Here is a 55,521-nt window from a genome sequence, read left to right as displayed (position 1 = left end):
GCTCTCGGCTGACGCGGGCTACCGCTGGCTATTCGCATCAGGGTTCACGATCGCCGTCCGGCTCACCCTCGATTTGGGTTGGGCGCTCTGACGCAGCAGACGACATGTGTTCAAGCAACAACTGGAATACTCCATGCATAGATACAACAAGACCCACAGTTTTTGTTCTCAACGGTGGTGACGCTACTGCTCGGAGGGTGCACCGTCCCCTACGCCACCCTCCCCCGAGGAAACAGCCCAGCAACGCTGTGAACTCCTCCGCGGGAAGGCCCTCGACGGCGTCAGCATCACCGAGGCGACGCCTCTCTTTGCATCTTTAACGGTCACCGTCATGGTAGCCGCTTGTGGTAGCAGCGGCGGCCGAACGGTGGAAAACATTCGTACTCTGTCGAACCACGCAGACCTCGTCTCAATCGAGATCGTCGAAGTCGAACAACATCTACCGCACCATCTCACCGGGGGTGCTGCGCAAGTGGTTCGCATCCGGCCTCAGCGGCACGGGAGGAGAGGGAGGCGTGTCCACTCCCGAGCCACCCGTTCCCCAGTCGGAGGGCACCTCCGGCAAGGGCCAGCCCAGGAAGAGCGGCCACCCCCGGTAGTACTCCGGGTGCTCTTGCAGGGGCCCAGGGGGCTCGGGAGTCGCGGGCCCGGCATGGACATGGGTCTCCTCCGGTGGGGGAGGTGAAGCCCCTCTCACCGAGGGAGGCGTCCGCACGAGGACGTAGATGAGGATCGCGCTCAAGAGTCCCATTACCACGATGCTCCACGTGCGAACGCTCCTGTCCATCTCGTCTCTCCTTTCAGAACTGCGCTCTCCGCAACACGTCCGTCTTGGAGACCGTGCCCAACAGGCGCCGGTCGCGATCCACGACCGGCAGGCGCTCGAGCGTCGTCTTCCCGAAGCTCCTGGCCACCTCGGCCAGGGAGAGCTCCGGGGAGATGACGGGCACCCCCGCGTCCATCACGTCCGCGGCCACCGTGGCTTCCAGGAGGGCGTGGTCTGGCAGGTGGCCCTTGAGATCGTCGAGCACGATGGCCCCGAGCAGGCGCCCCTGCTCGTCCGTGACGTAGAGGTCCATTCCGGGCGGCTGCTCCAGCAACAACACCACCACCTCCTGGAAGGGAGCCGAGGGAGGAACGCGCTGATTCACCGGCTTGAGCAGGGCGCGAGTCCCCTCCTCGCGCAGCCAATGGGGGACACTGGCGGGCATCCGCACATTGCGGCGGTTGAGCACCGACGTGTAGAGCGACTCCGGCTCCAGCCAGCGGCTCACCGCGGCGGAGAGCACCGCGCAGAGCATCAACGGGAGCATCAAATCGTAGTCCGCCGTCATCTCGAAGATGAGGAGGACGGCGGACACGGACGCATGCGTCGTACCGGCGAGCACGGCCACCATGCCCAGCAGCGCGTAGGCTCCACTGGGCGCCCCACCCGGCCACAACATCCCGGCCACCTGCCCGAAGGCGCCTCCCAGCAGGGCGCCGTAGAAGAGCGAGGGGGTGAAGAGTCCCCCCGGCACCCCCGCGCCCGCGCACAGCGACGTGGCCAGGAGCTTCGCCAGCGGCAGGAGGGCCAACAGCAGCAGCGGCGTCTTCCCGAGCAGCGCCGCGTTCACCGCGTCATACCCGTTGCCCAGGAGCTCCGGCAGCCAGATGGCGGCCACGCCCACCAGGCTCATGGCCGCCAGCGGCATGAAGGGCTGAAGCCCGCGAGGCACCCCGTCCAACCTGTCCGACAGCAGGTTGATGCCGCGCACGTAGAGCGCGGAGGCGGCCCCCATCAGCACGCCCAGCAGGAGCGCGAGCAGCAGCTCCCGGGGGTGCGTCAGCACGTAGTGCGGAATGAGGTAGCTGGGACGGTCGGCCACGAGGAGCCGCGACACGAGCGTCGCGACCACGCACGAGACGACGATGGGGCCGAACAGCTCGAGCGCGAAGCTGCCGAGCAGCACCTCCAACCCGAAGAGCGCGCCGCCAATGGGGACGTTGTAGGCGGAGGCGATGCCCGCCGCGGCCCCACACGCCACCAACAGGCGGGCCTGTCCCGAGGGGAGTTTCAGGCGATGGGCCAGGGCGGAACCGCTGGCGGCCCCCGTCTGGAGGAGCGCGCCCTCGCGACCCAGCGGCGCCCCCAGGGCCACCGCGATGATGGAGATGAAACCCCGGAACAACGCGCGTGGCAGGGACAGCTCGCCCGCCTTCACCCAGATGGACTCGATGATGCCCGCCGTGCCGTGCCCGCGCAGGGGCCGCCCGACGAGCAGCGTCATCACGGTCACGAGCGCTCCGCCGAGCACCGGCACGAGGAAGCGGCGCCACGAAGGCGAGGCGATGACACCGGCGAGGAATCCCTCCACCTCGCTGCGCCAGAAGAGGTGCTGGGTGAAGCGCAGCACCCGGAGGAGCACCACGGCCCCCAGTCCGGAGATGAGGCCCACCACGACGACGAGCACCCAGAAGCGCTTCTCCACTCCGGCCAGCCCGCGCAGGAGGCCGCCAAACGGTGGGAACGAGCGACGGGTGCGCTCCAGCGCCGGGGACGAAGTGCTCGGCTCGGATTCCGATGGGAGCGCCACGGAGTGAAGATGTAGGAAGCCCAGGCAGCCTCTGCCCGGCGGCTCGGCTCCCCTGCCTGCCCACCAGGAGACGGAGCCCGCGCGCAGGCCACCTCGTGTGGCTGTACAGTTCGACAATGAACAGTGGCGAAGCGACCAGGCACCAGCTCCTTCGCGGCCTCGCCTGGATGCCGTGTCTGGGATTCCTCGTGATGTGGGCCTCGAGCTACGGGTTCTATACCTCCGTGGGCATCGACACGGACCGGCGCGCGGAACCCGCGGCGATGGAGGCCCACGTGCGCCTGCGCTGGCCCGGCAATGGCGCCTTCCTGGTCGGCGCGGATCAATTCAGGCTCCCCCCGGAGCAGCCACTGGATGTCCTCGACCTGGGAGCCGCGTTCTTCCGGGAGCCCCGGCGGCCACCACCGCGCTCCGTGTGGAACCGGATGGGCTTCTGGCTCATCCACGAGGAATATCCCCCCACTCGGCTTCCGGTGCGCGGTCCGGAGAAGGCGATGGCCTCGTGGCTGGGAGTGCCGAGCTGGCTGCCCGTGCTGCTGACCGGTGTCTGGCCCTTCCTCGCCTGGAGGCGCGGGCGCCGGAAGGAGAACGCCGTGAAACCGCTCGACTGACACGGCGCGGCAATCACGCAACATTCACGGTGAGTATGTGTTTTCATTGACCGCCTCCTGGGATTTGGCCCCAGAATGCGAGGCATGAATCCACAGACAGTGAATCCCGTTCAGCGGCTTGTCGACCTGAGCTACGGCTTCGTCTACTCCGCCGCACTGTGTGCCGCGGCGGAGCTCGGCGTGGCCGACCTGCTGGAGAAGGGCCCTCGGAGCGCCGCATCGCTCGCGGAGGAGTTGGGGGCCGATCCCCAATCGCTGTACCGGCTCCTCCGCCTGCTGGCGAGCGCGGAGGTGTTCTCCGAGGATGACTCCGGGCACTTCTCGCTCACGCCCGCCGCCGACTACCTCCGCACGAACGCGCCGGGCTCCCTGCGCAGCGCAGTGCTGATGCTCACGCAGAAAACCTTCTGGACGCCCGCCGGAGAGCTCTCGGAGACGGTGCGCAAGGGGAAGGACCCCTTCGACCGCGTCTTCGGAGCGCCCTTCTTCGACTACCTCGAGCGTGACCCCAAGGAAGGGGCCCGTTTCCACCGCGGCATGTCCTGCCTCTCCGACCTGGAGAATGGCCCCATCGCCAAGAGCTATGACTTCACGGCGATGCAGCGCGTGGTGGACGTGGGAGGAGGACATGGTGGCCTCATCATCGAAGTGCTCAAGGCCGCTCCCCATGTACGCGGCGTGCTGTACGACCATCGCCACGTCCTCGCCGAGGCCCGGATCGCCCAGGCGGGCCTGGCGGACCGCTGCGAGCTCGCGGAGGGGGACTTCTTCGAATCGGTACCCGCGGGCGCGGACGCGTATCTCCTCAAACGCATCCTCCACGACTGGAGCGACGAGGTCTGCGTACGCATCCTCCGCAATTGCCGGAAGGCCATGCCGGAGCACGGGCGCATCCTGGTGGTGGACGCCGTCATTCCCCCGGGGAACACGCCCCATGAAGGCAAGGTGGTGGACGTCCTGCTGATGATGTCCCTGCCAGGGCGTGAGCGCACGGAAGAGGAGTTCAGGAAGCTCTTCGCCCAGGCCGGGCTGAGGCTCACGCGCGTCATCCACACGCCGGCCCTGCTCAGCATCACCGAGGCCGTACCGGCCTGAGCAAACCCTTCAGGCTTGGATGGCGCTCACATGGCCGCGCGAGCACCGACTGCCCCGCGGCCATACGGTGAGTGATGATCAGCACGCACTGCTCACAACTGTGAAGCACTTCACAGCCTCTTTTCAAGAAAATGATGATTCCGGGGGCGTTGGATGCGGATCGGACCCGGCTGCAAACAACGATCATCTCCCTGGAAAAGCTGTGCCATGAAGAAGCTGCTGTTCGTCCCGTCCCTGCTGATGCTGCTGGCTGGGTGTGGAGGCGCTGTCGTTGAGGAGGGCTCCGACGAGAGCTCCGTCCAGCAAGCGCTGGATGATGTCATTGTCACGTGCGGATTCGGCACCTGTGGCGATGGTTACTATCTCTCGTCCAACCTGTGCGAAACCGGGCCGACCCCACACTGAGGAGACGACTGTTTCAGCCAGGAGAAGAACGCGACCCAGTGTAGGAGCATTCCTTCCGGTACCTATTACGCTTGCGGCATTGATGCCTATTCAAGCGGCGCCCACTACGTCTTCGGCTACGACGCCCACGAGAATTGCAACACCGTCTATAACGGCGACCTGGTCACCTTCAATCGGACCCGCTACGAGCTCATCCCCACCGCGGATGGCGGAAGCATCTCGCCCTGCGGCATCGACACCTGCCTCGCGGGCTTCTATCCAACCAGTTACAACTACAAGTCCGCGTGTGGGAAGAATTCGACGAATGAGAAAAACAGCACCACGTGCGTGAAATACTCGTCCCCCACGCGGACCAGTGCATTCATTTGTGGCATCCTGACCTCTGATCAGTGCCCCGCTGGCATGCATGTGTCGGGGTATGGCTATCTCTCGGGCTGCCGGAAGAGCATCAGCGACCCCACGAACGTGAACAACTACACCACCTGTGTGAAGTAGTTCCGCCAGGTCCGTCTCGAGGTGAAGGTCCGCCCCGCTGGAGCATGCTGGCTCCGGCGGGGCGGTCCCTCAGCGGAACAGCGGACTCACGAAGTCGATGAAGGCCCGCACCTTCGGCAACCGCTCCCGCCCGGGCGGCCACAGGAGCCAGACACGGAGAGAGACGCCCGGAGGAGGGAATGCGGAAGTGGATGCAGTCATGCTCCACGAGCTGCGCGGGAGCGCGGGGGACGCCACGCTTGCGAAGGTACTCGGGCGAGGCGCAGAGCGAGGATGCGCACGCAGCGCTCGTAGTAGATGGCCCCCTCTTGCGTGAGCGACACGCGGCGCGTCGTCCGGTCCAGGAGCCGCACGCCGAGCCGCTGCTCCCAGCCGCGCGACGCTCTTGCTCACGGCCGAGGCGGTGGTCCGGAGCTGGCGCGCCGCCCGCGTGCTCATGGGCCTCACCCTCGTCATCAACGCGCCCGTTGGCACGCTCATCTTGAGGCCCGGAGCGACGACGGGGCCCGGCCCCGCGCTGATGGCCGCGCTCTGGGGCTCGCCCTTCATCATGGTGCTGGTGAAGCTGGTGGAGCTGCCCCTGGGTCTGTTCCTGCTGGCGTCGACCCTGCTCCTGGCGTGGGAGCACCGCGACGCCTACCGGCCCCTGCTGCGCGCGAGACCGTCCGGCCAGTAGGGGCGCAGCTCCTCCGAGGGCTCCAGCGGGAGCGCCGGCCTCGTCAGCGGCCCTTGACGCCTTCGTCCGCGATGGCGCGCGCCTTCTCGTTCGCCTTCTTCGTCTTCGTGTTCACGGCGGCGTCAATCGACTCGTAGCCCTCGAGGCCCTTCACCACCAGGTACTCCGCGAGCCGCTTGCCCGGACCGCTCCCGTTCTCGTCGAGGGCGAAGCAGGTGACGCGCTGAATCACCGCGAAGGGCCTCCCGCCCTTCATCCGCCACTCCACCTTGTTGCCATAGCGACCCACCGGGCAGTCCTCCCTCGAGGGACGCAGACGGACGTCGAAGCGCGCGGCGTCGCCCTTCAAGGAGACGCTCCGGTGGACGTCGTAGGCGCTGAACCACTCCGATACCTCGTACCTGCCGCCCGGACCCGGACAGATGTTCGGCGCGTCGGAGCCGTGCTCCTCGGCGTCCTCGTCCATCGAGGTGTCGCGGGGGCAGTTCGTCAGGTCGGTGTACGCGGAGGAGATGTCCTGCGCCCACACAGGGCTCGAGAGCGCGAGACAGAAGGAGGACAGGACGGAAGCGAAGGGGTGGCGCATGTGTGGAGACTCCTGGTGACGGCGCGCCCCGTTCTACTTCACTCCGGACGCGGAGCGTATCCGTCGGTCTCCGTGGGGCCGCAGGTAGCCCAGGATGAGCGTACTCAGCTCCTCCACGAGCTCGGGGGTTCCAATCAGCTCGGGCCGTTCGACGACCAGCCCCAGGTTGCGCGGACGCTCGAACTCCAGGTTCTGCGCGAGCACGATCCGCACGAGTGACTCCACGCGCGCCTCGATCTCCTGGACGGCCTGAAGGGGGCCGATGCGAGGCGCCTGCTCCAGGAGGACCCGTTGGAGGCGCGGATTCACGCCGTAGAGCTCCACCAGGGCGCGCTGGTGGAACCGCTCGAGCAGCATGGCGACCAGCGCCTCCTTGCTCGGGAAGTATTGGTAGAGCGAGCCGATGCTGCTCACGCCTGCCCACTCGGCGACCACCTTGGTGGTGGCCCCTTCGTAGCCGGAGGTGACCAGAACGTGAGCCGCCGCATCCAGGATGGTCTCCACCGTCACCTTCGCCCGCTCCTGACGTGGCCTCTTCCGAGGGGCGGACCGGTTGCGCGCACTCATGTCACCTCTCTCTGACTTCCCATGAGCAAACCCACGGTGTCCACGAACATCCCCCAGCCCCGCCCGCGCCCCCTCCTGGGGAACGCACCCGACGTGGGTTCCGAAAGCCCCTGCAGAACATGATGAAGCTCGCACGCGAGCTCGGGCCCATCTTCCGGCTGTCGTACCCAGGGGGAGCATCCATCCAGGTGATCAGCTCGTACGAGCTGGTGGCCGACGCCTGTGACGAGACGCGCTTCGAGAAGAAGGTGACCCAGGCACTCCAGTACCTCCGCGCGCTGGGAGGTGACGGCCTCTTCACCGTGGACCGCGAGCTCGTCGACATGACGTCGCCGTTCGGGCGCTTCAAGCGGCACCTCGTGTTCAAGCTGCCCGAGGGAGTGACGTACGCGGCTGCTGCCGGCCATGCGCGTGCGGCAGTACTCGGTGTCCTCGACTCCGCTGGCGGACCCCTCGCGGTGCACGTTGACGGTGGCGGTGATGGACGCGGAGGCCTGGTCCGGCCGGGGCCGTTTCCTCGGCACGTGCTCGAGCTACCTCGCGCGGCTGCGCCCGGGGGAGCAGGCGGCGGTCGCGGTGCACACACCGAACGTACCCTTCCACCCACCCGCCTCGAACGCGACGCCCATCATCCAACAGGGCCCGGCGGAGCGCGGCCGTGAAGGCCGGCGCCGCGGGTGATGACATCGAAGCCGTGTGTGCCGCGCCAAGGTCCTTCCGCACCACATGCGGAGCTAGGGAATCGCGCACCCCAGGCCGTCCGAAGCGAGCTTCTTCAACGCGTCATCGGAGCGGCCAATGACACCGCGGAGCGAATTCGCGAAGGATGCCGCCGCCGGAAGGCTGTTCTCCATCCGGAGGAGTGCCTTCGAGAGCCTGGCGGCCCCCTTCCCCGCTCCCGCGATGGCGCTCGGAAGGAGGAGCCCTCCCAGGATGACGGCCCGCTCGACGTCGCTCACGGCCTCTCATGAGTCGTCCGCCACGAACAGCGAGAGCGTGGCGAGATCCAACACCGCGAGCTGGGTGGGCAGGTTCTCACCATTCTCCTGCACGACGGTGTCGTGGGCCTGATTCAGATACTGATAGAGATCGAGAATGGCCTTGCCCGGTATGGTGTCGACCGCCGAGACGAACGGATATCCCGGTGGCAACTGGCTGGGGTTTCCCGGAACGAAATAGGTCTGCCGCGCCCACTCTCCTTCGGAGCAGGCCTCCCTGCAAAGCGTGACGGCCCCTATTCCAGAGGGGTAGGGCTTGCCGTTGATACACTGGCTGGAGGAGCGGTAGTAGGTCCCCAGGCAGCGCGGCGGATTGTCCCTCATGTCATAGCAACGCAGCCAGGACCTGAGGGCCGACGCGTTCATGTCGACTCCCGGCGGAGCGTTGTCGGGCCTGCACGCCGTCACATGGAACCGGCCGTGCGTGATGGCATCCAGCTGACATGAGACGAAGGAATCCGTTGGCGGCAGTGGGGAAACCGCGGCGGAGGCGTTGTCGTAGTACTTACAGGAGGCCTCAGCCCATCCTGGAGCCAGGAGGGCCGCGGCTGCGAGCACGAGAAGGCCTGCTCTGGAATTCAGCATTGACATGGAATTTCTCTTGAAATGGGGAGGGGCAATGCTCAAGGACCGAGCAGGATCGGCTTCCGACTCTTCACTTCGGCGAGAATCTGTTCAGGCGTCAGATTCCTGCGGTCGTGAAAGATCAAGTCCAGGATTCCGGGGTAGCGCGAGACGATGCGTTGCGCCTTCTCGCCCGTCTCGGCCTCCGTTGCGTAGCCACCGGACTGCAGCCTTCGAATGATCTCCAGGACCTCGTCATCGCTCAGCGGTTCCATCAGCACTCCCAGGAGTAGTGGTACGTCCTGTCGAGCACATCCTGGTGGAACCGGGGCGTCGTGATCATGAGGTTGCTCAGGTCATAGACGCTACCGCCCTGGTGGATCGATTCCATATGATGGAGCTCGTAGACCGCCCACTCCCCCAACTGCTGCCCTTCTACGACATAGGGCGCGTACCCACTTCGCATGAGGGTCTGGTTCGACGCCGAGAATTCGCTCGCATAACGCGTCTCACTCACAGCCTTCCAGAACTCACCGCGGAAATCGTCGAAGCTCTGGAAGGTCCTTCCTTCCAATTTGCTGGCGACATCCTTGGGAACGAGCCCCGCGTTGCCATGGGTCCCTCGGATCATCCGGTCCAGGTCCGCCCTCGGCCTGCTGACCGTCGCCGTGCCGGGCAGCTTGCGAAGCTCCTTCGCGGACAGCTCGACGGCCTCGGGGCCCTGTGCCGCGGCCTTGGCCAACGAAGGGGTCAGCTGCTCGCCATACTGCTCCAGCACGTTGTCCGTGACCTTGCCAATGTCGCAAGGCTCGAGACGCTGCTGGGCGTACCCCGACGCGCCCTCCTCTGAAATGTGCGTGCTGCTACACGCCTGCACCAGGAATAGACCCAGCAGGACGGGCGCGAGGAATGCGCGCGAGAATACAGCCGCCTTATGTCTGAACAAGGTTCCTCCTCGAAACGGATGACGCATCAACAACGCCAGTCACTCGAATGTGTCAAGGGCCCGATGAAAACATCCATTCCCGTCTCGTTGCTCAGTGAATGTCGGTAGTCGATCCACCAGGGCCAGGAACAGACCCCAGCGGGCCCAGGCGCTCTCCCGCCATCCCAAGAGGTGGGCCTGGACTCGAGGGTTGTCCTCCACGCGTTCAACCACGGCGGTCATCAACACGAGGATGTCCGCCATCTCCGTCACCCGCCCCGAGGCGGGCGCCTGCTCCACCTCCAACGTCACGGAGGGAGGCTCCGGCTGGCAGGACAGCCGCATCCGCCACTCCCCCTCGGGTTGCCATTCCACGCGCTCGCCGGGGAGCAGCGTCAGCTCCGGACTCTCCGTGCCGACATGCCGCGCTTCGTGGAAGCCTGGCGGAGCTCACCCGCCTCGAACGCGACACCCATCATCCTGGTGGGCGCGGGCACGGGACTGGCGCCCCTCCGGGGCTTCATCCAGGAGCGCGCCCTGCGCCACGCGCGGGGGGAGACAGCCGGGCCAGCGTTGCTCTTCTTCGGGTGCGACCACCCGGACATGGACTTCCTCTACCGCGACGATCTGGCGTGGGCTGCTCCGCGGAGGAAGCCACGGCGTGGCTCGCGGAGATGGAGAAGCAGGGCCGGCTGGTCTCCGACGTCTTCACGTGATTCAGCGCGGTTCGGGGCCGTTGGAACATTCCAAGACGTTGTTCCTGGCCGCCGGGCGGGTGCAAGATGGAGGGCTCTTCGATTCTGGGGGTCACATGAAGACCTGGCACATCGCTCAACTCAATGTCGCTCGCGCCGTCGCACCACTCGACAGCCCGCGGCTCGCGGATTTCGTGGCGGCGCTCGACCACATCAACGCGCTCGCCGAGGCTTCACCCGGCTTCGTCTGGCGCCTCGAGAGCAACGAAGGCAATGCCACCGACATCAAGGTGAGCGACGATCCCAACCTCATCGTCAACATGTCAGTCTGGGAGTCGGTCGAGCATCTGTTCGAGTACGTCTACCGCACGCCTCACACGAAGGTGATGGCGCGCCGGCGCGAGTGGTTCGAGCATCCGGCGGAGGCACATCAGGTGCTGTGGTGGATTCCAGCCGGCCATGTTCCGACGACGGAAGAAGCGATGGAGCGTCTGCGGCATCTGCGCGAAAACGGACCCACGCCGCACGCCTTCACCTTCCGTAAGCGCTATCCAGCGCCGGAGCAGATCGGCGAACCGCTCGATATGAAGCCCGAGCGCTACTGCGTGGGTTGGAAGTAGACGTCGCGAACCACGCACGCGAGGTCCATCTCGATCGCCAGCGCCTCACCGCCTCCCTGCTCGATCGTCCTTCTTGGCATACCGGCCGGTATCCGGCGACGGAAGTTGACATACCGGCTGGTATCCGGCTATTGCCACTCCGGATACCCACTGGAATCCGGATTCCATCTGGAATCCCCCCGGGAACGGACGCCCATGATGGAACGGCTCACGCTCATCACCCCCCTCCTGCCTGGCCACCGTGAATCCCGAGCGCTCAAGTAATGGCGTCCGCGGACGTGGAGGCCTTCTTCGACGGACGGATCCGTTACAGCGTCTCGCGAGCCTCCTGTTTTCCGGCGCCTCGAGATGAAACGCCGCCCACCCGGATGACGGCGGAGCATGCCGGGCTAGCCCTCCACGGGCTCCAGTTCGGCGCTCTGGCCGATGCGGCTGTAGAGCACCATGCCCACCACGATGAGCAGGGCCCCCGTGAAACTGACCAGGGAGGGCCACGGCTCACCCAGGAAGAGCACGCCCAGCACCAGCGCGAAGATCAGCTCGGAGGCCTGCGTGGCCTCGACGGCGGCCAGTCCGAGCGGATTGTTCGCCGCCATATGGGTGGCGCGGAAGAACAGGGTGGTGCCAATGACTCCCGCCAGGACGGCCACGCCCGCGGATTGCACGACATGGGCCGTGGAAGGCCAGCCCACGCGCGCATAGCCATGGGCCGCCTCGGCCAGCCACAGGGGCAGGGCCCCCAACGTCATTCCGAGGACGCGCTGGCCGGCATCCAGGGAGACGCCTTCGCGCTCCAGGTGCAGCATCAGCCGGCGATTACCCAACGGGTAGGAGAAGGCGGCGATCATCACCAGGAGCAGCACCAGCCAGGCGTTGGCTGGCATGGTCAGGTTGAAGTGGCCCATCTGCATGAGCAGGACGCCCATGATGATCACCGAACCCATGGCCACCGCCTTGAGGGGGATCCTCCGGCGCTCATCCGTGTAGATGAAGGGCGAGAGCAGCGGCCCCGCGAGCGCCGAGATCTGGAAGGACCCGGCGATCAACCACGAGGGTCCATGATGCGCCGACAACGCCAGGAACGAATAGCAGCCGCCAAAGCTCACGGTCCCCCAGAGCATCCACTCCCGGGGGTGCCGCCTCAGCTCGGCCCACAGCGGTGGCCAACCTCCTTTCATCGCCACGACCACGAACAGCAGGGGCAGCATGACGAAACAGCGCAGCGACGTGCTCCAGGCCCAGAGCCCGCCCGTCGCCACCATGCTGCGGTTGAGCACATAGGTCATGGTGAAGAAGAACGCCGACCCCAGACCCAACAGGATCGCGGGGATGACAGACAAATGCTTTTTCATAGGTAGACGTGCTCGGAGGAGTCTCGGGTCATCAGGGCTCCACCGCTCCATCGTGGCCCTCCGCCCGGCTTCCGTGAATACACGAAGCCGCCTCGAATATCCAAGCCCCCAGCGCACGGCACTGATTCCCAACTTCTCACACACACCTCTCAGGTTCACAGAATTGCCATACATCCAGGAGCGCTTGACATAAAACAAACCACACCTTATCTCCCTTCGACATGGCCCACATCTTGATTTGTTTGACGCTGGCGCTCGCCCTGCAAGCGCTCGATCATCTCTATCATCGAAAAGACTTGAGCAAGACGAAGTTCGTCTCGTCCAACGTCTCCCTCAAGGATTTTCGCAAGGAATTCGCCGGGCTCGGTGCTCGCCCCCTGGATGATTATTTCGCACCATTCCCGTTCGTCTGGACGTACCTGCTCATCATCGCCGCGGTCATTGCCTTCAACACATTTGATTCGTTCATCATCAGGGGGCTGTTGATCCTGTTCGTGACGGGGCGCTTCCGCACGTTGCAGGAGATCGGGCATTTCGCCGTGCATGGAGCCCTCTGCCCGAACATCAAGTGGGGCATGTTCCTCGCCAATGTCTTCTATCAATTCCCCGCGCTCATGCCGGAGGCGAAGGCGAGAAAGGACATCCATGTCCGGCGGCACCACAGCTCCGTGAACATGCCTCACGATCCGGACCTGAAGGAGTTGCTGGATGTGGGCTTGAAGCCCGGTATCAGCAATTTCAAGTTCTGGGCGGCCCTCTTCTACCCGCTCACCTGGAAGGGACTGCTCGCCCGGCTCAAGGAGATCATCTCCTACCTGCTGGCCGATCGCTTCTCGTTGAACTTCTTCCTGCGGATCGCGACGATCGTCACCGTCGTGGGCCTGTTCGTGGCGTTCGACTCGGTGAACGCGCTGGTCTTCCTCTATGTCGTCCCCGTGTTCATCACCTATCCGCTCTTCTATTGGCTCGCGCACGTCGCGTTGCATCGCTGGTTCGCGCCTTGCGATCTCAATCTGGGCTACTACGAGCGGGAGCTCGAGCTGGGGCGCCCCACCGAGTTCAGGGGACCCATCGGCTTCATCGTCAGGCACAACATCTTCCCCCTGGGGGATTCCTATCACCTGGCGCATTCGCTGTTTCCGAACGTCCGCTGGAACTACCTGCCCCAGGTCGACGAGCTCATGAAGCGGTACAGCCCCAAGTACAGCGAGAACATGAGCTGCAACCTGCTCATCCCCGCTCGGGGCCTACCGTCGGCGATCTCGGAGTTGAGGGAGCGCGTGGTGGAAGGCCGGTTGGAAGAGATGCCCCAGTCCCCGTGAGCCGTAGGAGCCAACAGCCATGCCAAGCCTGATCATCGATCTGGACAAGCTCGAGCACAACATCCAGTTCGTCAAATCGTTTTGCGCGGCGAACCGGTTGGAGTGGGTGGGGGTCGTGAAGGGCTGCGAGAGCTCCGTGCCCGTCATCGAGCTCTTCCAGCGCAGTGGGGTGGCGTCCCTGGGAATCGCGAGCCTGGTCACGGCCAGGGAGCTGCACCGCCATTTCCAGGAGAAGCCCATGCTGGTGGCGATGCCCTCCGTCCAGGAGGCCCAGACTGTCGTCTCCTATTGCCGGTCCAGCTTGAATTCAGAGCTGGAGACGATCCAGGCACTGGCCGAGGCCGCGCGGCGGGCGGGGGTGACGCATGAGGTCATCCTCATGATCGAGGTGGGCGATCTGCGGGAAGGCGTCATGCCAGAAGACGCCGTGAGGACCGTGCGGAAGATCCTGGAACCTGGCTCGGAGCACATCAAGCTGAGCGGGATCGGCGCCAACCTGGCGTGTTGCAGCGGCGTCCTGCCCTCTTCCGAGAACGTCTCGCTGTTGAGTGGGCTGGCCCAGGAGATCGAGAAGAACCTGGGGTATCCGATGGAGAAGGTGTCCATCGGCGGCTCGGTGATGCTGGACTGGATGGAGAACAACTCGTTGCCCCCCCGGATCAATCAACTCCGGGCCGGGGAAGCGATCCTGCTGGGGACGATCCCCAGCGTCGAGAAGAAGCACAAGGCCCTGCTCGACAACGCCTTCCTGTTCTCGGGGACGATCCTGGAGATCAAGACCAAGCCCTCCGTACCGATGGGCGAGGTGGGGACGGATGCCTTTGGAGTGAAGCCCCGGTTCGAGAACAAGGGACTGCGCAAGCGCGCCCTCGTGAACCTGGGGGCCATCCACACGGCGCCCAGGAGCCTGGTTCCCGTCCCCTCCAACGTTCAGTTCGTCAACAGCAATTCGAACTACAGCGTGTATGACGTGACGGACTGCACCCAGGAGTTCAGGCCGGGCGATACGATGGAGTTCCGGTTGACGTACTCGTCCCTGATCCAGGGCCTGCTGTCACCCTACGTCGAGAAGAGCTATCTCGGCGCGAGAGAGGCCCACTGAGCGTCCGCGTCATGGACGAGGTGTCATCGAGAGCCCTTCCGGTGCTGTCAGGGAACCCGGAGGACGCCGTGTGCCACTCGGCGTTCTCCGGGCCCCAGCGCGGCGGAGTACCCGCCTGGCGCGAGGCGGGGACTACAAGGAAGGCGGCTGACGACCAGGGGGAGGAGTGCTGAGGAGCTTCTCGGCGTCGGGATAGGCATCGATGGCCCCGCTGCCGTATTTCTGATCGACACGCACGGTCGATGGGATGCCAACGGCGCGATCCGCGACCTTTGCGCTCAGGATGGTCTCGGTCCTGTGCGGATCCTCGCTGTTTTCCGCGCCGCGGATGATGTACGAACGGTCATCGCCGAGCGGGAAGGAGAAGGCCCGACGGAACTCGTCCTCCGCCTTCGGGTTGTCCAGCGGCGTGGCGAGGTTCTGGAGACGCTCCGCGTCCCGGTTCGGCACGTAGATGCGCAGGAGCTGGCCGCCGCGCGAATTGCCCATGTCGTCGGCTGTGTAACCCGCGGCGACCTCCGGGTGGTCGGAGACATAGATTCCGCTCCACTTGTCGGTTCTATTGGCACTCAGCCCGTTGTTCACGATGTGCTGCGCACCCGGCCGGGTCGTGCCCTTGAAACCAACGAAAGAATAGCCGTCGTTGGTCAGCCGGTCATGCGCCTGGGAGAGCTGCTGATGGGAGAAGCGCGTGTGGTCCCCGTCGTAGTTGGACCCGAGAATCTCGGAACCCGTCGGCCTCGGCGAAGGAGAGGGTGAACGGCTTCCAGACAAGCCATGGACGTTGGGCGACGGCACGCGCTGGTCGAACCCGTCGGTCATCCGATTCAGGGTAGAGGGCGAGGGGCTCCTGCTAGCAACAGGGCTCCCAGAAGGCGAGGGGCTCCTGGTCTGGACGGGCGCGGACGGCGAGGGGCTCCTGCTAAGAGGGTTGAGCCCAGACAGCGAGGGGCTCCTACCCAATTTTCTGGAAAACATGGCGTGCTCTCTCCGGTTCGTTGTTCGTTGACGCCAGGGGCGTCGGGTCTCAATGTCCCTTGCTCCTGCGTAGTGCAGATGCCGTGCCAGGGGAGAGGGAACGTAGGAGACGCCGTAAGTGGCTGAGTTCCTGGGCAACAGGGCTCGGGCCGTGAACCTGGAGGCTGGTGACTCCAGTCCCAGGTGATGACTGTTGTCACCCCCCCAGGCAACCGCTGGTGACTGCAGTCACCAGGGGTTGGAGGCCGGCCTGCCGCGGGAGAGCCACAAAACCAAGGCAGGCGCATCGTCCAATCTGACATTGAGCCCTGTCAGTTCCCCTTGCGTCGGACAAGCGCCCTCATCAAGATGCGGGCACCGTGCACGCTCTGGGGTGGCCCGCAGCGGAACCCCGCGGGTCGTTGTTGACATGCGAGAACGAGGTCAGGGAGAGAGACATGCCGACACCTGGCAGGGATGAGACACGAGCACCCGCCGCCCCCCGTCCCTTGTTCACCAGGAGGGGCGTGCGCATCGCCGCACTCGGCCTCCTCGCTCTTCTGGGGTTCGCTGCCGCGTTCGCCCTCTACTGGAGGCTCTGGCCGGCCGGGCGAGGTGTAGGCACGGAGTGCGAGCGCACAAGCGGCGTCCACGCCGTGTGTGGGCTCAATAAGCCAGAGGACCTGATGCGCCTCGGGGACAGTGACTGGGTCGTCACGGGTAACATGGGCAACGACGACTGGGCCGGGGGCGGCTTCTATGCCGTCAGGATTGGCGACGAAGCCTTCCGCGCCATGACACCCGATCTCTCGCGCCCGGTCGAGCCGACCTACCGCGACTGCCCCGGTGCACCCGATCCGAAGCTCCTCTCCGCGCACGGGATTGCGCTCCGTGCCCGCGCCAAGGGTGAGCACACGCTCTACGCGGTCAACCACGGCGGTCGCGAGTCGATCGAGGTATTCGACGTCCGGGTTTCCGCCGAGGGGCCAGAGCTGACCTGGACCGGCTGCGTCATGCTGCCCACGGAGCATGAGGCCAATTCCGTCGCACCCCTCCCGGACGGAGGCATCGTCGTCACCATTCCGCACCTTCCGTCTTCGCCACAAGGTGCGGTGTTGCGGTGGGTGCCTGGCGGCGGTTGGAGCGAAGTTCCGGGTACCCGCTTCCAGGGAGACAACGGCATCCTCGTGTCGCCGGACGGCACGCGCCTGTACGTGAACGAGTACATGACCAGCAGGGTGCACGAGGTCCCCCTCGTTGGAGCCGCCACGAGCCCCCGGTCCGTCAACCTTGGATTCCATCCCGACAACCTCCGGTTCGCGCCCGACGGCTCCATTCTCGCGACAGGGCACCCGAATTCCATCGCCGTCGTTGGCCTGTGTGGATTCGTATTCAAGTGCGGCATTGGAACGGAGGTGGCCCGCATCGATCCGGCCACCTTCCAGGCGACCACGCTCTTCGAGCGAGCCGCGAACGAGACCTTCAGCGCGGGCACGAGCGCCATCGTCGCCGGTGATGAGCTCTGGATCGGCTCCTTTGTCTCGCGCGCGCTCCTGATCGTGCCGCTCAGCGAACTGAGGCAGCCGCTCGGCTCACCCGCCGCGTCACCAACGCACGAATTGTAGCCCCGTCGCCCCCAGGGCTCGTCGCACGGGCCATACTCCACGGGGAGCTTCGCCTTCTTCACCCGGCGCAGCACCGCGTCCAGGTCGTCCACCTCGATCGACAAGTCTGGCGCCGGTGCTCCCGAGCCACCTTCCGAGATGAAGCTGCTCTGGACCTGCATCTCCTCTTCGGAGCCGTAGGTCGCGATCCATCCCATGTCCATAGCCAACCCGGGTGACGGCTCCCCTCACCCCGGAGCAGGTGCTGGACGGCCCGGGGGGGGCCGTTAGAGGAGTGCTCCCCCGAACCCCTGGAGAAGTGTCCGATGCATGAGCATCGCGGGAAATCGAGCGACATGCGTCGCACGGGGTTGGCACTTCGTGGGCTATGCCCACGTGAACAGGAGGACGAGAAGAGGAGCTGACACCTTGGCCACCGGATTGCCCGAACCTCGGGAGCGTCGCATGGGGGTGCTACCTGGTACCGCGCTCGTCGTCGCGGCGGTGCTCGCGGGGGCGGCACTCAAGGTGACGCACACCTTCTCGGCGCCCTTCACCTTCGCGTTCTTCGTGACACTCCTGGTCTACCCGGTGCAACGCGCGCTGTGCTCCCGGCTGCCGAAACGCATGCGCTGGTTGGGGACCGCCGCCGCGCTCCTGGTGATGCTCGTTGCCCTGGCGATGGTGGGCGGCGCGCTCGCGCTCGCGGTGGGGACCGCCGCACGTGAGCTGCCAGAGCACATGGACCAGGTGGAAGCCAGGCTCGAGCCGCTACTGGCCTGGGCCCAAGCGCGGGGAATGCCTGTCAATCAGTCCCGCGAGACACCAGGCGCGTTGCGCCAGAGGGCAACGGAGGCGGGTGCCGTCGCCATCCAGGGCGTGTGGGGGGCACTGGGCTTCCTCGTGCTCGTCATCTTCTTCGTGCTGCTCATGTTGCTCGAGGCCCCGCGATGGCGGACCAAGGCCACTCGCATCCTGCCAGGGGATGGCGGCACGAGGATTCTCGGCGCGATTGCCGCGGCGGCGACCGCGATGCGGCGCTATCTGCTCGTCATCACCGGCGTGGGCCTCGCCACCGCGCTCCTGGAGGGCGTGTTCCTCGGCCTCCTGGGCGTCGAGCTCGCCATCCTCTGGGCGGTCCTCTTCTTCCTCTTCAACTACGTCCCCATTCTAGGCTCCATCCTCGCGGCCATACCGCCCATCCTGTTCGCGTTCGCGACGCAAGGAGGGAGTCGCGCGCTCCTCGTGGCCCTGGGCATCCTCGCCATCGAGCAGGTGATGGGCAACTTCGTCGCGCCGCTCCTGGAGGGAAGGCAGCTGCGGCTCTCGGCACTGGTCATCCTCCTGGCGGTCAGCGTGTGGGGATGGATCTGGGGCCCCGTGGGGGCACTGCTCGCGGTCCCCATCACCTCGACCGTCTTGATGGTCTGTGCGCGAATCCCCATGCTGGAGCCCATCGCGGTGGTGCTCGGCGCGGAAGGAGACCCGGCACAGGAGGCCCAACTGTAGTGCGAATCGAATCGATGAGGCCCACGGCGCGGTGGTGGTATGCACTCGAGCCAACGAGCTGGCCGAAGGTGTTCGTCCCCGCGCTGTTCGGACAGGCCGTGGGAGCGGCCACCGCCGGCCGCCTGTCCATGGGAGCGTCGGAGTTGCACCGCGCCATCTGGTGGGGAACGTTCACGCTGTCGGCGCTCGTGCTCGCCGTGGGTCTGGGAGGGCGGAAGTGAGCGGGCTTCTGGATGACGTCCTCGCCAGGCTCGAGTCGCTGACGCCCCTGCTCGGGCCGTGCGCCTCGCTCGATGCCAGCCGGCCCCGAGCGCTCCTTCCCGTGGAGCTGGCCACGCGCCTGCTGGAGGGCTGCTCCGAAGTGGAGCGGGCGAGAGCCTTCGCCTGGAGCCTGGGTGATGTGGTACGGGCCCTCGCGGACGACTTCCCGGACAACATCTTCTGGGACCTCGACCACCTGGCCTGGCGGATGTGGCACGCTGGCGGGCCGCGGGAGATCTCCAGCTTCGCCCACCGGGTGATGGGCCTGTGCCGGGGCTTCGGCAACAAGTCGGAGCTGCGCTTCCGCTACGCCCACGACTTCCTGTACGGCTACGACTGGGCCCGCTGGGTGGCGAGCGAACCCCAGACGCGCGCGGGCATCGGGCCCTTCGACGTGGCGTTCTTCGACTACCTCGAAGGACGGCTCCAGACACTCACCGAGCTCATCTCCAGGGACGACGCCAGGTACGGGCGGCTCGAGGGCAAGGACTTCCGCAACCCCTTCACCTTCCGCCGCGAGCCTCGCGAGGAAGAGCACCTGCACCGGGTGCTCGCCCAGGCGGACCTCATCCCCGTCAAGGCCTGGCTCTTCGAGGGTGAGCGCCGTTGGGACCTCCCGTTCACCGACCTGCGAGCCGAAACCGCCCAGCGCCTCGGATTCTCGCGGGGGGCCTCGCCGTGAAGGTTGGGAGGGGGACGCTCCGGGCCTGGATTCAGGCCTCGCGGTTGCCCTCGCAGCCGTACATCGCGCTCCCGCTGCTGCTCGGGCAGCTCCTCGCCGTGCGCATGCAGGGCCGTGCGCTCGAGCTCGGGACGCTGGTGGGAGTGCAACTCTTCGGGGTGCTCGACCAGCTCTTCATCGTCTACGCCAACGACCCACCTCGGCTGCGCCATCGCCACCGCGCTCCCCGATGAGCCCTCGGCTCTCGAGAGCGGCAAGCTCACGCTCCCGGCGCGGGTGGGTGGCGAGCGGGCCGCCTGGGCCATCTTGGCGCTGAACGGGCTCACCTGGGTGCTGGCCCCGGCGACCGGGCATCCTGCTGCGAGGCCGGTTCCTCGGGGTTCCGCTGGATGAGCTCTTGTATGGAGTCGGCTCGGGCCTCGCGGCGACGGTCTTTCCCGCCTGGGCCTTCAGGCTCGAGTTCACGCCGCTCCGGCGTCCGGGTTCACGCACAGGGTAGCCATTCATCCTCACCAGCCGCGAAGGCGAGTCGCGGCCGGACGCTAGAAGAGTTTTCTCATTGGCCGGTCCGGCACCGATGGGAGCTGGTAGGTCATGCCCACGGAGAACCAGTTCCCGACCGCATCGTAAACGCCTCCCTCTTCCGCCACGCCCTTGGCGAAGAGCAGCCGGTACTCGAAAACGATCCCCCATTTCTCGCTGAGGCGCAGGGTCGCCCCCACCGTTCCTCCGATCGTCATGGAGGTGTTCTCCACCGAGCCCCCTCCATCGAAGAACGAGGCGGCGAACAGGGGCCCCATGAGGGCTCCCACCGAGGGAACCAGCCCCTCGGGTCCTATCTCAAGCAGCTTCTGGAAGCGCAGGCCCACGAGTGCTCCAAAAGTCATGGCGTTCAGCCCTGGCTGGCGGGTGAGCTGCATTCGCTCGTAGGTGGCGAACAGATCGGCTCCCAGCTCCAGCCACTCCATCGGAGAATAGGCGAAGGTGGCCGCCAGCAGTGGCCCTCCAATCGCATCCCCCGAGCGCTCCAGGTTCCGGTTCCCCGGCTGCGAATAGTAGTCATCATAGAACCGGGTGTTGGGGGTGTACCGCCAGCCGGTCTGGAGCGAGAAGCGGCTCGAGCTCTCGAGCATCGGCGGGGGCTCTTCCTCGTCGTACTCCGCGGAAGCGGTCGATGCGGTGAGGAGCACCAGGAGGAGCAGCAGCGGGTTGCGGCACATGAGGAGCCCTTTCGGCGCGGTGAGCCTTGCAATGATGCACCGGGTGGGCCAGCACCGTGCGCACCCACTCCCACTCTCGGCGACGGGGCCGCGGGCAGCGGGCAGCGGACATTTTGCGTCACTCCCTGGCAAAAAATGTCACCGGCCTGGCAGGTTACTGAAAAAGTCAGGACTGAGCCACTGGGGAGGAGGTAGAGGAACTCAAGGATGGAGCGACAGGGGGCGACCTGAGGCATCCCCTCATAAAAGGCCAAAGGCTTCACGGAAAACGAGCTGCTCGCAGACGAGTTGGGCGAAGCGTTCAATGAGAGGCCGCAACCGGGCTTCGGGCATGTTGGGCAGAGCCTGGTAGTACATGCAGCCCTGGCGGAAGAGGGAGTAGGTGCGCTTCTTGGAGGTGTTGGCTTTGAGGCCGCGCTCCATGCCGAAGGCTCTCGCCAGCAGTTCCCAGCAGCGTCAGCAGGGTAGAGTCGACGGGAGGCGCGGTGCCGCTCGGGTTCGTCGGCGCCTGCTGCGAAGGTCCACTCTCGCTCGTCTTCTCGCCGAGTCTCACCCACGGTCCGTTTCCTCCACGCCGCTCATCGAACCGGACGTGCAGATTTCCCTCTTTCTATCGAGGAATCTGGAGGGAGCCACGCTCTACTGCGATATTGGTGCAAGTCCCCGTAGAGAGAGACCACCTAAACCAAATGTAGTCCGTGTCGACTATTGACATCACCATATCGACTAGTGACTGTGGCGCATTCTGAAGAGTGCACGACCCGACGATGCCATCCGCATTGGCGGCTTCGCACTTGAGAGTACGCGTAGAGGGGCCCATCAGGCCTTCCGCACGCACTTGACAGGCGATGTACTGATTCGAGTCAGCCGACCTGTAGGCTCCAGCAATGGTACCTTCCGCTTGCCCATAGTCTTGCTGCGGATACGTGTTTACGCGCACCTCATAGCTGACTCTCCTTCCCGCGCTCGCAACCGTTGCGAGAAGAGCAACCCCCAAAAACAGCCATCTACAGGCGCCCCCAAAAACTCGTCTACCGTCGCTCGATGATGCGAAGTCAGACATATTCTCCTCAATTCTAGAATCCCAAGACGGCCATTCATTCCGGATGAGCGTTCAGGCTTCCTTAGCTCAAAAAACATCAAAGACTCAAGCTGCGAGAGTCGCTGAATCGCCGTGGGATAGGGGAGACAGGTTCAAATCCTGTCTCCCTGGTCAGTCATGTGGTTGAAGCTTGCCCGATATTGACGTTGCTTCATTCGCCATGATGGGTGCGATGCGCCCATCGCTGGGGTATCGACATGGACACCGCCAAGTCTGCAGACCATTGAGCCGCAACAACAACGGAAGTCGTTGTTGCGGCCATCTGCTTAGACATCCTTGAGTAACGTCCTGGAGAGACAGATCGCCGCCCAATGTTCCTCATTTGCGCAGGTGTATCGTCATGCCTCAAAAGAACCATTCGGTCTGGACTCATTCGCTTCCTGTAGCACTGCTGCTGATGGCCCCATTCGACCTGCTGGCGTCGATGAAGTATAGGACGGATAGGAGCCCTGTTGAGAGGTGGCGGCCTGGAGCGGAGGAGCCGAGGAGGGCCGCTGACGGGGGCCCGCCCGGTCAGCGTCGCTTCGCTCCGATCACGATGACCGATCCAGGTGATCACGATCGACCGATCTGGGTGATCACGATGGCCGGAATACGCAATATAAGCCGTGAGGGTGATACTCGCCATGGCCACAACACGCGAGGGGTTGAGCATGGACCGCACCTCCGCATCCACGCCCTCCAGCGCCGGTACCACGGCCAGCGCCAATGCGATACGGCGCTTGTCATCGCTTTGCAGGCGCGAACCATCCTCGAAGAGGGAGAGGCAGTCACCCGGAGTGCCTCGTCGTTCGCAGAAGCGTCCGTAGGACCGGGCCAGTTCCGAGTAGTGCCATGTCTCACCACGAGACACGGGCTCCGAAGCCAGCGCGTACCGCCGCCCGGGCTGCATAGGGATGGTAGCGGGAGCCACCCGCAGCGGCATTTCCACCAGCAACTGAGTCAGGGCGCCCGTGAACTCAGCATTTCCCACCTGCACCGGCTCGAAATCCGAGGACAGCGTGACGAAGACCCTCTCCGCCTCATCAATCACTACCGCCCTCTCAGGCGGTGCCACCGTGACGCATCCCGCCAGCAGCACGCTCGCCACCAGGGCCAACACGCCCATGCGGGGGAAGCAGCAAGTGGCTCGGAGGAACTGGTCGATAACGCGATGGGTCATGTCGCGTACACACTTTCGCCCACACCGCGTCCGGGCGTCTAGAAGTGATGCTCATCCATCGTCCTCCGGGCTTCTCGCCATGCCCCATGCCCCAGGTCCCCCCTCCCGGCCCCAATCGTGCTAGATGCGCGACCCATGGACGGAACCACGGAAAAGGATCCCCTTCGCGCCCGGCTGCAGCAGATGGAGAAGCAGGCCGAGCTGGGCGGTGGCGCTGACCGCATCGCCAAGCAGCACGAGGCCGGCAAGCTCACCGCCCGCGAGCGCATCGACCTGCTGCTCGACCCCGGCTCCTTCACGGAGCTCGACAAGTTCGTCACCCACCGCAGCAACGACTTCGGCATGGGTGACAAGAAGATCCTCGGCGACGGTGTCGTCACCGGCTACGGCACCGTCGAGGGCCGCCAGGTCTTCGTCTTCGCCCAGGACTTCACCGTCTTCGGCGGCTCGCTCTCCGGCGCCTATGCCCAGAAGATCTGCAAGATCATGGACATGGCCATGCGCGTGGGCGCTCCCGTCATCGGCCTGAACGACTCGGGCGGCGCGCGCATCCAGGAGGGCGTCGAGAGCCTCGCCGGCTACGCCGACATCTTCCTGCGCAACACCCTCGCCTCGGGCGTGGTGCCGCAGATCTCCCTCATCCTCGGCCCGTGCGCCGGTGGCGCCGTGTACTCGCCCGCCATCACGGACTTCATCATGATGGTGAAGGACACCTCCTACATGTTCATCACCGGCCCGGACGTCATCAAGACGGTGACGCACGAGGAGGTGACCAAGGAGGACCTGGGCGGCGCGCTGACGCACAACCAGAAGTCCGGCGTGGCGCACTTCGCCGCGGAGAACGAGCAGAGCGCCATCCTCATGACGCGCGAGCTGCTCTCGTTCCTCCCCTCCAACAACCAGGAGGATCCGCCCGCCCAGCCCTGCGACGATGATCCCTTCCGCGCCGAGGAGAGCCTGAAGACGGTCGTCCCCAGCAACCCGAACAAGCCCTACGACATCAAGGAGATCATCCGCGCCGTCGTCGACAACAAGCACTTCTTCGAGGTGCAGGAGCACTTCGCGAAGAACATGGTCGTCGGCTTCGCGCGCATGAACGGCAAGTCGGTGGGCATCGTGGCCAACCAGCCCGCGGTACTGGCGGGCTGCCTCGACATCGACGCGAGCGTGAAGGCCGCGCGCTTCGTGCGCTTCTGCGACTGCTTCAACATCCCGCTCATCACCCTGGTGGACGTGCCCGGATTCCTGCCTGGCACCGACCAGGAGTGGGGGGGCATCATCACCCACGGTGCCAAGCTGCTCTACGCCTTCGCCGAGGCCACCGTCCCCAAAATCACCCTCATCACCCGCAAGGCCTACGGCGGTGCCTACGACGTGATGGCGTCCAAGCACATCCGCGCGGACATCAACTACGCCTACCCCACGGCGGAGATCGCCGTCATGGGCCCCGAGGGCGCGGTCAACATCATCTTCCGCAACGAGCTGCAGAAGGCCGCGGACGCCAACGCCGAGCGCACCCGCCTGGTGAACGACTACCGCGAGAAGTTCGCCAACCCCTTCAAGGCGGCCGAGCTGGGCTACATCGACGAGGTCATCCGCCCCGAGGAGACGCGCGCCAAGGTCATCCGCGCCCTGGAGATGCTCAAGAACAAGCGCCAGGAGAACCCGCCGCGCAAGCACGGCAACATCCCGCTGTAGTCCCGGAAGCAGGCAGGCGAGCGGGCCTCTTCTCCCGGAAGAAGACAGAACGCCTCCCCCAGGAAATTTTGGGGGGGGCGTTCGTGCTTGAAGGAGCGCACCAGATTTAAGGAGCCCCTCTTTTGTCTCAACCCCGCCTCGTCCTCTTCCTCGCCGACATCGAAGGCAACCTCACCGCCCTTCGCCAGACGCTCTCCCGGGCGTGTGAGACCGCGAATGTCCCCATGCCAGAGGTGCGCTGGGTGGAGTCCGCGACCGCCCTGGCCGACGCCGGCTGGCGCGTGGCCGAGCTGAAACTCACCCCCTCCGGTGGCAAGGCCGTCCCCGAGGACCACCTGGACTCCCTCGTGCGCGCCGTGGCTCGCGACTTCCGCGACCAGGCCGTGGGCCTCTACACCGACAAGGTGGGCAGCTATGGCCGCGCCTCCCTGAGCGAGCCGGGCCGCCCCTCCCGCTCCCTCGAGGGTGAGTACATCGACGTGGTGCGTCAAACCGCGCGCTGGCTGGGCCTGGAGGCCCCCGTGCTCGGCCGCCTGCTCGATGGTGGAGTAACCGCCCGCAACCTGCTCGCCGCGGCCGTGGACTTCGGCGGTGACGAGCCCCATGCCCCCGCTCCCACCAAGGGCAAGAAGGGCCAGCACCCGGCGGAGCAGCCCCCCGCTCCTCCCGAGCCGGACGAGGATGACCGCTTCGTCGAGGCCAAGCTGAGCGAGGCCCGCAGGCTGATGGAGCAGTACCTCAGCCACCGCAAGTAGTCGTCAGGAGCTACAGGCTCCGAGTAGTAGAGCGTATTGGCGGACAGGGTGGTGCCCTGGCCGCCAACGTGCTCGCCGGGCACCTGCTCCCCTGTGCTAAAGGGAGCCCCATGCCCAAGATCCGCAAAATCCTCGTCGCCAACCGCGGCGAGATCGCCGTCCGGGTGATGCGCACCTGCAAGGAGCTCGGCATCTCCACGGTGGCGGTCTACTCCGAGGCGGACCGCTCCGCCCTGCATGTCCGCACCGCCGACCAGGCCGTCCTGGTGGGTCCCCCGCCCTCGCGCGAGAGCTACCTCGTGCAGGAGCGGATTCTGGAGGCCGCCAGACAGACCGGCGCGGACGCCATCCACCCCGGCTATGGATTCCTCTCGGAGAACGCGTCCTTCGTGCGCGCGTGCGAGAAGGCCGGCATCACCTTCATCGGCCCGCCCGCCTCGGCCATGGACGCCATGGGCGAGAAGACGCGTGCCCGGCAGAACATGATCAAGGCCGGCGTCCCCGTGGTGCCCGGCACCGCCGAGCCCATCGCCACCGTCGAGGAGGCCCGCGCCTACGCCGAGAAGATCGGCGTGCCGGTGATGCTCAAGGCCGCCGGTGGTGGTGGTGGCAAGGGCATGCGCAAGGTGGAGCGGATGGAGGACTTCGAGTCCTCCTGGCGCGCCGCCAAGAGCGAGGCGATGAACGCCTTCGGCAACGACGCGGTCTACATCGAGAAGTACCTCGAGAAGCCGCACCACGTGGAGATCCAGGTGTTCGCCGACCAGTACGGCAACACCATCCACCTCAACGAGCGCGAGTGCTCGGCGCAGCGCCGCCACCAGAAGGTGGTGGAGGAGACGCCCAGCCCCATCCTCTCGCCGGAGCTGCGCGCGAAGATGGGCGAGGTGGCGGTGAAGGCCGCCAAGGCCGTGGGCTACGTGGGCGCGGGCACGGTGGAGTTCCTCGTCGACGTGCACCGCAACTTCTACTTCCTGGAGATGAACACCCGCCTCCAGGTGGAGCACCCGGTGACGGAGTGGGTGACGGGGCTGGACCTGGTGGCCTGGCAGATCAAGGTCGCCGAGGGCGAGAAGCTCCCGTACACCGAGGCGCCCAGGCCGAACGGGCACTCCATCGAGGTGCGCATCTACGCGGAGGACCCCGCGCGCAACTTCATGCCGAGCCCGGGCCGCATCAACTACCTGCGCGTGCCGGGTGGCCCGTACATCCGGGATGACTCGGGCGTGTTCCCCGGGTACACGGTGCCCAACGTCTATGATCCGATGATTTCGAAGCTGTCCGTGTGGGCCCCCACGCGGCGCGAGGCCATCGAGCGGGCGAAGCGGGCGCTGGGCGAGTACGTGGTGAAGGGCATCACCACCAACGTGCGCTACCTCAAGGGAATCCTCTCGCACCCGGAGTTCGTCGAGGGCGACTACGACACGAGCTTCCTCACGCGCGAGCACGAGACGCTGCTGGGCAAGGGCGAGGATCCGCAGCTGACCGAGGCCGCGCTGCTGGCGAGCGTGGTGTACGCGTACCAGAGGGATCAGAAGCGGGCGAAGACCCTCACCCAGACGTCGTCCCAGGGCGGCAAGGGTGGCATCTCCGCGTGGCGGCTGTCGGGCCGCCGCTGGCGCTAAACCGTCAACTCCCTCTCCCCCTGGGAGAGGGCCGGGGTGAGGGTCTCTGGCCCTCCCCCGTGCAACCGGGACGAATTCCCATGCGTTACTTCGCGAAGCTGCAGGGACAGAAGGAAGCGGTGCCGGTGGACATCGAGCCGGCCGGAGAGAACCGCTTCAAGCTCACGCACAACGGGAAGACCTTCCTCGTGGACGCGCTGACGTTGGATCACGGCGCGGTGTCCATGCTGGTGGATGGGCACTCCTACGGCGTCGAGTTCGACGAGCAGGGCGACGAGGTGCAGGTGTTGGTGCGGGGGCAGGTGACGCGCATCGACGTGGCGGACGAGCGCCGGCTGCGCCTGCGCGCGGGCTCGGCGGGCTTCTCGGTGGAGGGCAAGCAGGTCATCGCCGCCCCCATGCCGGGCAAGGTGGTGAAGGTGCTGGTGAAGCTGGGCGACGAGGTGAAGGAAGGTCAGGGCCTGGTGGTTGTCGAGGCGATGAAGATGGAGAACGAGCTGAAGAGCCCCAAGGCCGGCAAGGTGGTGGAGCTGCCCGCCAAGGAAGGCACCGCGGTGGAGATCAACGCGAAGCTCGTGGTCGTCGAGTAGACCGGACGTAGACCCTCACCCCCTCCCCACTCCCAGGGGGAGAGGGTGTGCTCTCCCGAAAGGGAGAGGGAGAGAGGACCCCATGGCAGACACGAAGGCGGACAAGGCCCGTTGGCGGCAGAAGACGTACGAGAAGGCCAAGGGCAAGGCCGGCGAGCGCTACCCGGAGTTCCGTACCTCCAGCGGCCTCACGATGGAGCCGCTCTACACCCCCGATGACGTCGAGGGGGAGTACGGGGAGAAGCTGGGCTTCCCGGGCGAGTACCCCTTCACCCGCGGCGTGCAGCCCACCATGTACCGGGGCCGCTTCTGGACGATGCGCCAGTACGCGGGCTTCGGCACCGCCGAGGACGCCAACAAGCGCTACCACTACCTGCTCCAGTCCGGACAGACGGGACTGTCGGTTGCCTTCGATCTGCCCACGCAGATGGGCCGCGACGCGGACCACCCACGCGCGCACGGCGAGGTCGGCAAGGTGGGCGTCTCCATCTCCTCGCTGCAGGACATGGAGGTACTGCTCAAGGGGATTCCCCTGGACCAGGTGTCCACGTCGATGACCATCAACGCCACCGCCCCCATCCTCCTGTGCCTGTACGCGGCGGTGGGTGAGAAGAACGGCGTGGCGCTCGAGCAGCTCTCCGGCACCGTCCAGAACGACATCCTCAAGGAGTACATGGCGCGCGGGACGTACATCTACCCGCCGGGGCCCTCGCTGCGCCTCATCACCAACCTCTTCGCCTTCTGCGCGAAGCGGGTGCCCAAGTGGAACCCCATCTCCATCAGCGGCTACCACATCCGCGAGGCCGGCAGCACCGCGGCGCAGGAGATCGCCTTCACGCTGGCCGACGGCATCGCCTACGTGGACGCGGCGCTCAAGGCGGGGCTGGAGGTGGATGAGTTCGCCGGCCGGCTCTCCTTCTTCTTCAACGTCCACAACAACTTCCTGGAGGAGATCGCCAAGTTCCGCGCGGCGCGCCGGCTGTGGGCGCGCATCATGAAGGAGCGCTTCAAGGCGAAGGATCCTCGCTCGATGATGCTGCGCTTCCACTCGCAGACGGCGGGCAGCACGCTCACCGCGCAGCAGGTGGACAACAACGTGGTGCGCGTGGCCCTTCAGGCGCTCGCGGCGGTGATGGGCGGCACCCAGTCGCTGCACACCAACAGCCGGGACGAGGCACTCGCGCTGCCGTCCGAGGAGTCCGCCCGGCTGGCGCTGCGCACCCAGCAGGTCATCGCCTACGAGTCGGGCGTGGCCGACGTCATCGACCCGATGGGCGGCTCGTACGTGGTGGAGCGGCTCACGGACGAGCTGGAGGCCAAGGCCGAGGACTACATCCGCCGCATCGACGAGATGGGTGGCATGGTCGAGGCCATCGCCAAGGGCTACCCGCAGGGCGAGATCCAGGACGCGGCCTACGAGGCCCAGCGCGACGTGGAGCAGAAGCGCACCGTCGTGGTGGGCGTGAACCAGTTCCAGGTGAAGGAGCCGCCGCCCTCGGGGCTGCTGCGCGTGGACGAGACGGTGGAGCGCACGCAGCTCGAGCGCATGAAGAAGCTGCGCGCCGAGCGCGACAACGCCACGGCCCAGCGCACGGTGGACGCGCTGCGCAAGGCGGCGGCCAACCCGGACGAGAACCTCATCCCGCTCATCCTCGACGCGGTGAAGGCCTACGCGACGCTGGGCGAGATCTCCGACGCCATGCGCGACGTCTTCGGAGAGCACCGCGAGCACGTGGTGCTGTGAGGGGCCCATGGAGATGCTCTGCACACTGCGCAGCCTGACGGAGAACCAGCGCCAGAAGCTGCTCGAGCACCCCGACAGGCTCGAGGACTTCATCGATGACGAGGAGGACTTCGGGGACACGGAGGGCGCGCGCTTCCTGGACCTCGACATCGGCGAGACGTGGCACGGTCTTCAGTACCTGCTGACCGGCACGGCCTGGGAGGGCAAGGCACCGCTGGACTTCCTGGTGCGCGGGGGCGAGGACGTGGGCGACATCCCCTCGGACGAGGGCACCGCGCGCGTCTTCACCGCCGCGCAGGTGAAGGAGCTCGCCAAGGCCCTCGACGCCCTGTCCGAGAGCACGCTGCGCAAGCGCTACGATCCAGCGCGGCTGCAGGAGGAGGACATCTACCCGGGCTTCTGGGAGGAGCCGCCGCCCGACCTGGACCCGGAGGAGGAGCTCTTCTCCTACTTCGAGGAGCTGAAGAAGTTCACGGCCGCCGTGGCGAAGCGCGGCCACGGCCTGCTCGTGTTCATCGGCTGAGCGGGCGCGGGCGGCACGGGACGAGGGGCCACGCCGCCCCTCACCCGGCGAACACGTCGCGACCCAGCTTGAGGACGAGCGCCACCACCACCAGCAGCACCACCTTGCGCACCAGCTTGTCGCCCCCACGCACGGCCATGTGCGCGCCGATCCACGCGCCGGTGAACTGGGCCGCCGCCATGGGCAGCGCCACGTGCCACAGCACCACGCCTCGATAGGCGAAGAGCGCCACCGCCGCCACGTTCGTCGCGAAGTTCACCACCTTCGCGTCCGCCGAGGCCCTCGTCAGCCCGTGCCCCAGCAGCCCCGAGAAGGCGATGATGAGGAACGTCCCCGTCCCCGGCCCGAAGAAGCCGTCATAGGTGCCGATGAGCAGCGCGATGACCGCGCCCAGCGCGAGCATGCGCTTGAAAGGTGGCTCCGGTCGCTCCCCCGGCGGAGGCCCCCGGCGGAACGCCAGGAACGCGGCCACGATGACCAGCAGCACGAGCACCACCGGCTTGAGGACCTCGGGCCGCATCAGCAGCACCAGCGCCGCGCCGATGAACGATCCCACCAACCCCAGCGGAAAGGTGATGGCCGCGAGCTTCCCGCTCAGCAGTCCCGCCCGCCAGAAGCGCACCAGCGCCGCGAACGCGCCGAACACGGACTGGCCCTTGTTGGTGCCCAGCACCACGTGCGTCGGCAGGCCGGTCGCCAGCAAGGCGGGCAGCGTGACGAGCCCTCCTCCTCCTGCAATGGCATCCACCACACCGGCCGTCAGGGCCGCGACACACAACAGGACGATTTCGAGCGAAGTCACTTCCACGAGCGGGCACCTACCATGTCCAAAGCTTGCGCGCGCGCCGACTCTGGGCGTCAATTCGGGGACACGTCCCCCGCCGAGGTCCCATCGTGCTCGCGTCTCTCGTTTCCGTGATGACCCTCGCGCTGCTGTCCGCCGCGCCCCCTGACCCGAAAGGTCCCACCTGCCGATCCATCGACGGGCAGGTGGCGTGCGGCTACCAATGCAAGTCGGACGGACAGCGCGTGCGGTGCGCGCAGACGCCCCAGGGCTCCTGCCAGGTCATCGACGGCCAGGCCATCTGCTTCGACCCACCCGCCTACATCGTCCGCATCTACGGTGACGCGCTGCCCCCTCCCGAGTGCAAGGCCATCGACGGACAGGTGGCCTGCGGCTACCAGTGCGCCACGCAGTTCGGCAAGGTGAAGTGCGCGCGCACCCCGGCGGGCATCTGCACCGGCCGCAACGACGAGCTCGTCTGCTTCGATCCGCCCCCCGAGGTGTACGCCGTCTATGGCCGCGAGACGCCTCGCTCCGAGTGCCGGGGCTACGGCACGGACGTCGCCTGTGGTTACAAGTGCACCCTCGGCGCCGGAAAGGTGGCCTGCAGCAAGACGCCCCAGGGCATCTGCAAGAGCGATGGCATGCGGCTGGACTGCTTCGACCCGCCCGCCCAGGCCTTCTGCTCCTGGGGCAAGTCCCTGCCACCCCTTCAGTGCCAGCTCAGCGACGGCCAGCCCGTGTGCGGCTACGGCTGCACCAAGGCCTATTCCAAGGTGGCCTGCGCCGCCACCCCGAAGGGGATGTGCAAGGTGTTCGACACCGAGGTCCACTGCTTCGACCCGCCGAGCACCCAGGACGCGAACCCGGCCTGCCTGAGCATCCTCGGGCTGGCCTCCCTGGAAACCCCCTGACAGCGCCGCGCCGGGCAGCTTGCTTTCCCTCATCCTGAGACGGGGGTAGGGTGAGGACGCATACAAGGAGCGACATCCGAGATGGCGGAGGGAGACGTCCGGCAATACTTCGTGCGTAACGAGCAGGGGGCCATCTGGGGCCCACTGGCCCTGCCGACCATCGAGCTGCTCATCGATAACGGCGCCATCCAGGGTCGGCTCCAGGTCTCCGAGGACGGCATCAACTTCGCCTTCCCCGGTCGCTTCCCGCACATCCGCGATGCCTTCCCGCGCGAGATGTGGGGCGACGTCGTCCCCCCCGGCCCGAGTGCTCCGGCCACACCACCCGCTGGAGCCATGCCCCCCGGTCCTCAACCGGGCAGGCCTCCCGCGGCGCCCGCGCCGGGGACAGCGCCCTCCGCGGGCCCTGGAGCCATGCCTCGCGGCCCCGGTGCCGTCACCCGGCCTCCCGTGCCCGGAGCAGGAGTGCCCGTGGCGGGCCCGGGTGCCGCCGTCACCCGAGCGCCTGTACCGGGAGTGGGTCTGCCCGTCGCCAAACCGGGTGCCGTCACGCGACCCCCTGTGCCAGGGGCGGGTGTGCCCGTGGCCAACCCCGGTGCCCCCACCGCCGCCCGGCCCGGTGCGCCCGCCGCGGCCCCAGGTGCCCGGCCCGCCGCACCGACCGCGGGTGCCACGGTTCCTGGCGCTCCCGCGGGTGCCGCTCCCGCGAATGCCGCCCGCCCGCCTCCCGCCGTGACGCCCGGGCCCGGCATGCCTGGGACGCCAGCCCCCGCCGCCGCCCAGCGCCCCGCCGCTCCCGGTGCCGCGCCCCACCCCGCTCCTCCGGGAACTCCGCCGGGTGCCGCCGCACGCCCCGCCGCGCCGGGAGCTCCCGCGCAACCCGCTCCCACGGCCGCGCCCGCCTCCGCCGCGACCCCCGCGCCGGGCCCGGAGCAGCTGCCCCCCGCCAGCGGGCAGCTCGAGACGCACTCCCCCGTGCGCCTCTACGGGCTCATCGCCGCCGGCAACCACACGGGTCTGCTCACGCTCACCCTGGCCGACTGCACCGTCAGCATCCACTTCCGCAAGGGCAACCCCGAGTTCATCGACTCCTCCCTCCCCGGGGACGCGCTCGGCACCTGGCTCGTGCAGTCGAAGCTCGTCACCCCGGAGCAACTCCAGCAGGCCGAGGCCGCTCGGGGCCGCTTCGGCGGAGAGGTGCTCGCGGCGCTCTTCGGGCTCGGACTCCTCCAGCCCGCCACCGCCTTCACCCAGCTCGCGCAGCGCGCCCAGAGCATCCTCCTCAAGGGACTGCGCGCCGAATCCGGCTCCTTCACCTTCGAGGCGAAGGACCTGCCCGCCGCCAGGGCGATGCCCCTCGGCAACAAGTGGGCGGTGCTCAGTGAGCTCATCCGCCGCATCCCCAGCGCGGACCTCCGGCGACGGTTGCAGCCCGTGTTGAACCTGCCGGTGATGAAGTCCCAGGGCCGCGTGGCCACCGGAGACCTGCGGCTCACCCCTCACGAGGTGCGCGTGCTCGCCCTCATCGACGGGGTGCGCTCGGCCGGACAGCTCCTCAACGACCTTCCCCAGGACGCCGATCACCTGCTGCGGCTCGTGTTCCTCCTCAAGGAGCTCGAGGGAGTGTCCTTCGCCGCCGTGCGCGCGGCCCCCCAGGCCGCCGCGAAACCGGCCACGCCCCAGGCCGCTCCCGCCGCCCGCCCGGGTACACAGCCGGGTGTCGCCCAGGCCGGTGCCACGCCCCAGGCCCCCGCCGCGAAACCCGCGACACCTCCCGCCGCCGCGCCCCAAGCCGCTGCCGCCGCCCGCCCGGGAACACAGCCGGGTATCGCCCAGGCCCCCGCCGCGAAACCGGCCACGCCTCCGAGCGCCGCCGCACCGCAGGCGCCTCGTCCGGCGGCTCCCGCGCCCACCGCGGCTCCGGCCGCGAAACCCGCCACGCCCGCCCCAGCAGCCCAGGCCCCTGCTCCCGCCGCCGCTGCCCCGGGCTCCGCTCCAGGCTCCAACGAGCTCCCCGCGCTCCGGGAGCTGGCCGCGAAGCTCAAGGAGCAGAACCACTTCGAGCGCCTGGGCCTGGGTGCCGACACCAACGGCCCGGCGGTGAAGATCGCCTACTTCAAGCTGGCCAAGCAGTACCACCCGGACACGCTGCCTCCAGGCGCGCCTCCGGAGATGGAGAAGCTCAAGGCCGACATCTTCGCGTATATCGGGGATGCCTACCGCACGCTCTCGGACGACAAGAGCCGCGCCGCGTACATCGAGGAGCTCAAGAACGGCGGCAGCGGCGAGGCCCAGGTGGACATCGAGTCCATCCTCAAGAGCGAGGAGCTCTTCCGCAAGGCGGGCATCTACATCAAGGCCCGGAAGTTCGCCGAGGCGGCCAGGCTGCTCGACGAGGCCATCGCGCTCAACCCCGAGGAGCCCGAGTTCTTCGCCTGGCGCGGCTACACCCGCTTCTTCACCTTCGAGGACAAGAAGACGGGCTACAACGAGGCCTACCGCGACATCCAACACTGTCTGAAGAAGAACGAGAAGGTCGCCTCCGCGCACTACTTCCTGGGTGTCATCGCCAAGCTGTGCGGCGACAACAGCGGCGCGCTGAAGCACTTCCAGAAGACGGTGGAGGTTCAGCCAAATCACATCGACGCGCAGCGGGAGATCCGCATGGCCCAGCAAAAGAAGTAGGGTGCGCGAGCCGGGAGCGCGCCACGTGCTCCCCCATACACGAGGAGAAGTCCCTTGCCGTTGACCGGAAAACAGCGCCGCCAGCTCCGCGCGCTGGGACACCACCTGGAGCCAGTCGTCATCGTGGGCCAGTCGGGCGTCACCGAGGGCGTCATCGCCGCAGTCGAGCAGGCGCTCCAGGATCACGAGCTCATCAAGGTGAAGATCAACGAGGGCCCGGAGGACCGTCACGAGGCCGCCGAGAAGCTCTCCCAGGGCACCAACGCCGAACTGGTCCAGCTCCTGGGCCGCACCGCCCTGCTCTTCAAGAAGCGGGAAGAGGACTCGGAGTTCGACGATCTCTGAGCGGCGCCCTCAGGGTGTGAAACCCGCGGCCCGGGCGGCCAGGTCGGCCCCCGCGCCCAGGCGCTCCAGCAGCACGGGGCCGAAGTACTGGTGACGGGCCTCGCCCTGGTTCGTCTCCACCTTCTCGGCGGTCTCCACGTAGCCCAGGTAGCCGTCCGCCAGCCCCAGCACCCCCGTGGCGCCCGTGCGCCGCACCAGCTCGGCCCCCGCGCCCACCGTGGGCTCGCCCGGCACCAGCAGCAGCTCCAGGGGCCCCAACACCAGCGCGCCCATCTCCGACGTCCGCGAGGACGACGCGCACAGGAAGTTGTCCCCCGCCGCCCGCGAGAACGACGGCACCAGCCGCGAGGCGTCCGGCCTCGGCAGCGCCACGTCCACCCGCGCGAAGGCCAGCCTCGAGCTCCCGGCCGCCACCGGCACCGCCTGCTCGGCCAGCTTCGACACCGCACGCGCGAAGGACAGCGCCCGCTCCGCGCCCTCGCCATCGCCGTAGGACACCGAGACGTTGCCCACCGTCCCCTGTAGCACCAACGTCACCCCACCCTGCTCCTCGCGCAGCTGGCTCAGACGCCCTGGCCAGTCCGTGTCCACCAGGGCCCGGTCCCTCGGGAGGATCGTGGGGTGCGCGGCGAAGATCAGCAGTTCCGCCACGGGTCCCTCCGCGCCTCGAAGCACCGCGCGGGTCAGCGCCCCATCCGGAAGCTCGCCGCCCGCGCGCGAACGTACCAGCGCGCCCTCCCGCGCCTCGCCCACCTCCAGGGAGACCTCGGTGAGCCGCGCCGCGGCCTGACGCAGCGCCTCGGTGGCACCCACCACCGCCGCCTCCCGCGCGTCCTTGCGGAAGCGGCCGGTGCCCGCGAGCTGCGACACCATCCGTGTGTCGTATCCCCCGAAGGACGAGTGCGGGTGCGCGGCCGTCACCACCACCCCCTGGAGCCCCAGGCCGGCGGTCCGTTCACGCACCTCGGCCACGAGCTCGTCGGGCACCAGCAGCAGCTCCAGCGACACCAGCCCCACCTTCACGTCCCCCGAGGACAGCACCACGGCCCGCGCCTGGGGCATGGGGTCCGCCCGGCTGGCCTCCGGTCGAGGAGGCCCATAGCCCGCCACCACCACCGGAAAGGGGGGAATCAGGGGCACCCTCGCCGCCCCGGCCTTCAAGGGGCCCTCGGCGTGGACCTCCCCGAGCACCACGGGCTCCCGCTCGGTCCACCGGCCACACCAGTTCCAGGACGCGAGCGCGTACGCCGATCCGATGGTCAGGAGCACGAGGGGTAGCAGGGAGGGCAGCAGTCGCCGCCGCCGGGAAGACATGCGGGATGGAAGCCTACCTCCAACCGGGGAATTCCGGGGGCCTGGACGGCCGGTTACCTCCTGGAGACATCAGCCGGCGGAATACCCACGAACAAGGCAACCGTTCTCCAGTTCCGTTCGGACCTCGAAGGGGATAAGGCACGCGCCATGTGTGGGATCTTCGGAATTGTCGGTCACCCAGAGGCCTCCAACCTGACGTATCTCGGCCTGCACGCGCTGCAGCACCGCGGGCAGGAGTCCGCGGGCATCGTCGCATCGGATGGGCATAGCCTTCGCGCCCACCGGGAGATGGGCCTCGTCGCGGACATCTTCACCGCGCCCGTGCTCGAGAAGCTGCCGGGCGCCGCGGCCATCGGCCACGTGCGCTACTCCACGGCGGGCGGCAGCCAGCTCAAGAACGCCCAGCCCCTCTCGGTGGAGTACGTGGGCGGCCACATGGCCGTGGCCCACAACGGCAACCTCGTCAACGCGCAGGAGCTGCGCACCGCGCTCGAGGCCGACGGAGCCATCTTCCAGTCGGACGCGGACACCGAGGTCATCGTCCACTTCATCGCCCGCTCCAAGCAGCCCACCTTCGAGCAGAAGGTCGTCGAGGCGCTCACCAAGGTGAAGGGGGCCTACAGCATCCTCTTCCTCACCGAGAACAAGCTGGTGGCGGCGAGAGACCCCTACGGCTTCCGCCCGCTGGTGCTCGGCAAGCTGAAGAACAGCTGGGTGCTGGCCAGCGAGACGACGGCGCTGGATCTCATCGAGGCGGAGTTCATCCGCGAGCTCGAGGCCGGCGAGATGGTGGTCATCGACGAGACGGGCCTGCGCTCCAGCCAGCCCTTCCAGCCCACGCGGCTGGGCCGGTGCATCTTCGAGCACGTGTACTTCGCCAAGCCGGACTCGGTGCTGTTCGGCACGAGCGTGTACGAGACGCGCAAGGAGCTGGGGCGGCAGCTGGCGAAGGAGCAGCCGGCGCCCGGAGCGGACCTGGTCATCGCGGTGCCGGACTCGGGCGTGCCCGCGGCCATCGGCTACGCCCAGGCGAGCGGGATTCCCTACGACGTGGGCCTCATCCGCAGCCACTACGTGGGCCGCACCTTCATCGAGCCCCAGCAGTCCATCCGCCACTTCGGCGTGAAGCTGAAGCTGTCGGCGGTGCGCCAGGTGCTCAAGGGCAAGCGCGTGGTGGTGGTGGACGACTCCATCGTGCGCGGCACCACCAGCCGGAAGATCGTGAAGATGCTCAAGGCCGCGGGCGCGGTGGAGGTGCACCTGCGCATCTCCTCGCCGCCCACGCAGTGGCCCTGCTACTACGGCATCGACACGCCGAGCCGGCAGGAGCTCATCGCCTCCAGCCACAGCGTGGAGGAGATCGCCCGTTACGTGACGGCGGACTCGCTGGGCTACATCTCCCAGGAAGGCCTGGGCACCGCGGTGGGAGACCGGGAGCGCGCCACCTTCTGCACGGCCTGCTTCTCCGGCAAGTACCTGACGGGCGACCTCAACACGAGCGCCCCGCCGGCGGAGTCCGCTCCGAAGCTCGCCATCATCGCCTGAGGCGCCTCCCCTCCCGGCGATGGAGAACGCCTCCCAGCCCGAGCACCTGCGCGCGGAGCGACAGTTCGCTCGCTCCGTGCTCGCGGGCCTCCTGCTGCTCGGACTGGTCGCCATCGCCGGACCGCTGCTCTCCTACCGCAGCGACGTCCACGAAGCGCACAGCCAGTTCCAGGACCGTCTCAATCGCGAATCGCGCGTGTACTCCGATGCGATCGGCCTGCACCTGAAGCTGCTCAAGTCCGAGCTCGAGCGGGTCTCCCTGGGTCTCGGTCCCGAGATGCAGGAGGAGCGGGCCACGGAGGACATGCTGGACCTCACCTCCCCGGAAACCGGCATCTTCCGTCAGGGAGTCGTCCTGCTGGATGCCACGGGGAAGCCCCGCTGGAGCGAGCCACCCCAGCTGCTCGATGCCGGCGGCTCCCTGCGTGACCGCCCCTGGTTCCAGCGCGCGCTGAACCAGCAGACCGCCTCCGTGGACGCACTCCATCCCGGTTCGTCCACCTTCGTCGTCGCCATCCCCGTGGTGCGCAACGGCAGGACGGCCGGCCTCCTCGTGGGCCTGCTCGACGCGGAGGTGGAGGTCCCCGGCTCGCGCCCCTCGAGCCAGTACCTGACCCTCCTCGTGCTCAACCGCGCGGGAGCTCTCTTCATCCCCCGCTCCCCTCCCGCCTGGGCCACCGCGCCGGGCTTCGCCGGGAAGGTGGAGACGATGCTGCGCGAAGGCGGCCAACGACTGGAGACGGGCCACGGTGAGGTGTTCGCCTGGGCCACGTCCATCCCGGGTACGGACCTGAGGTTGGTACTCGCCGGTGACGAGAGCATCCCCCTCGCCCCCATCCGGAGCCGGCTGCTGGTGCAACTGCTCACCCTCGCCGTGCTGCAGCTGGGCACGCTGCTCCTCTTCAGCCTGCACTGGCGGCGCGTCTACCGGCTCTTCCTGGAGATGGAGCGGCGCGCGGCGGAGAAGGAGACGATGGCCGCGCTCGGCTCGGCGGCGAGCCTCATCGCCCACGAGGTGAAGAACTCCCTCAACGGCATCAAGGTAGCAGTGGGCACCCTCCCGCCCTCCGAGGAGCACGGGCTGGCGGTGCACACGCTGCGCGGACAGGTAGACAGGCTGGCCCACCTGGCCACCTCGCTGCTGCACTTCGGCAAGCCGCCGCGCGTGCAGTACATGCCCGTGGATCTGCCGCACCTGGTCCGCGAGGTGCTCGACGGCCTGCGAGTGCTGCCCGAGGCAGAGGAAGTGCGCGTGGAGGCCAACCTGGACGGAGAGTTGCTCCTCTCGGGAGACCCGCTGCTGCTGGCCACCGCGATGGACAACCTGGTGCGCAACGCCATGGAAGCGGCCGTGGCCGCCAAGGACCTGGGGCGGATCACCTCGCCCGAGGTGAGGGTGAACGTGCGTCAGGAGGACGGCGAGGCAGTGGTGGAGGTGGAGGACAACGCCGGAGGGCCGCCCCCCGGATTCGAGGCCCGGCTCTTCGAGCCCTTCGTCACCACCAAGCCCAGGGGAGTGGGGTTGGGGCTGTCCATGACCCGGCGCGCACTGGAGCAACAGGGCGGGCGTCTGACATTCACCCGCCTCCCGGGCGGCAGCCGCTTCACCCTGCGCATGAGCGTGCGGCCCCCTCCGAAAGACATCCAGGAGCAGACGACATGAGCGTACCCCTCCTCTTCGTCGATGATGACCGGGCCTTCTCCTCGATGGGCGCGGCGGCCCTGCAGCGCGAGGGCTACTCCGTCACCCTGGCGCGCTCGCTGCACGAGGCCCGCGCCGCGCTCGGACGGCTCACCCCCGCCCTGGTGGTGTTGGACCGGCGGCTGCTGGACGGAGACGGGCTCACCTTCCTCCCCGAGCTGAAGGCCCAGGCGCCTGGCGCGGCGGTGGTGATGGTGACGGCGCATGGGGACATCGCCAGCGCGGTGGACGCGATGCGCGCGGGGGCCGTGGACTACGTGGCCAAGCCGGTGGAGCTGGCCGACCTGGTGCTCCGCGTGCGCCGGGCCCTGGACACGGGGCGCTTGAAGGAGCGACTGGCCGCCGCCGAGGCGGAGCTCTCCGGACGGCGCCGGCTCGTCCCCCCCGCCTCGGCCGCGATGCAGCGGGTGCTGGCCGCGCTGGAGCGCATCGCCGCCTCGCCGCGCAGCGCCGTGCTCCTGCTGGGCGAGACGGGCGTGGGCAAGGAGATGCTCGCCCGCCACCTGCATGACGTCTCCTCGCGAGGAGAGGACGCGCCCTTCGTCCACGTCAACTGCGCGGCCCTGCCCGAACAGACGGTGGAGAGCGAGCTGTTCGGCCACGAGAAGGGCGCCTTCACCGACGCGCGCACCGCCCGCCGCGGCCTGGTGGAGGTCGCCCATGGGGGCACGCTCTTCCTCGACGAGGTGGGCGAGCTGCCCCTTCCCCTGCAGGCCAAGCTGCTCACCTTCCTCGACTCGGGCCGCTTCCGGCGCCTGGGCGGCACCACCGAGCACTCCAGCAGCGCGCGCATCGTCGCCGCCACCAATCGCGACCTGCCGGGCCTCATGGCCCACGGTGGGTTCCGCGAGGACCTGTGGTTCCGCCTGAGCGTCTTCCGCATCGACATTCCCCCGCTGCGCGAGCGGCGCGAGGACATCCTTCCCCTGGCCGAGGGCCTCCTCGCCCACCTGCGCCGGGAGCTCGGGCGACGGGAGGCCGTGCTCAGCGTGCAGGCCCGGGCCCGGCTCCAGGCCTACGCCTTCCCCGGCAACGTGCGCGAGCTGCGCAACCTCCTCGAGCGCGCGCTGGTGATGGAGCCCGGACCGGAGCTCCAGCTGGACGTGCTGGCGGGCGCGAAGCCCACCACGGCTCCGGCCCCCACGGAGGACCCGGAGCACTTCGTCCTCCCCGCCCCACCCCGCCCGATGGAGGACGTGGAGCGTGCCTACGCCCGCTGGACGCTCGAGCGCCTGGGGGGCCGGCGCGTGGAGGCCGCCAGGGTGCTCGGCCTCGCCTACGCCACGTTCCTCAAGCGGCTCGGGGAGGAGTGAGCGCCCGATTGCAGAATCTGCAATGGCAGGATTTTGAATTCCGGCCCGCCATGCGAGGTCCTGGAATGCCTTCGAGAACGTAAGGCCTCGAAACCACTCGGAATGAAGCGGGCACGTGACTTGCCCAGGGGCTCTCCCGAACTCCACCGGGAGCCTCTTCCGTGCGCCGTGTTCCACCGCTTCTCCTCTCCTGCCTGCTGCTCGGGGCCCCCACCGCCCCCGCCTCATCCGGGCCCGCCACCCCGCCAGCCCCTGCTTCCACACAGGCCCCGCTCGCCCTGGCCTCGCTGCCGGACGAGGACGGCCTGGCCGCGCTGCTGTGGGCACACTCCCCCGGGTTCGCCACCGCCCGGGCCCGGATCGCCTCCGCCCGAGCGGACCTGGTGCGGGCCGGGCAACTTCCCAACCCCGAGCTGGACCTCTCCTGGAACACGCTCCCCGTGGGCCCCACCAACCCACCGGGCCTGGACCGGCTGCGGGACGTGCCCAACTACCAGGTGGGACTCTCGCAGCTCATCGAGCTGGGCAAACGAGGCCCCCGGCAGGACTCCGCGCGCGCCGCGCTGGCCGCCACCGCCCTGGACGTGCTGGCCGACCTGCGTGAGCGCACCTACGAGCTGCTGGAGAGCGCGGCGGAGGTGGCCACCTCGGAGGTGCGCCTGGCCGAGCTGGAGACACTGGCCGCGGACGCTGCGCGGCTGACGGAGTTGCAGCGCGCCCGCCAGCGGCAGGGAGACACCGCGGGCCTGGACGTGGACCGGGCCGTGCTGGAGGAGACGCAGCTCCAGGGTCAGCTCGCCGAGGAACACAGCCGCCTGTCCAACGCACTGCTGACGTGCTCACGGCTCTCGGGCCTCGCGTGCACGCCCTTCGGTGGCCGGGAAGCAGCGGCGGCATTCCTCGCCTCGCGCCTGTCCCGCGCTCCCGGTCCCTCCTCGGTCCCACAACGGCCGGATCTGCGCGCACTGGAAGCGCAGCAACGGAGCGCCCAAGCCGCCCTCACCCTCGCACGACGACGGTGGCTGCCGGATCCCACGGTGCGCGCCGGCTATGTCCACGACCGGTTCGTCGAATCGGGCAACCAGAAGAACTCCTTCTTCGTCGGCCTCTCCTTCCCGCTGCCGCTGTTCGAGCGCGGGCAGGCGGACGCGCTGGCCGCGAGCGCCCAGGCCGAAGCCGCGGAGCAGGCCCGCTCGCGGCTCGGCGCCCAGGCCGAACGCGACGAGCAGTCCCTCACCACCCAGCTCGAGGCCGTGGCGGCGCGGCGTGAGCGCGTGCGCAACCAGACGCTGCCCCTGGCCGCCGACCTGGTGCAACGGCTGGAGGCCGCGGTGAAGGCCGGCGGCGCCTCGCTCCAGGACCTGCTCTTCGCCCGGCGCACCTACGGCCAGGTCCTGATGGATGCCGCCGAGCTCGATCTCACCGCCTTCCACCTCTCGGTGGCGCTGGACCGCGTCCGCGCCGCCGGCCCCAAGGCCCCGCCCGAGCTGGGCGAACGCCTCTAACCCCCTTCCCCTCATCTGGAGACTCCCATGTCCTCACCTTCCTCCCGCTCTCCCTTCTGGCTCGCCGCCATGGGCATCGGCCTGAGCGCGGCCGTCACCATCGGCCTGGTGCTCGGGCGCCCCACACCCGCCGGAGCCGAGGAGACCGCCTCCCCACCTGGCCTCGTCGTGAAGGGCGAGAGCGTGCAACTCCCGCCCGAGGGGCCCCAATGGCAGTACATCGAGTTGGGGGTGGCCACGGAGGCGCCCATGCTGGCGCCACTGTCCGCTCCGGGCCGGGTCGACCTGGACGAGCGGCGCACCGCCTCGGTCGGCACGCCGCTGGCCGGCCGCGTGGATCAGGTGCGCGTGCGCATCGGTGACCGGGTGTCCGCCGGAGATCGCCTCTTCTCCGTACGTTCGGGGGCCTACGCGGACCTCGAGCGCGAGCTGAAGAGCGCGGAGACGGAGGTCTCCGACAAGCAGCGCATCGCGGACCGGGTGCGAGAGCTGGTGGGCTTGCAGGCCGCGGCGGAGAAGGAGCTGCAGGCCGCCGAGGCGGAGCTGCGTCAGGCGAAGCTGGCCCTGCAGGCCGCCCAGGCCAAGCGCGCCAGCCTCTCGGTGTCCGCCGAGGGCGACAACCTCTTCTGGGTGAAGGCGCCGCGCGCCGGCACCGTGGTGGACCTGGACGTGACGACCAGCCAGGAGGTGACACCGGACCGGGATGGGCCGCTCCTGCGCATCTCCGACCTGAACGAGGTGCTGGTGCTGGCGGACATGCAGGAGTCGGACGCGTCCGACCTGAGCGCGGGCCAGGAGGTGAGCGTCAGCATCCGGAGCGGAGCGCTGGCGCGCAAGGGCGTGGTGGAGCACATCTCCGAGGTGGTGGACCCCCACCGGCGCACGGTCGCGGTGCGCGTGCGCGTCCTCAACGAGGACCGGGCCCTGCGACCCAACGCCTTCGTGGAGGTGACGCCCCTGCCGCGCGGCGACATCAAGCGGGTGCAGGTGCCCGCGAGCGCTGTCGTCACCAACGGAGAGCGCTCGGTGGTGTTCGTGGCGCGCGACTCCAACCGGCTGGAGCGTGTGCCGGTAACGGTGGGCCGGCGCCGTGACGGAGCGGTGGAGCTGCGCGGCGGCCTGGAGGCCGGTAGCCGCTTCGTCGCCCGCGGCGCGCTGCTGCTGGAAAACACCATCGAGCTGGCCGATTAGCCCGGAGAACCACGGATGTTCGACAAGATCGTAGACTTCTCACTCAAGAACCGGGCCGCGGTCATCTTCTTCTCCCTGCTGGTGGCCATCTGGGGCGTCATCTCCTTCCAGGGCCTCACGGTGGAGGCCTTCCCGGATCCGACGGATACCCAGGTCCAGGTCATCACCCTCTTCCCGGGCCAACCCTCCGAGGAGGTCGAGCGGCAGATCGGCCTTCCACTGGAGCGGGCGCTCAATGGCACGCCCGGGATGAGCCGGCTGCGCAGCCTGTCGCTCTTCGGCCTGTCCTTCGTCACCCTCACCTTCCACGACGGAGTGGAGGGGCTGGCGGCGCGCGCGCAGGTGCTGGAGCGGCTGCGTGAGGCGGAGCTGCCCGAGGGCATCACCCCCCAGCTGGGGCCCTACGCCACGCCCATTGGCGAGGTGTACCGCTACACGCTGAGCGGGGCGAAGGGAGACCCGATGAAGCTGCGCACCCTGCAGGACTGGGTGGTGCGCCCGCAGATCATGCGCGTCAACGGCGTGGCGGACGTGGTGTCCATTGGCGGCCTGCTGCGCGAGGTGCACGTGGAGCCAGATCCCTCGCGCCTGGCCGCCTTCGGGCTGACGCTGGACGACCTGGAGGACGCCCTGCGCGGCGGCAGCATGAATGCCTCGGGCGGAGTGCTGGAGCGGGGCGCCGAGCAGCTCGTCATCCGCAGCCAGGGACTCTTCAGCACCTTGGAGGACATCCGCGAGGTGCGCGTGGCCACGCACGAGGGCACGCCCGTCTTCATCAAGGATGTCGCCGAGGTACGCGATGGCTGGGCGCCACGCCAGGGCGTGGTGAGCCGCGGCGGGGAATACGACACCGTGGAGGGCATCGTCTTGATGCGCCGGGGGGAGAACCCCTCCGACGTGCTCTCCCGCCTGCGCGGAGCGGTGGAGGAGATCAACCAGCGCCTCAAGCTCGAGGATGCGAGGATCGACCCCTTCTACGACCGCACGGACCTGGTGAACACCACGCTCAAGACGGTGGGCCGCAACCTGCTGGAGGGCGGCATCGTGGTGACGCTCGTCCTCTTCATCTTCCTCATGGACCTGCGGGCCGCGCTGGTGGTGGGCACGCTCATCCCGCTGTCACTGCTCACCTCGTTCATCTACCTGAAGAGCCGGGGCATGTCGGCCAACCTGCTGTCCCTGGGCGCGGTGGACTTCGGCGTCATCGTGGACGGCGGCGTGGTCATCATCGAGAGCATCCTGCTCAAGCTGGCCCTCGATCACGGCCACGGACATGGCCCGGGAGCGGAGCGGGAAGCGCCGCCAGTGGAGCAGCGCATCCGCCAGGCCACCTCGCAGGTGGTGCGGCCCACCGTGTTCTCCATGCTCATCATCATCGCGGCCTACCTGCCCATCTTCATGCTGGAGCGGGTGGAGGGGCGCATGTTCAGCCCCATGGCCAACACGGTGGTGGCGGCGCTCCTGGGGGCGCTGGTGTTCTCGGTGACGCTCGTCCCGGTGCTGGCCTCGCTCGTGTACCGCAAGGGGGCCCAGCACAAGGAGAGCCCGGTGCTGAAGCTGATGGAGCGGGCCTACGAGCCCACGCTGACGTTCGCCCTCGAGCGCCCCGCGCTGGTGCTCACCCTGGCCACGGCGGGCCTGTTGACGGCGGGAGTGATGCTGCCTCGCATGGGCAGCGAGTTCCTCCCCGCCCTCAACGAGGGCAGCATCTACATGACCTTCAGCCTGCCGCCGAACGTGTCCCTCACCGAGGGACGCAAGTTGGTGCCGCGAATCACCCAGCTCATCGAACAGGCCCCCCAGGTGGAGCAGGTGCTGTCCTCGCTGGGCCGCCCCGAGGACGGTACGGACGCCAAGCTGGCCAACAACCTGGAGTTCTTCGTCAAGCTCAAGCCACCGGACCAGTGGCCTCGCGACACGCCCGAGCTCACCGACGTGATGGACCGGCTGCAGGCCTCCATCAGCGAGATTCCCGGGATGGAGGTGAACTTCAGCCAGCCCATTGGAGACAACGTCAACGAGAGCATCTCCGGCCAGCAGGGGCAGATCGCGGTGAAGCTCTTTGGTGACGATCTGGGCCAGTTGCAGAACCTGGCGGAGAAGGTGAAGTCCACCATCGCCCGGGTGGACGGCGTGGCGGACCTGGGTCTGGTGAAGAGCGCGCCGGTGATGCAGGTGCAGATCAATCCGGACCGGGTGGCGCTCGCGCGCTACGGAATGGACATGGGTGAGTTCCAGCACGTGTTGCAGACGGCGCTGGGCGGGCAGACGGTGAACGAGTTCTGGGACGGAGAACGGCGCTTCGACGTCGTCATGCGCCTGCCAGTCTCCAGCCGCGATGACGTGGAGAAGATCGCCAAGATGCGGGTGCCGGTGGAAGGAGGCGTGATCGTGCCGCTGGAGGCACTGGCACACGTGGGGAGCGGCGAGGGACGCGCGTCCATCAACCGGGAGAACGGCCGGCGCTACATCGGCATCCGGATGAACGTGCGCGGGCGAGACATGGGCTCGTTCGTGGAGGAGGCACGCGCCACGGTGGCCAGGGAGGTGCCGTTGCCACCGGGCGTGAGCCTCGAATGGGGCGGTGAGTTCGAGAGCAAGGAGCGGGCGATGAACCGGCTGCTGACGGTGGTGCCCGTGGCGCTCCTGCTGACACTGCTGCTGCTGTTCAAGGCGTTCAACTCGTTCAGCCGCGCGGTCATCACCCTGATGAACGTGCCCTTCGCGCTGATGGGGGGCGTGTTCGGCCTGTACCTGGCGGGCATGCCGCTGTCGGTGGCGGCGGCGGTGGGCTTCATCGCCCTCATCGGACAGGCGGCGCTCAACGGCGTGTTGGTGATGTCGGCCATCGCGGAGCGGCTCGAGACAGGCGAGCCATTGGAGTCGGCCATCCTCAACGGCGCCCGGGAAAGGCTCCGGCCGGTGCTGATGACGGCGGCGTTGGCGGCGCTGGGCCTGGTCCCGGCCTGCCTCAGCCGGGGTATCGGCTCGGAGACGCAGAAGCCGCTGGCGGTGGTCATCGTGGCGGGGACGATCTCCGCGTGCGTGCTGACGCTGGTGTTGCTGCCAGTGATGTACCGCCTGTTCATGCAGTCCATGGAGCGACTCGCGGGCAGGATGCCCGCCCGGCTGCTGAGGGTCGTGCCGGCGACGGAGAAGCTGCGCAAGACCGGCTGACGGAATCGTGTTCACCAGGGCGAAGCCGTCGAGCCCTCCTCGGCGCCAGCGCCCCTGTGCGGCAGGGCGCCCATGGAACGCAGCAGCCCTCCGAGCACCTCGTCCAGGGTCGTCCGGCCACGCACCACGTGGCTGGGATGCTCGAAGGTGAGCCGGCCCCGGTTGATGGCCTCGACGAGCTCCGCCCTGAGGTTCGCCACCTCCGCCGAGAAACCCATGCCCATGAGCATGGGGACCAGGGCCGCGGGCGAGTGCTCCGCCACGCGCACCGGCCGGCCGAGCAGCCGGGCCAGCGTGTCCGCCACCTCGTCCGGGCTGTAATCCACCGGGCCCGCCAGCTCCACCACGCGCTGGCCGAACGTGGGCTCGCGTAACAACCGGGCCGCCAGCCCGCCCACGTCCCGCGTGGCCACCATGTGCACCGGACGGTCGGACGGACCGATGAAGCTCGGCATCACGCCCGAGCCCACCACCGGTGAGAGCAGACGGTTCCGCCAGACGCGAGCCCTCTGGCTTGACAGGAATACGAGGCTTCGCGAGCGTCGCGGGAACTGGCGCCAACACGCCGGGGGCCGACCTGGCCTCCGCATCCAGGGGGAGCGAAACGATGAAAGCCGCCATCTTCCGCAAGGGAGACCTCGTCGTCGACACACTGCCGGATCCAGTCCCCGGACAGGGTCAGGTGCTCGTCAAATCACTGGCCTGCGGCATCTGCGGGTCCGACCTCCACGTCTTCAAGCACGCGCACACCTTCACCGAGACGATGCGGCGCGCGAACGCCCCGGAGGTGATGGACCTCGCGCGCGACGTGGTGCTCGGCCACGAGTTCTGCGCCGAGGTGCTCGACTACGGCCCCGGCAGCGAGCGCCGGTTGAAGCCCGGTACGAGGGTCACCTGCATGCCGCTGACGGTGAGCGCGGACGGGGTGCGGACCCTCGGCTATTCCAACGTGTTGCCGGGAGGCTTCGCGCAGAAGATGCTCCTCGACGAGGCGCTCCTGCTCGAGGTGCCCAATGGTCTGCCCTCCGAGCACGCCGCCCTCGTCGAGCCCATGGCCGTGGGCGTGCACGCGGTGGAGAAGGCCGCGCTGAAGGGGGGTGAGGTGCCGCTCGTCATCGGCTGCGGGCCGGTGGGCCTCGCGGTCATCGCCGCCCTCAAGCTCGAGGGAGTGCACCCCATCATCGCCGCCGACTACTCGCGCACCCGCCGCGCGCTCGCGGAGAAGATGGGCGCGGATGTCGTCGTCGACCCCTCCGAGCGCTCTCCCTACAAGACGTGGACGGAGCACGCGGCCGTCAAGCCCGCGGTGCTCTTCGAATGCGTGGGGGTGCCGGGCATGCTTCAGCAACTCATCGAGGGCGCTCCGCCCCAGGCCCGCATCGTCGTGGTGGGCGTGTGCATGCAGAGCGACCAGATCGAGCCGTTCCTGGGCATCTACAAGGAGCTTCAACTCCAGTTCGCCCTGGCCTACACGCCCGAGGAGTTCGCGCGCACCCTGCGCCACGTGGCCGAGGGGGAGCTCGACGTGGTGCCCCTCATCACCGGCCGCGTGGGGCTCGAAGGGGTGAAGGAGGCCTTCACGGAGCTGGGCAATCCCGAGCGGCACGCGAAGATCCTGGTGGAGCCCTGGCGCTGAGGCCCGGCGAGCGCAACTGTCAGTGACCATCACCTCGGGTACACCGCCCGCAGCGGTCCCGAAGCCGAGGGGTGACAGAGCCGGGAGGCGGACGCATAACAGGGAGCGTGCTCCGTCCCTCTCCCCCCACCACGGACAGTCCTCCCGGCTCGGAGATCGGCACCCGGCTGGCCTCCATCGCCGTGGCCAGCGCGCTGTTCATGGAGTTCATCGACTCCACGGCGCTGTCCACCGCGCTGCCAACGCTGTCCAGGGCGTTCGGCAGTGACCTGGTCCACCTGAAGCTGGCGCTGACGTCCTACATCCTGGCGCTGGCGGTGGTCACGCCCGCGAGCGGATGGATCGCCGACAAGTATGGGCCCCGCCGCGTGTTCATGACCGCGATGGGGGTGTTCCTGGTGGGCTCGGTGCTGTGCGGCTTCTCGCGGTCGCTGCCCCAGCTCGTCATCTTCCGCACGCTCCAGGGCATCGGTGGAGCGCTGATGACGCCGGTGGGCCGGCTGATCGTGGTGAGCTCGGCGCCGCGCGAGCGGCTCGTGGCGGCGATGAGCTGGTTCACCATGCCCGCGCTGGTGGGCCCCCTCGTCGGGCCGCCCCTGGCCGGCTTCATCCTGCGCATCGCGGACTGGCCGTGGATCTTCTTCATCAACGTGCCCGTGGGGATTCTGGGCATGCTCGCGGTGCTGCGCTTCGTGCCGCCCCTGCACCAACCAGACCCGGGCCGGTTCGACGTGAAGGGCTTCGTCCTGGCGGCCATCGCCATCACCGCGCTGATGGTGGCGGCCGAGACCGCGGGAATGGGTCTCGTTCCGGTCTCCCTGCAGGTAGGGGCCGCGGTGCTCGCCCTGATGATGAGCGCGGCCTACATCCGGCACGCGCTGCGGATCGAGCGGCCCGTGCTCAACATCCGCCTGGTGCGCTTCGCCACCTACCGGGCGAGCCTGATGGGTGGGACCCTGGTGCGGGTGGGGCTGGGCGCGACGCCCTTCCTGTTGCCGCTGCTCTTCCAGGTCGGACTGGGATGGGGACCGTTCGAGGCCGGGCTGGTGATCATCGGCACGAGCGTGGGAGCCCTGTCGTACAAGCCCGTGGCGCCCGCGGTGGTCAAGCGGTTCGGCTTCCGCGCCACCCTCATCTTCTCCAACGTCGTCACCGCCGTGCTGACGGCCATTCCCGCCTTCTTCCGGGAAACGACGCCCGTCGCGCTCATGGTCATCATCCTGGCCATTGGCGGATTCATGCGCTCCATGCAGTTCACCTCGCTCAACACCGTGGCCTACGCGGACATCCCTCCGTCCACGGTGAGCAACGCCTCCACGCTGGCGGTGGTGACCCAGCAGATGGGCCTGAGCCTGGGCATCAGCTTCGGCGGCCTGATGCTACAACTGGCGCGAGGAGGAGATGACGCTCCCCTCACGCCCCGCCAGTTCATCCTCCCCTTCATCGCCGTGGGCGTGGTGACGATGCTGGCCGGGCCACTCTACCAGCGCATGTCCCCCGACGCGGGCGCCAGCATCGGCGGGCGCCGCGCGAGCGTGGAGGCGTGAGGCGCGAGCGGGACTTCAACGGCCATCCACCGGGGAGGCACCGTGCACGCGCCCATCGTGCTCACGCCGCTCCCGCTCCGCACGCTCCCGGGCCTCACGCTCTCGCCGCTCCCGGGCCTCACGCTCTCGCCGCTCCCGCTCCGCGCGCTCCCGAGCCTCACGCTCTCGCCGCTCCCGCTCCGCGCGCTCCCGAGCCTCACGCTCTCGCCGCTCCCGCTCCGCACGCTCCCGGGCCTCACGCTCTCGCCGCTCCCGCTCCGCACGCTCCCGGGCCTCACGCTCTCGCCGCTCCCGGGCCTCACGCTCTCGCCGCTCCCGCTCCGCGCGCTCCCGGTTCGCCCGATCCACCGTGCCCGGGTTGTGGTTGGCGGGGTGGTCGTGCCGCGCATCCGCCAGCGCTGGCGTGCTCGCGTACACGGCGAAAGCAACGGACATCCACTTGAACAGGGTCTTCATGACGGGCTCCTCCAGACAGGTGTCCTGGGGTGGAGAAGAGGCCCTTCGAACAACCACCGAGAGGGCCTCTCGCTCCGTGTTGTGACCCTTCTGACGGGGGAGTCCGGGCCCTATTCGGGCCGGAGAGATGTCGAAATATTTCGGTCGCGTCAGCTCAGCCCCGCCAGGAGCTCGGCGAGCCGCGCCGGCTGCGACGCGAAGGGCGAGTGGCTGGCCTCCAGGGTCTTCTGCTCGAAGCGGTTGTCGGGCGTGAAGGCGTCCGCCTCGCGGATCATCAGGTCCTGGAGGGCGGGGGCCATGGCGCGCTCCTTCGTACAGCGGATGTAGCTGCGCGGGATACGGCCCCAGCGCTCGCGCGTCACGGTGACCTCGGACGTCCACAGGGCGAGGGGGAGGCCGGGCGTGAGCGCGAAGGGCAGGAACTCACGAGGCTCCACGTCGTTGTAATAGGCCGCGCGCAATGCCTCCATGTACGAGGCATCCCCGCGCGGATTGATTCGGACCGCCCCCAACTCCACCGGGTTGCCCAGGAAGAGATTCTCTCCGTAGCCGGTCTTCGCCTCGGGCAGCATGTCATCCTCGTCCGCGGGAGGCGTCCTCGAGTGTCTCGATGAGCCGGGCGCGACGTGACTCCAACTCGGCGAGCTATCGCTCGATGTCGGAGAGCTTCTCCTGGTGCGCCGCGAACGCATGCGGGCAGATGACGGTCGAAGCGCTCGTGAACATGCACGGGGGGAAGGCGGCGATCTCCTCGAGAGAGAAGCCCAGGCGGATCATACGAACGATGTGTTGGACCCGAAGCACGACCTCGGGACCGAACTCGCGGTAACCCTTGTCCCGGCGGCTCGAAACGAGCAGCCCTGCCTTTTCATAGTGGCGGATCGAGCGCGCGCTCGCGCCGGTTGAAGACCGCGAACTCTGGAGACTCGTCATCCGGAGCCAGACGACCCGCCAGACGAGCGACGCTCCCCTTCGCGCCGGCGACGACGATCTCCACCTGTCTCGAGAGGGGAAACATATCCGGGTGGAGGCGCCGCTCCAGGAGGAGCTCAGGGCCCATCCGTTCCCGCACCGAGAAGGTGGCTGCCTTTTGAAGGATATGACCCAGATTCCGCAGCATGTGAGTCAATACGGGAACGCGGGCTTGATAGATTGAGATGTCCATGAATTGCCAGCGAGTGTATCCCCGCGGACCGGACGTACAAGGCGCGCCTGACTGTGGCGTACCCGATGACGGGCGCGGACCGGCGTTGACGAACGCCCGCGGGAAGGTTCCTCTGCCCGGAGCGAATGAGCCCATCTCCTGCCGCGCCCATGAGCCGCCCTCCCTCCGAGCCCGCCGCACTCGACCAGGTGCGCCGCCTGGCACAACAGTTGGACACCTCCATCCGGTTACCCGGGGGCATTCGCATCGGCTGGGACGCCGTGCTGGGCCTGGTGCCGGGCGTGGGCGATTGGGCCGGAGCCCTGATCTCCTCCTATATCGTCCTGCAGGCGGTGCGCTTGGGCGCCTCGCGCGAGGTGTTGGCGCGCATGCTCGGTAACGTGGCGCTGGAGGCACTCGTGGGCGCGGTGCCCTTCCTTGGCGATATCTTCGACGCGGCCTGGAAGGCCAACACGCGCAACGTGCGTCTGCTCGAGGAGCACCTGTCGGCCCCCAACGCCACCCGCCGCGCCAGCCGTGCGTGGGTGCTCGGGGTCATCGTGGCGCTGGTGGCGCTGCTGGCGCTGGGAGTGATGCTCACCGTGCTGGCCTTCCGCGCCCTCGCCTCGTCCGTGCAGGGGTTTCAATGAATGACAGAGGGGCGGCGGCTTCCGGGTCCGGCTCCCGGTCGAGGCCCACCGCGATACAGCAACATAACGCCAGGGGTGAACGGCTCGTGGGCCCGAACAGGGACTGCTTTGTTGGCACTCGCGGATTTCTCTGCTTTCAATCCGCGCATGAACGAGACGAATCCGACGCGTCGCGACTTCATCCACCTCACGGCGATGGGAACGGCGAGCCTGATCCTGTCCTGCACGGAGAAGCCGTCGATGCCGATACGCGCGCCACAGACGCCCAAGGAGCTCTGGATCTACGTGGGCACCTACACCTCGGGCGGCAGCGAGGGCATCTATCTCTGCCGGTTGGACATGGCCACGGGCGCCCTCGAGCGGGTGGGTGTCACCCGGGGCGTGGCCGAGCCCTCCTACCTGGCCCTGGAGCCGAAGGGCCGCTACCTCTACGCCGTCAATGAATTGACGGAGTTCGAGGGCCAACCCAGCGGAGCCGTGAGTGCCTTCGCCATCAATCCCCAGAGCCGGGAGCTGACCTTCATCAACCAGCGCCCCTCCGAGGGCGGTGCGCCCTGCTACCTGGATGTGGATGCGAAGGGTGGCTTCGTCCTGGTCGCCAATTACGTCGGCGGAAATGTCGCCGTCCTCCCCATTCAAGAGGGCGGAGGATTGGGCACCGCCGTCGACAAGAAGCAGCACGAGGGCTCGGGGCCCAATGCCCAGAGACAGGAAGCTCCGCACGCCCACCAGATCCGCCTGGATGCCGCCAACCGGTATGCCTTCGTGTCGGACCTGGGGACGGACAAGATCATGCTCTATCGGTTCGACGAGCAGCAGGGAAAGCTCACGCCCGGCACGCCGCCCTTTGTCTCCAGCAAGCCGGGAGCGGGACCGCGCCATCTGACCTTTCACCCCAACGGACGCTTCGTCTTCTCCATCAACGAGCTGGACTCCACCATCACGGCCTACGCCTACGACGCGGCCCAGGGGACGCTGACGGCGTTGCAGACGCTCACCACCCTGCCCGATGGCTACAACCGGTCCAATGACTGCGGGGACATCCACGTCAGCCCCGATGGCCGCTTCCTGTATGGCTCCAACCGTGGCCACGACAGCATCGTGGTCTACTCCATCGATTCGGAGGGGACGCTAACCTACGTGGAGCACGTGACCACGCGCGTCAAATGGCCTCGCAACTTCGCCATCGATCCGACGGGCACGTATCTGCTGGTGGCCAACCAGAAGGACAACAGCGTCATCACCTTCCAGAGGAACGCACAGACCGGGAAGCTGACGCCCGTCGGCCAACCCCTGGCGGTTCCCGCGCCGACGTGCCTGTTGGTGGTGCCTCCTTCGGTCTGAGACAGGCGACCCAACAGGCCACCCTTCATGCCGCGAGCTTGTTGCTCACGTGCTGGAGCACGAGCCTGTGCGTCGACGGCAACCAGATCAGCGGGAATCCGATCTCCGGGTACTGAGCAATCATCGCCCGGAGATACCGGAACATGCTGACGACCATCGTCAGCACCATCACCAGCAGCAGTCCGCGGTGGAGAGCTGGCTGGAGCGCCGGGGGCAACCACGACAGGGGAAGTACCAGGAGGAACAGCGCGCTCTCCACGGTCAGCCACGCCGGAGGCTTGTTGACGAGCTGGCGCGCATGGACGCCCACCGCGAGGCTGCTCATGGCGAGGGAGACCAGGGCCCGGGCGGAGAAGACATCGCTCCAGTCCCGGAGCCAGACCCCGTACAGGCCGAGGATGAGCACCGGCGCCGTGAGGATCCGCACGTAGAAGCGAAGCGAGGAGAGCGGCGAGCGGTACATGAGCACGAGGTCCTGCAACAGCGACCAGAAGCCAGCGCCGAAGGCCACGATACTCAAACACGTGTAGGTGAGCTGGAAGCCGGGCTCCTCGAGGATCGCCACGTCACCGACGCAGACCGACAATCCCAGGAATAGACAGAAGACATAGTTCCAGAGGTGGTTGATGTAGGGCTCCCTCATGACGCCCGTCGCGAAGTAGCGGCACAGCCCGAGGTAGAAGAACAGTTGCCCGGTGGCTGTCAGCAGGATGTAGGGCAGGAAATAGACGCCCTGCCGGGGACCGATCGCGGCCACGATCAGCACCGCCATCGCCGAGTTCATGACGTCGACCCAATGGTCCCAGAAGTGGCGTGCGGTCGATTGGGTCCCGTTGCGCCGGGCCTGGGTGCCGTCCATGGCGTCCAGACAGAAGTGGAGCACCCGGCAGACCACCCAGAGCGCATACATCCACCGCGCGCGCTCGAAGGTATGGACGGCGGCGAGCAGGAACAGGTGGAGCAGCAGCCCGGGAACGCCGAGGATGACCGGGGAGAGCCTGTAGGGGAGACGGTGGGCGACGAAGTGCCGGCATTCCTCCCGGACCACCCGGATGAGCGCGTCTTCCTCCAGGCGCTTGTAGCTCTGCTGCGTATCGAGGACCAACACATGGGGCTCCAACTCCCGTGCCTGTTGCTTGTTCATTGCCCGTGTCCATTCACCCCGGGCCGGTTTCGTCGCCCGGGGTGATACGAACAATGCGAAAGCCCGGGCCCACGAGCGGTGCGCCACCTCACACGCGGGATGTGACCCGCGTCACAGTGATGCTCACCCGATGAGTGGGAAGCCCCCCTCGCCCCCGAGCGAAGCTCGCGGCTCAGAGCGTCTCGGCCCCGAGCGCGCGCATCACGATGCGCTCCTGCCGGAAGCGGCGCTCCAGCTCCGCGCGATAGCCGCTCCACCACTCCCGGTCGAGCGGCTCCACCATCACCTCGAAGAGCACCATCTCGTCCCGCACCGTCTCGCCCTCCTCCTTCCACGCCCCCATGGCCGGAGACTGTAGGAAGGCGGTGACGCCCCCATAACGATTGGTGAGCTCGGTGCGGACCTTCTCGAAGTCCGCCCGGGCGAAGGGCCGCCGCTCATTGTCGCGCAGCGGCAGCAGGAATTGGATGACGTGCATGTCCTAGTAGCGGGAAGGCGCGTTGGGATCGGCTTTCTCTCCCTCGGGGCGCACGTCGTACCGGTCGTGGTCCTGAAACTTGGCGCTGTCCATACGGGCCTCGCTCAGCGAGTCCGTCCCCATATCCAACCGGTCGGCCGCCTCCAGCACCTCGCCCAGGCTGGCCTTCCGCAACTGGTCCTTCTCCAGGGAGAGGTGGATGTCATCCCCCTCGATCCTCTCCACGGAGCGGAAGGGGACCAGGTAGTCCTTCGCGTAGAACACGCCCTTCTCCACGACGAAGCCATCCTCCGCCAGGCCGATGACCTTGCCCAGCCGGTGCCCATCCCGGCTCTTCGCCACCATGCCGACCCGAACATCCATCCGCTGCGCCATCGCTCGCTCCCCACTACGGTGAGGGAATGGAGGCGGCCGGACCTTCCCGGGCGCCTCCCCGGGGAAGATGGGAATCGAGCATGGCCCCTCGCAGGGAGCCCCCGCTCGTCCCCCTCCTCCTCAGCCGAGGAGTGGACCGGGGGCTCTCATGGAGCCGCGGAGGACCGCGAGCGGGTGGCCTCACGCAGGAGCGCGGCGTCGTCGAGGATCAACGCGATCCGCCCGTTGCCCAGGATGCTCGCGCCCGAGAT

Annotated in this window: 57 protein-coding genes and 1 pseudogene (1 of these 58 cut by a window edge); 33 read left to right on the top strand and 25 right to left on the bottom strand. The window is 67.8% G+C overall.

What is annotated here, in order from left to right; all coding sequences use genetic code 11:
• Nucleotides 1-439 precede the first annotated feature (439 nt).
• Nucleotides 440-787, bottom strand: coding sequence for a hypothetical protein (locus tag JQX13_RS24155; RefSeq protein ID WP_203411275.1), 348 nt, complete (start codon nt 785-787; stop codon nt 440-442).
• A 13-nt stretch (nt 788-800) separates the two neighbouring features.
• Nucleotides 801-2,576, bottom strand: a complete 1,776-nt coding sequence (locus tag JQX13_RS24150; protein WP_239015097.1) for a chloride channel protein — start codon at nt 2,574-2,576, stop codon at nt 801-803.
• 191 nt (nt 2,577-2,767) lie between these two features.
• Between JQX13_RS24150 and JQX13_RS24145 the strand changes: the two genes are divergently transcribed.
• The 3 genes from JQX13_RS24145 to JQX13_RS24135 all read left to right on the top strand — a co-directional run bounded on the left by JQX13_RS24145 (nt 2,768) and on the right by JQX13_RS24135 (nt 4,687).
• On the top strand, nt 2,768-3,187 hold the full coding sequence (locus JQX13_RS24145; protein ID WP_239015339.1) for a hypothetical protein: 420 nt from the start codon (nt 2,768-2,770) through the stop codon (nt 3,185-3,187).
• An 84-nt stretch (nt 3,188-3,271) separates the two neighbouring features.
• The gene (locus JQX13_RS24140; RefSeq protein ID WP_203411273.1) at nt 3,272-4,282 is read left to right on the top strand and encodes a methyltransferase; all 1,011 of its coding nucleotides are present in this window, start codon (nt 3,272-3,274) and stop codon (nt 4,280-4,282) included.
• 207 nt (nt 4,283-4,489) lie between these two features.
• Nucleotides 4,490-4,687: a hypothetical protein gene (locus JQX13_RS24135; RefSeq protein ID WP_203411272.1), complete on the top strand. Its 198-nt coding sequence runs from the start codon at nt 4,490-4,492 to the stop codon at nt 4,685-4,687.
• 692 nt (nt 4,688-5,379) lie between these two features.
• Here the strand turns inward: JQX13_RS24135 and JQX13_RS55965 are convergent.
• On the bottom strand, nt 5,380-5,535 hold the full coding sequence (locus JQX13_RS55965; protein WP_343211132.1) for a hypothetical protein: 156 nt from the start codon (nt 5,533-5,535) through the stop codon (nt 5,380-5,382).
• 32 nt (nt 5,536-5,567) lie between these two features.
• Here JQX13_RS55965 and JQX13_RS24130 point away from each other — a divergent pair, with 32 nt between their 5' ends.
• On the top strand, nt 5,568-5,858 hold the full coding sequence (locus JQX13_RS24130) for a hypothetical protein (protein ID WP_203411271.1): 291 nt from the start codon (nt 5,568-5,570) through the stop codon (nt 5,856-5,858).
• A gap of 43 nt (nt 5,859-5,901) precedes the next feature.
• On the opposite strand, the gene JQX13_RS24125 is transcribed toward JQX13_RS24130, so the two are convergent.
• On the bottom strand, nt 5,902-6,444 hold the full coding sequence (locus tag JQX13_RS24125; RefSeq protein ID WP_203411270.1) for a hypothetical protein: 543 nt from the start codon (nt 6,442-6,444) through the stop codon (nt 5,902-5,904).
• Nucleotides 6,445-6,477: 33 nt separating this feature from the next.
• Nucleotides 6,478-7,011, bottom strand: coding sequence for a TetR/AcrR family transcriptional regulator (locus JQX13_RS24120; RefSeq protein WP_203411269.1), 534 nt, complete (start codon nt 7,009-7,011; stop codon nt 6,478-6,480).
• Nucleotides 7,012-7,130: 119 nt separating this feature from the next.
• Here JQX13_RS24120 and JQX13_RS24115 point away from each other — a divergent pair, with 119 nt between their 5' ends.
• The gene (locus tag JQX13_RS24115; RefSeq protein ID WP_203411268.1) at nt 7,131-7,673 is read left to right on the top strand and encodes a hypothetical protein; all 543 of its coding nucleotides are present in this window, start codon (nt 7,131-7,133) and stop codon (nt 7,671-7,673) included.
• A 72-nt stretch (nt 7,674-7,745) separates the two neighbouring features.
• Here the strand turns inward: JQX13_RS24115 and JQX13_RS24110 are convergent, their stop codons facing one another.
• The 5 genes from JQX13_RS24110 to JQX13_RS24090 are packed head-to-tail and all read right to left on the bottom strand — an operon-like array spanning nt 7,746 to nt 9,843.
• Entirely contained in the window at nt 7,746-7,970 is a 225-nt protein-coding gene (locus JQX13_RS24110) for a hypothetical protein (RefSeq protein WP_203411267.1), read from the bottom strand.
• 6 nt (nt 7,971-7,976) lie between these two features.
• Entirely contained in the window at nt 7,977-8,600 is a 624-nt protein-coding gene (locus tag JQX13_RS24105) for a hypothetical protein (protein ID WP_203411266.1), read from the bottom strand.
• A gap of 32 nt (nt 8,601-8,632) precedes the next feature.
• Entirely contained in the window at nt 8,633-8,848 is a 216-nt protein-coding gene (locus JQX13_RS24100; RefSeq protein WP_203411265.1) for a bacteriocin immunity protein, read from the bottom strand.
• A complete protein-coding gene (locus JQX13_RS24095) occupies nt 8,848-9,519 on the bottom strand; it encodes a hypothetical protein (protein ID WP_203411264.1) in 672 nt (223 codons plus the stop codon). Before JQX13_RS24095 ends, JQX13_RS24100 begins: the two co-directional genes overlap by 1 nt.
• A 39-nt stretch (nt 9,520-9,558) precedes the next feature.
• Nucleotides 9,559-9,843 (bottom strand): hypothetical protein, encoded by a 285-nt coding sequence (locus tag JQX13_RS24090; RefSeq protein ID WP_203411263.1) that lies wholly within the window; start codon nt 9,841-9,843, stop codon nt 9,559-9,561.
• 75 nt (nt 9,844-9,918) lie between these two features.
• On the opposite strand from JQX13_RS24090, the pseudogene JQX13_RS56450 reads away from it, so the two are divergent.
• Nucleotides 9,919-10,095 (top strand): annotated as a pseudogene (locus tag JQX13_RS56450) (hypothetical protein); the annotation flags it as partial.
• 214 nt (nt 10,096-10,309) lie between these two features.
• On the top strand, nt 10,310-10,813 hold the full coding sequence (locus JQX13_RS24080; protein WP_203411262.1) for a DUF3291 domain-containing protein: 504 nt from the start codon (nt 10,310-10,312) through the stop codon (nt 10,811-10,813).
• Between the two features lie 389 nt (nt 10,814-11,202).
• Here the strand turns inward: JQX13_RS24080 and JQX13_RS24075 are convergent, their stop codons facing one another.
• Nucleotides 11,203-12,153: a DMT family transporter gene (locus JQX13_RS24075; protein WP_203411261.1), complete on the bottom strand. Its 951-nt coding sequence runs from the start codon at nt 12,151-12,153 to the stop codon at nt 11,203-11,205.
• A 308-nt stretch (nt 12,154-12,461) separates the two neighbouring features.
• On the opposite strand from JQX13_RS24075, the gene JQX13_RS24070 reads away from it, so the two are divergent.
• Both JQX13_RS24070 and JQX13_RS24065 read left to right on the top strand, forming a co-directional pair.
• Nucleotides 12,462-13,487, top strand: coding sequence for a fatty acid desaturase family protein (locus JQX13_RS24070; protein ID WP_239015095.1), 1,026 nt, complete (start codon nt 12,462-12,464; stop codon nt 13,485-13,487).
• Between the two features lie 19 nt (nt 13,488-13,506).
• Nucleotides 13,507-14,589: an alanine racemase gene (locus tag JQX13_RS24065; protein ID WP_203411259.1), complete on the top strand. Its 1,083-nt coding sequence runs from the start codon at nt 13,507-13,509 to the stop codon at nt 14,587-14,589.
• A 132-nt stretch (nt 14,590-14,721) separates the two neighbouring features.
• On the opposite strand, the gene JQX13_RS24060 is transcribed toward JQX13_RS24065, so the two are convergent.
• Entirely contained in the window at nt 14,722-15,411 is a 690-nt protein-coding gene (locus JQX13_RS24060; protein ID WP_203411258.1) for a hypothetical protein, read from the bottom strand.
• Between the two features lie 662 nt (nt 15,412-16,073).
• Between JQX13_RS24060 and JQX13_RS24055 the strand changes: the two genes are divergently transcribed.
• The 5 genes from JQX13_RS24055 to JQX13_RS24035 all read left to right on the top strand — a co-directional run bounded on the left by JQX13_RS24055 (nt 16,074) and on the right by JQX13_RS24035 (nt 19,835).
• A complete protein-coding gene (locus tag JQX13_RS24055; RefSeq protein WP_203411257.1) occupies nt 16,074-17,171 on the top strand; it encodes an SMP-30/gluconolactonase/LRE family protein in 1,098 nt (365 codons plus the stop codon).
• Between the two features lie 444 nt (nt 17,172-17,615).
• Entirely contained in the window at nt 17,616-18,659 is a 1,044-nt protein-coding gene (locus tag JQX13_RS24050) for an AI-2E family transporter (protein ID WP_203411256.1), read from the top strand.
• Nucleotides 18,659-18,880, top strand: coding sequence for a hypothetical protein (locus JQX13_RS54400; protein WP_239015094.1), 222 nt, complete (start codon nt 18,659-18,661; stop codon nt 18,878-18,880). The genes JQX13_RS24050 and JQX13_RS54400 overlap by 1 nt, the downstream gene beginning before the upstream one ends.
• The gene (locus JQX13_RS24040; RefSeq protein ID WP_203411255.1) at nt 18,877-19,602 is read left to right on the top strand and encodes a ferrochelatase; all 726 of its coding nucleotides are present in this window, start codon (nt 18,877-18,879) and stop codon (nt 19,600-19,602) included. Before JQX13_RS54400 ends, JQX13_RS24040 begins: the two co-directional genes overlap by 4 nt.
• Nucleotides 19,599-19,835 (top strand): hypothetical protein, encoded by a 237-nt coding sequence (locus JQX13_RS24035; RefSeq protein ID WP_239015093.1) that lies wholly within the window; start codon nt 19,599-19,601, stop codon nt 19,833-19,835. The genes JQX13_RS24040 and JQX13_RS24035 overlap by 4 nt, the downstream gene beginning before the upstream one ends.
• Before the next feature lie 309 nt (nt 19,836-20,144).
• On the opposite strand, the gene JQX13_RS24030 is transcribed toward JQX13_RS24035, so the two are convergent.
• A complete protein-coding gene (locus tag JQX13_RS24030) occupies nt 20,145-20,822 on the bottom strand; it encodes a hypothetical protein (RefSeq protein WP_203411254.1) in 678 nt (225 codons plus the stop codon).
• Nucleotides 20,823-21,062: 240 nt separating this feature from the next.
• Nucleotides 21,063-21,245, bottom strand: a complete 183-nt coding sequence (locus JQX13_RS24025; RefSeq protein ID WP_430384191.1) for a hypothetical protein — start codon at nt 21,243-21,245, stop codon at nt 21,063-21,065.
• Between the two features lie 1,976 nt (nt 21,246-23,221).
• On the opposite strand from JQX13_RS24025, the gene JQX13_RS24020 reads away from it, so the two are divergent.
• From JQX13_RS24020 to JQX13_RS23995, 6 genes are all read left to right on the top strand, one after another.
• Complete coding sequence (locus JQX13_RS24020) at nt 23,222-24,784, top strand: acyl-CoA carboxylase subunit beta (protein ID WP_203411253.1); 1,563 nt, start codon at nt 23,222-23,224, stop codon at nt 24,782-24,784.
• A 122-nt stretch (nt 24,785-24,906) separates the two neighbouring features.
• A complete protein-coding gene (locus JQX13_RS24015) occupies nt 24,907-25,539 on the top strand; it encodes a hypothetical protein (protein WP_203411252.1) in 633 nt (210 codons plus the stop codon).
• Between the two features lie 110 nt (nt 25,540-25,649).
• Nucleotides 25,650-27,164 (top strand): acetyl-CoA carboxylase biotin carboxylase subunit, encoded by a 1,515-nt coding sequence (gene accC / locus JQX13_RS24010; protein ID WP_203411251.1) that lies wholly within the window; start codon nt 25,650-25,652, stop codon nt 27,162-27,164.
• An 80-nt stretch (nt 27,165-27,244) separates the two neighbouring features.
• Nucleotides 27,245-27,754 carry a biotin/lipoyl-containing protein gene (locus JQX13_RS55520; protein ID WP_203411250.1) on the top strand — a complete coding sequence of 170 codons (510 nt, stop codon included), beginning with the start codon at nt 27,245-27,247 and terminating at the stop codon, nt 27,752-27,754.
• A gap of 82 nt (nt 27,755-27,836) precedes the next feature.
• On the top strand, nt 27,837-29,498 hold the full coding sequence (locus JQX13_RS24000) for an acyl-CoA mutase large subunit family protein (RefSeq protein ID WP_203411249.1): 1,662 nt from the start codon (nt 27,837-27,839) through the stop codon (nt 29,496-29,498).
• A 7-nt stretch (nt 29,499-29,505) separates the two neighbouring features.
• Nucleotides 29,506-30,021, top strand: coding sequence for a YfbM family protein (locus JQX13_RS23995; RefSeq protein WP_203411248.1), 516 nt, complete (start codon nt 29,506-29,508; stop codon nt 30,019-30,021).
• A gap of 40 nt (nt 30,022-30,061) precedes the next feature.
• Here JQX13_RS23995 and JQX13_RS23990 read toward each other — a convergent pair whose 3' ends face one another.
• Nucleotides 30,062-30,829 (bottom strand): TSUP family transporter, encoded by a 768-nt coding sequence (locus tag JQX13_RS23990; protein ID WP_203411247.1) that lies wholly within the window; start codon nt 30,827-30,829, stop codon nt 30,062-30,064.
• 86 nt (nt 30,830-30,915) lie between these two features.
• Between JQX13_RS23990 and JQX13_RS23985 the strand changes: the two genes are divergently transcribed.
• The 3 genes from JQX13_RS23985 to yhbY all read left to right on the top strand — a co-directional run bounded on the left by JQX13_RS23985 (nt 30,916) and on the right by yhbY (nt 34,749).
• A complete protein-coding gene (locus JQX13_RS23985; RefSeq protein WP_203411246.1) occupies nt 30,916-31,719 on the top strand; it encodes a hypothetical protein in 804 nt (267 codons plus the stop codon).
• 81 nt (nt 31,720-31,800) lie between these two features.
• Nucleotides 31,801-34,404 carry a J domain-containing protein gene (locus JQX13_RS55515; protein ID WP_203411245.1) on the top strand — a complete coding sequence of 868 codons (2,604 nt, stop codon included), beginning with the start codon at nt 31,801-31,803 and terminating at the stop codon, nt 34,402-34,404.
• 54 nt (nt 34,405-34,458) lie between these two features.
• On the top strand, nt 34,459-34,749 hold the full coding sequence (gene yhbY, locus JQX13_RS23975) for a ribosome assembly RNA-binding protein YhbY (RefSeq protein ID WP_203411244.1): 291 nt from the start codon (nt 34,459-34,461) through the stop codon (nt 34,747-34,749).
• 9 nt (nt 34,750-34,758) lie between these two features.
• On the opposite strand, the gene JQX13_RS23970 is transcribed toward yhbY, so the two are convergent.
• The gene (locus tag JQX13_RS23970) at nt 34,759-36,063 is read right to left on the bottom strand and encodes a hypothetical protein (protein WP_203411243.1); all 1,305 of its coding nucleotides are present in this window, start codon (nt 36,061-36,063) and stop codon (nt 34,759-34,761) included.
• 147 nt (nt 36,064-36,210) lie between these two features.
• Here JQX13_RS23970 and purF point away from each other — a divergent pair, with 147 nt between their 5' ends.
• The 6 genes from purF (at nt 36,211) to JQX13_RS23940 (ending at nt 46,496) form a co-directional block, all read left to right on the top strand.
• Complete coding sequence (gene purF / locus JQX13_RS23965) at nt 36,211-37,608, top strand: amidophosphoribosyltransferase (protein WP_203411242.1); 1,398 nt, start codon at nt 36,211-36,213, stop codon at nt 37,606-37,608.
• A 19-nt stretch (nt 37,609-37,627) separates the two neighbouring features.
• Complete coding sequence (locus JQX13_RS23960; RefSeq protein WP_203411241.1) at nt 37,628-39,271, top strand: PAS domain-containing sensor histidine kinase; 1,644 nt, start codon at nt 37,628-37,630, stop codon at nt 39,269-39,271.
• A complete protein-coding gene (locus JQX13_RS23955) occupies nt 39,268-40,623 on the top strand; it encodes a sigma-54-dependent transcriptional regulator (RefSeq protein ID WP_203411240.1) in 1,356 nt (451 codons plus the stop codon). Before JQX13_RS23960 ends, JQX13_RS23955 begins: the two co-directional genes overlap by 4 nt.
• 161 nt (nt 40,624-40,784) lie before the next feature.
• Nucleotides 40,785-42,128: a TolC family protein gene (locus tag JQX13_RS23950; RefSeq protein ID WP_203411239.1), complete on the top strand. Its 1,344-nt coding sequence runs from the start codon at nt 40,785-40,787 to the stop codon at nt 42,126-42,128.
• A 27-nt stretch (nt 42,129-42,155) separates the two neighbouring features.
• Nucleotides 42,156-43,319 (top strand): efflux RND transporter periplasmic adaptor subunit, encoded by a 1,164-nt coding sequence (locus tag JQX13_RS23945; protein ID WP_203411238.1) that lies wholly within the window; start codon nt 42,156-42,158, stop codon nt 43,317-43,319.
• Nucleotides 43,320-43,334: 15 nt separating this feature from the next.
• Entirely contained in the window at nt 43,335-46,496 is a 3,162-nt protein-coding gene (locus JQX13_RS23940; RefSeq protein ID WP_203411237.1) for an efflux RND transporter permease subunit, read from the top strand.
• 11 nt (nt 46,497-46,507) lie between these two features.
• Here JQX13_RS23940 and JQX13_RS23935 read toward each other — a convergent pair whose 3' ends face one another.
• Entirely contained in the window at nt 46,508-46,954 is a 447-nt protein-coding gene (locus JQX13_RS23935; protein ID WP_203411236.1) for a hypothetical protein, read from the bottom strand.
• Nucleotides 46,955-47,103: 149 nt separating this feature from the next.
• On the opposite strand from JQX13_RS23935, the gene JQX13_RS23930 reads away from it, so the two are divergent.
• The gene (locus tag JQX13_RS23930) at nt 47,104-48,132 is read left to right on the top strand and encodes a zinc-binding dehydrogenase (protein ID WP_203411235.1); all 1,029 of its coding nucleotides are present in this window, start codon (nt 47,104-47,106) and stop codon (nt 48,130-48,132) included.
• Between the two features lie 200 nt (nt 48,133-48,332).
• On the top strand, nt 48,333-49,679 hold the full coding sequence (locus JQX13_RS23925; RefSeq protein WP_343211152.1) for an MFS transporter: 1,347 nt from the start codon (nt 48,333-48,335) through the stop codon (nt 49,677-49,679).
• Nucleotides 49,680-49,694: 15 nt separating this feature from the next.
• Here the strand turns inward: JQX13_RS23925 and JQX13_RS23920 are convergent, their stop codons facing one another.
• The 4 genes from JQX13_RS23920 to JQX13_RS23905 all read right to left on the bottom strand — a co-directional run bounded on the left by JQX13_RS23920 (nt 49,695) and on the right by JQX13_RS23905 (nt 51,255).
• Nucleotides 49,695-50,135 (bottom strand): hypothetical protein, encoded by a 441-nt coding sequence (locus JQX13_RS23920; protein ID WP_203411234.1) that lies wholly within the window; start codon nt 50,133-50,135, stop codon nt 49,695-49,697.
• A 149-nt stretch (nt 50,136-50,284) separates the two neighbouring features.
• On the bottom strand, nt 50,285-50,707 hold the full coding sequence (locus tag JQX13_RS23915; RefSeq protein WP_239015091.1) for an alpha/beta fold hydrolase: 423 nt from the start codon (nt 50,705-50,707) through the stop codon (nt 50,285-50,287).
• A 73-nt stretch (nt 50,708-50,780) separates the two neighbouring features.
• Nucleotides 50,781-51,068 (bottom strand): MerR family transcriptional regulator, encoded by a 288-nt coding sequence (locus JQX13_RS23910; protein ID WP_203411233.1) that lies wholly within the window; start codon nt 51,066-51,068, stop codon nt 50,781-50,783.
• Entirely contained in the window at nt 51,004-51,255 is a 252-nt protein-coding gene (locus JQX13_RS23905) for a DUF1993 family protein (RefSeq protein WP_239015336.1), read from the bottom strand. The genes JQX13_RS23910 and JQX13_RS23905 overlap by 65 nt, the downstream gene beginning before the upstream one ends.
• 170 nt (nt 51,256-51,425) lie before the next feature.
• Between JQX13_RS23905 and JQX13_RS23900 the strand changes: the two genes are divergently transcribed.
• On the top strand, nt 51,426-51,929 hold the full coding sequence (locus tag JQX13_RS23900; protein ID WP_203411231.1) for a DUF4112 domain-containing protein: 504 nt from the start codon (nt 51,426-51,428) through the stop codon (nt 51,927-51,929).
• A gap of 147 nt (nt 51,930-52,076) precedes the next feature.
• Nucleotides 52,077-53,273, top strand: a complete 1,197-nt coding sequence (locus JQX13_RS23895; RefSeq protein WP_203411230.1) for a lactonase family protein — start codon at nt 52,077-52,079, stop codon at nt 53,271-53,273.
• A gap of 25 nt (nt 53,274-53,298) precedes the next feature.
• On the opposite strand, the gene JQX13_RS54385 is transcribed toward JQX13_RS23895, so the two are convergent.
• The 4 genes from JQX13_RS54385 to JQX13_RS23865 all read right to left on the bottom strand — a co-directional run.
• Nucleotides 53,299-54,417: a CDP-alcohol phosphatidyltransferase family protein gene (locus JQX13_RS54385; RefSeq protein WP_239015090.1), complete on the bottom strand. Its 1,119-nt coding sequence runs from the start codon at nt 54,415-54,417 to the stop codon at nt 53,299-53,301.
• A 172-nt stretch (nt 54,418-54,589) separates the two neighbouring features.
• Nucleotides 54,590-54,895, bottom strand: coding sequence for a hypothetical protein (locus JQX13_RS23875; RefSeq protein WP_203411228.1), 306 nt, complete (start codon nt 54,893-54,895; stop codon nt 54,590-54,592).
• Between the two features lie 3 nt (nt 54,896-54,898).
• The gene (locus JQX13_RS23870; RefSeq protein ID WP_203411227.1) at nt 54,899-55,270 is read right to left on the bottom strand and encodes a hypothetical protein; all 372 of its coding nucleotides are present in this window, start codon (nt 55,268-55,270) and stop codon (nt 54,899-54,901) included.
• A 146-nt stretch (nt 55,271-55,416) separates the two neighbouring features.
• On the bottom strand, nt 55,417-55,521 hold the end of the coding sequence (locus JQX13_RS23865) for a chemotaxis protein CheA (RefSeq protein WP_203411226.1). Its footprint extends 1,557 nt past the window's final position; only the last 105 of its 1,662 coding nucleotides appear in the window; the start codon falls outside the window, past its right edge — the gene reads right to left on this strand; the stop codon is at nt 55,417-55,419.

Origin of the sequence: Archangium violaceum (assembly GCF_016859125.1) — a bacterium.
In the GTDB taxonomy this organism is placed as follows: Bacteria; Myxococcota; Myxococcia; order Myxococcales; family Myxococcaceae; genus Archangium; species Archangium violaceum_A.
Note: the sequence above shows the minus strand (reverse complement) of the source record. Positions and strands in the feature narration are given on the sequence as shown.

Excerpts from the sequence above, each read along its gene's own strand:
- JQX13_RS24155 (WP_203411275.1), bottom strand. The coding sequence starts at position 787 with ATGGACAGGAGCGTTCGCACGTGGAGCATCGTGGTAATGGGACTCTTG.
- JQX13_RS24145 (WP_239015339.1), top strand. The coding sequence starts at position 2,768 with ATGTGGGCCTCGAGCTACGGGTTCTATACCTCCGTGGGCATCGACACG.
- JQX13_RS24140 (WP_203411273.1), top strand. The coding sequence starts at position 3,272 with ATGAATCCACAGACAGTGAATCCCGTTCAGCGGCTTGTCGACCTGAGC.
- JQX13_RS24135 (WP_203411272.1), top strand. The coding sequence starts at position 4,490 with ATGAAGAAGCTGCTGTTCGTCCCGTCCCTGCTGATGCTGCTGGCTGGG.
- JQX13_RS24125 (WP_203411270.1), bottom strand. The coding sequence starts at position 6,444 with ATGCGCCACCCCTTCGCTTCCGTCCTGTCCTCCTTCTGTCTCGCGCTC.
- JQX13_RS24120 (WP_203411269.1), bottom strand. The coding sequence starts at position 7,011 with ATGAGTGCGCGCAACCGGTCCGCCCCTCGGAAGAGGCCACGTCAGGAG.
- JQX13_RS24115 (WP_203411268.1), top strand. The coding sequence starts at position 7,131 with ATGATGAAGCTCGCACGCGAGCTCGGGCCCATCTTCCGGCTGTCGTAC.
- JQX13_RS24105 (WP_203411266.1), bottom strand. The coding sequence starts at position 8,600 with ATGTCAATGCTGAATTCCAGAGCAGGCCTTCTCGTGCTCGCAGCCGCG.
- JQX13_RS24100 (WP_203411265.1), bottom strand. The coding sequence starts at position 8,848 with ATGGAACCGCTGAGCGATGACGAGGTCCTGGAGATCATTCGAAGGCTG.
- JQX13_RS24090 (WP_203411263.1), bottom strand. The coding sequence starts at position 9,843 with ATGCGGCTGTCCTGCCAGCCGGAGCCTCCCTCCGTGACGTTGGAGGTG.
- JQX13_RS24080 (WP_203411262.1), top strand. The coding sequence starts at position 10,310 with ATGAAGACCTGGCACATCGCTCAACTCAATGTCGCTCGCGCCGTCGCA.
- JQX13_RS24065 (WP_203411259.1), top strand. The coding sequence starts at position 13,507 with ATGCCAAGCCTGATCATCGATCTGGACAAGCTCGAGCACAACATCCAG.
- JQX13_RS24060 (WP_203411258.1), bottom strand. The coding sequence starts at position 15,411 with ATGACCGACGGGTTCGACCAGCGCGTGCCGTCGCCCAACGTCCATGGC.
- JQX13_RS24050 (WP_203411256.1), top strand. The coding sequence starts at position 17,616 with ATGGGGGTGCTACCTGGTACCGCGCTCGTCGTCGCGGCGGTGCTCGCG.
- JQX13_RS24030 (WP_203411254.1), bottom strand. The coding sequence starts at position 20,822 with ATGTGCCGCAACCCGCTGCTGCTCCTCCTGGTGCTCCTCACCGCATCG.
- JQX13_RS24025 (WP_430384191.1), bottom strand. The coding sequence starts at position 21,245 with ATGGAGCGCGGCCTCAAAGCCAACACCTCCAAGAAGCGCACCTACTCC.
- JQX13_RS24020 (WP_203411253.1), top strand. The coding sequence starts at position 23,222 with ATGGACGGAACCACGGAAAAGGATCCCCTTCGCGCCCGGCTGCAGCAG.
- accC (WP_203411251.1), top strand. The coding sequence starts at position 25,650 with ATGCCCAAGATCCGCAAAATCCTCGTCGCCAACCGCGGCGAGATCGCC.
- JQX13_RS55520 (WP_203411250.1), top strand. The coding sequence starts at position 27,245 with ATGCGTTACTTCGCGAAGCTGCAGGGACAGAAGGAAGCGGTGCCGGTG.
- JQX13_RS24000 (WP_203411249.1), top strand. The coding sequence starts at position 27,837 with ATGGCAGACACGAAGGCGGACAAGGCCCGTTGGCGGCAGAAGACGTAC.
- JQX13_RS23995 (WP_203411248.1), top strand. The coding sequence starts at position 29,506 with ATGGAGATGCTCTGCACACTGCGCAGCCTGACGGAGAACCAGCGCCAG.
- JQX13_RS55515 (WP_203411245.1), top strand. The coding sequence starts at position 31,801 with ATGGCGGAGGGAGACGTCCGGCAATACTTCGTGCGTAACGAGCAGGGG.
- JQX13_RS23970 (WP_203411243.1), bottom strand. The coding sequence starts at position 36,063 with ATGTCTTCCCGGCGGCGGCGACTGCTGCCCTCCCTGCTACCCCTCGTG.
- purF (WP_203411242.1), top strand. The coding sequence starts at position 36,211 with ATGTGTGGGATCTTCGGAATTGTCGGTCACCCAGAGGCCTCCAACCTG.
- JQX13_RS23960 (WP_203411241.1), top strand. The coding sequence starts at position 37,628 with ATGGAGAACGCCTCCCAGCCCGAGCACCTGCGCGCGGAGCGACAGTTC.
- JQX13_RS23955 (WP_203411240.1), top strand. The coding sequence starts at position 39,268 with ATGAGCGTACCCCTCCTCTTCGTCGATGATGACCGGGCCTTCTCCTCG.
- JQX13_RS23945 (WP_203411238.1), top strand. The coding sequence starts at position 42,156 with ATGTCCTCACCTTCCTCCCGCTCTCCCTTCTGGCTCGCCGCCATGGGC.
- JQX13_RS23940 (WP_203411237.1), top strand. The coding sequence starts at position 43,335 with ATGTTCGACAAGATCGTAGACTTCTCACTCAAGAACCGGGCCGCGGTC.
- JQX13_RS23930 (WP_203411235.1), top strand. The coding sequence starts at position 47,104 with ATGAAAGCCGCCATCTTCCGCAAGGGAGACCTCGTCGTCGACACACTG.
- JQX13_RS23925 (WP_343211152.1), top strand. The coding sequence starts at position 48,333 with ATGGAGTTCATCGACTCCACGGCGCTGTCCACCGCGCTGCCAACGCTG.
- JQX13_RS23920 (WP_203411234.1), bottom strand. The coding sequence starts at position 50,135 with ATGAAGACCCTGTTCAAGTGGATGTCCGTTGCTTTCGCCGTGTACGCG.
- JQX13_RS23915 (WP_239015091.1), bottom strand. The coding sequence starts at position 50,707 with ATGCTGCCCGAGGCGAAGACCGGCTACGGAGAGAATCTCTTCCTGGGC.
- JQX13_RS23910 (WP_203411233.1), bottom strand. The coding sequence starts at position 51,068 with ATGACGAGTCTCCAGAGTTCGCGGTCTTCAACCGGCGCGAGCGCGCGC.
- JQX13_RS23905 (WP_239015336.1), bottom strand. The coding sequence starts at position 51,255 with ATGCTGCGGAATCTGGGTCATATCCTTCAAAAGGCAGCCACCTTCTCG.
- JQX13_RS23900 (WP_203411231.1), top strand. The coding sequence starts at position 51,426 with ATGAGCCCATCTCCTGCCGCGCCCATGAGCCGCCCTCCCTCCGAGCCC.
- JQX13_RS23895 (WP_203411230.1), top strand. The coding sequence starts at position 52,077 with ATGAACGAGACGAATCCGACGCGTCGCGACTTCATCCACCTCACGGCG.
- JQX13_RS54385 (WP_239015090.1), bottom strand. The coding sequence starts at position 54,417 with ATGAACAAGCAACAGGCACGGGAGTTGGAGCCCCATGTGTTGGTCCTC.
- JQX13_RS23875 (WP_203411228.1), bottom strand. The coding sequence starts at position 54,895 with ATGCACGTCATCCAATTCCTGCTGCCGCTGCGCGACAATGAGCGGCGG.
- JQX13_RS23870 (WP_203411227.1), bottom strand. The coding sequence starts at position 55,270 with ATGGCGCAGCGGATGGATGTTCGGGTCGGCATGGTGGCGAAGAGCCGG.